45 protein-coding genes (1 of these 45 running past the window's edge) are annotated in these 57,671 nt (G+C 66.6%); 26 read left to right on the top strand and 19 right to left on the bottom strand.

Annotated elements, in window-relative coordinates; all coding sequences use genetic code 11:
* Window positions 1-669 carry the 5' portion of a ZIP family metal transporter gene (locus tag HPY83_05330; protein NPV07373.1) on the bottom strand. The gene continues 84 nt to the left of window position 1, outside the view, so the window shows 669 of its 753 coding nt (coding positions 1-669); its start codon is at window positions 667-669; the stop codon falls past the left edge of the window.
* A gap of 186 nt (window positions 670-855) precedes the next feature.
* Here HPY83_05330 and HPY83_05325 point away from each other — a divergent pair, with 186 nt between their 5' ends.
* From HPY83_05325 to HPY83_05310, 4 genes are all read left to right on the top strand, one after another.
* Window positions 856-1,719, top strand: coding sequence for a hypothetical protein (locus tag HPY83_05325; protein NPV07372.1), 864 nt, complete (start codon window positions 856-858; stop codon window positions 1,717-1,719).
* 628 nt (window positions 1,720-2,347) lie between these two features.
* Entirely contained in the window at window positions 2,348-2,821 is a 474-nt protein-coding gene (locus tag HPY83_05320; GenBank protein ID NPV07371.1) for a tryptophan-rich sensory protein, read from the top strand.
* 114 nt (window positions 2,822-2,935) lie between these two features.
* Window positions 2,936-3,544 carry an endonuclease III gene (locus tag HPY83_05315; GenBank protein NPV07370.1) on the top strand — a complete coding sequence of 203 codons (609 nt, stop codon included), beginning with the start codon at window positions 2,936-2,938 and terminating at the stop codon, window positions 3,542-3,544.
* 237 nt (window positions 3,545-3,781) lie between these two features.
* On the top strand, window positions 3,782-4,816 hold the full coding sequence (locus HPY83_05310) for a nitrogen fixation protein NifH (protein NPV07369.1): 1,035 nt from the start codon (window positions 3,782-3,784) through the stop codon (window positions 4,814-4,816).
* Window positions 4,817-4,937: 121 nt separating this feature from the next.
* Here the strand turns inward: HPY83_05310 and rpsU are convergent, their stop codons facing one another.
* From rpsU to HPY83_05295, 3 genes are all read right to left on the bottom strand, one after another.
* The gene (rpsU, locus tag HPY83_05305; GenBank protein NPV07368.1) at window positions 4,938-5,150 is read right to left on the bottom strand and encodes a 30S ribosomal protein S21; all 213 of its coding nucleotides are present in this window, start codon (window positions 5,148-5,150) and stop codon (window positions 4,938-4,940) included.
* Between the two features lie 159 nt (window positions 5,151-5,309).
* Complete coding sequence (locus HPY83_05300) at window positions 5,310-6,596, bottom strand: MFS transporter (GenBank protein ID NPV07367.1); 1,287 nt, start codon at window positions 6,594-6,596, stop codon at window positions 5,310-5,312.
* A 175-nt stretch (window positions 6,597-6,771) separates the two neighbouring features.
* Complete coding sequence (locus tag HPY83_05295) at window positions 6,772-7,986, bottom strand: glucose dehydrogenase (protein ID NPV07366.1); 1,215 nt, start codon at window positions 7,984-7,986, stop codon at window positions 6,772-6,774.
* A 181-nt stretch (window positions 7,987-8,167) separates the two neighbouring features.
* On the opposite strand from HPY83_05295, the gene HPY83_05290 reads away from it, so the two are divergent.
* The 6 genes from HPY83_05290 (at window position 8,168) to HPY83_05265 (ending at window position 11,957) form a co-directional block, all read left to right on the top strand.
* On the top strand, window positions 8,168-8,545 hold the full coding sequence (locus HPY83_05290; protein ID NPV07365.1) for a hypothetical protein: 378 nt from the start codon (window positions 8,168-8,170) through the stop codon (window positions 8,543-8,545).
* A gap of 349 nt (window positions 8,546-8,894) precedes the next feature.
* Window positions 8,895-9,680, top strand: a complete 786-nt coding sequence (locus HPY83_05285; GenBank protein NPV07364.1) for an ATPase — start codon at window positions 8,895-8,897, stop codon at window positions 9,678-9,680.
* A gap of 26 nt (window positions 9,681-9,706) precedes the next feature.
* Window positions 9,707-9,997, top strand: a complete 291-nt coding sequence (locus tag HPY83_05280; GenBank protein ID NPV07363.1) for a hypothetical protein — start codon at window positions 9,707-9,709, stop codon at window positions 9,995-9,997.
* Window positions 9,994-10,296, top strand: a complete 303-nt coding sequence (locus HPY83_05275) for a hypothetical protein (GenBank protein ID NPV07362.1) — start codon at window positions 9,994-9,996, stop codon at window positions 10,294-10,296. The genes HPY83_05280 and HPY83_05275 overlap by 4 nt, the downstream gene beginning before the upstream one ends.
* The gene (locus tag HPY83_05270) at window positions 10,286-11,086 is read left to right on the top strand and encodes a HAMP domain-containing histidine kinase (protein ID NPV07361.1); all 801 of its coding nucleotides are present in this window, start codon (window positions 10,286-10,288) and stop codon (window positions 11,084-11,086) included. The genes HPY83_05275 and HPY83_05270 overlap by 11 nt, the downstream gene beginning before the upstream one ends.
* The gene (locus HPY83_05265) at window positions 11,079-11,957 is read left to right on the top strand and encodes an MBL fold metallo-hydrolase (protein NPV07360.1); all 879 of its coding nucleotides are present in this window, start codon (window positions 11,079-11,081) and stop codon (window positions 11,955-11,957) included. The genes HPY83_05270 and HPY83_05265 overlap by 8 nt, the downstream gene beginning before the upstream one ends.
* A gap of 411 nt (window positions 11,958-12,368) precedes the next feature.
* On the opposite strand, the gene HPY83_05260 is transcribed toward HPY83_05265, so the two are convergent.
* From HPY83_05260 to HPY83_05245, 4 genes are all read right to left on the bottom strand, one after another.
* Window positions 12,369-13,157 carry an MBL fold metallo-hydrolase gene (locus tag HPY83_05260; GenBank protein NPV07359.1) on the bottom strand — a complete coding sequence of 263 codons (789 nt, stop codon included), beginning with the start codon at window positions 13,155-13,157 and terminating at the stop codon, window positions 12,369-12,371.
* A 242-nt stretch (window positions 13,158-13,399) separates the two neighbouring features.
* Window positions 13,400-14,290, bottom strand: coding sequence for a carbohydrate ABC transporter permease (locus HPY83_05255; protein NPV07358.1), 891 nt, complete (start codon window positions 14,288-14,290; stop codon window positions 13,400-13,402).
* Between the two features lie 11 nt (window positions 14,291-14,301).
* A complete protein-coding gene (locus HPY83_05250; GenBank protein NPV07357.1) occupies window positions 14,302-15,231 on the bottom strand; it encodes a sugar ABC transporter permease in 930 nt (309 codons plus the stop codon).
* Window positions 15,232-15,335: 104 nt separating this feature from the next.
* Window positions 15,336-16,742 (bottom strand): extracellular solute-binding protein, encoded by a 1,407-nt coding sequence (locus tag HPY83_05245; protein ID NPV07356.1) that lies wholly within the window; start codon window positions 16,740-16,742, stop codon window positions 15,336-15,338.
* Between the two features lie 251 nt (window positions 16,743-16,993).
* Here HPY83_05245 and HPY83_05240 point away from each other — a divergent pair, with 251 nt between their 5' ends.
* Window positions 16,994-18,256: a response regulator gene (locus HPY83_05240; protein NPV07355.1), complete on the top strand. Its 1,263-nt coding sequence runs from the start codon at window positions 16,994-16,996 to the stop codon at window positions 18,254-18,256.
* On the opposite strand, the gene HPY83_05235 is transcribed toward HPY83_05240, so the two are convergent.
* The 3 genes from HPY83_05235 to HPY83_05225 form a co-directional block, all read right to left on the bottom strand.
* The gene (locus HPY83_05235; GenBank protein NPV07354.1) at window positions 18,174-20,423 is read right to left on the bottom strand and encodes a hybrid sensor histidine kinase/response regulator; all 2,250 of its coding nucleotides are present in this window, start codon (window positions 20,421-20,423) and stop codon (window positions 18,174-18,176) included. The genes HPY83_05240 and HPY83_05235 overlap by 83 nt on opposite strands.
* Window positions 20,424-20,826: 403 nt before the next feature.
* Window positions 20,827-22,176 (bottom strand): aminotransferase class V-fold PLP-dependent enzyme, encoded by a 1,350-nt coding sequence (locus HPY83_05230; GenBank protein ID NPV07353.1) that lies wholly within the window; start codon window positions 22,174-22,176, stop codon window positions 20,827-20,829.
* A 71-nt stretch (window positions 22,177-22,247) separates the two neighbouring features.
* Window positions 22,248-25,721: a DUF2791 family P-loop domain-containing protein gene (locus tag HPY83_05225; GenBank protein ID NPV07352.1), complete on the bottom strand. Its 3,474-nt coding sequence runs from the start codon at window positions 25,719-25,721 to the stop codon at window positions 22,248-22,250.
* 268 nt (window positions 25,722-25,989) lie between these two features.
* On the opposite strand from HPY83_05225, the gene HPY83_05220 reads away from it, so the two are divergent.
* Complete coding sequence (locus HPY83_05220; protein NPV07351.1) at window positions 25,990-27,090, top strand: hypothetical protein; 1,101 nt, start codon at window positions 25,990-25,992, stop codon at window positions 27,088-27,090.
* A gap of 338 nt (window positions 27,091-27,428) precedes the next feature.
* Window positions 27,429-28,580 (top strand): hypothetical protein, encoded by a 1,152-nt coding sequence (locus HPY83_05215; GenBank protein ID NPV07350.1) that lies wholly within the window; start codon window positions 27,429-27,431, stop codon window positions 28,578-28,580.
* A 116-nt stretch (window positions 28,581-28,696) separates the two neighbouring features.
* On the opposite strand, the gene HPY83_05210 is transcribed toward HPY83_05215, so the two are convergent.
* The 3 genes from HPY83_05210 to HPY83_05200 form a co-directional block, all read right to left on the bottom strand.
* Window positions 28,697-29,830, bottom strand: coding sequence for an aminotransferase class V-fold PLP-dependent enzyme (locus tag HPY83_05210; GenBank protein NPV07349.1), 1,134 nt, complete (start codon window positions 29,828-29,830; stop codon window positions 28,697-28,699).
* Window positions 29,831-30,207: 377 nt separating this feature from the next.
* Window positions 30,208-30,639: a DUF3828 domain-containing protein gene (locus tag HPY83_05205; GenBank protein NPV07348.1), complete on the bottom strand. Its 432-nt coding sequence runs from the start codon at window positions 30,637-30,639 to the stop codon at window positions 30,208-30,210.
* A 125-nt stretch (window positions 30,640-30,764) separates the two neighbouring features.
* Window positions 30,765-33,206, bottom strand: coding sequence for a hypothetical protein (locus tag HPY83_05200; protein ID NPV07347.1), 2,442 nt, complete (start codon window positions 33,204-33,206; stop codon window positions 30,765-30,767).
* A gap of 177 nt (window positions 33,207-33,383) precedes the next feature.
* Here HPY83_05200 and HPY83_05195 point away from each other — a divergent pair, with 177 nt between their 5' ends.
* Window positions 33,384-34,028, top strand: coding sequence for a hypothetical protein (locus tag HPY83_05195; GenBank protein NPV07346.1), 645 nt, complete (start codon window positions 33,384-33,386; stop codon window positions 34,026-34,028).
* A 61-nt stretch (window positions 34,029-34,089) separates the two neighbouring features.
* Here HPY83_05195 and HPY83_05190 read toward each other — a convergent pair whose 3' ends face one another.
* A complete protein-coding gene (locus HPY83_05190) occupies window positions 34,090-34,380 on the bottom strand; it encodes a hypothetical protein (GenBank protein NPV07345.1) in 291 nt (96 codons plus the stop codon).
* A gap of 664 nt (window positions 34,381-35,044) precedes the next feature.
* Here HPY83_05190 and HPY83_05185 point away from each other — a divergent pair.
* The 5 genes from HPY83_05185 (at window position 35,045) to HPY83_05165 (ending at window position 42,789) form a co-directional block, all read left to right on the top strand.
* A complete protein-coding gene (locus tag HPY83_05185; protein ID NPV07344.1) occupies window positions 35,045-36,844 on the top strand; it encodes a c-type cytochrome in 1,800 nt (599 codons plus the stop codon).
* A gap of 81 nt (window positions 36,845-36,925) precedes the next feature.
* Entirely contained in the window at window positions 36,926-37,687 is a 762-nt protein-coding gene (locus HPY83_05180) for a gluconate 2-dehydrogenase subunit 3 family protein (GenBank protein NPV07343.1), read from the top strand.
* Between the two features lie 77 nt (window positions 37,688-37,764).
* On the top strand, window positions 37,765-39,537 hold the full coding sequence (locus HPY83_05175) for a GMC family oxidoreductase (GenBank protein ID NPV07342.1): 1,773 nt from the start codon (window positions 37,765-37,767) through the stop codon (window positions 39,535-39,537).
* 278 nt (window positions 39,538-39,815) lie between these two features.
* A complete protein-coding gene (locus HPY83_05170; protein NPV07341.1) occupies window positions 39,816-41,168 on the top strand; it encodes a hypothetical protein in 1,353 nt (450 codons plus the stop codon).
* A gap of 352 nt (window positions 41,169-41,520) precedes the next feature.
* Window positions 41,521-42,789: a Glu/Leu/Phe/Val dehydrogenase gene (locus tag HPY83_05165; protein NPV07340.1), complete on the top strand. Its 1,269-nt coding sequence runs from the start codon at window positions 41,521-41,523 to the stop codon at window positions 42,787-42,789.
* Between the two features lie 166 nt (window positions 42,790-42,955).
* Here the strand turns inward: HPY83_05165 and HPY83_05160 are convergent, their stop codons facing one another.
* The 4 genes from HPY83_05160 to HPY83_05145 all read right to left on the bottom strand — a co-directional run bounded on the left by HPY83_05160 (window position 42,956) and on the right by HPY83_05145 (window position 47,562).
* A complete protein-coding gene (locus tag HPY83_05160; protein ID NPV07339.1) occupies window positions 42,956-43,219 on the bottom strand; it encodes a hypothetical protein in 264 nt (87 codons plus the stop codon).
* Complete coding sequence (locus tag HPY83_05155; protein ID NPV07338.1) at window positions 43,191-43,619, bottom strand: hypothetical protein; 429 nt, start codon at window positions 43,617-43,619, stop codon at window positions 43,191-43,193. Before HPY83_05155 ends, HPY83_05160 begins: the two co-directional genes overlap by 29 nt.
* 82 nt (window positions 43,620-43,701) lie before the next feature.
* Complete coding sequence (locus HPY83_05150; protein NPV07337.1) at window positions 43,702-46,362, bottom strand: hypothetical protein; 2,661 nt, start codon at window positions 46,360-46,362, stop codon at window positions 43,702-43,704.
* Window positions 46,363-46,866: 504 nt separating this feature from the next.
* Window positions 46,867-47,562 (bottom strand): response regulator transcription factor, encoded by a 696-nt coding sequence (locus HPY83_05145; protein ID NPV07336.1) that lies wholly within the window; start codon window positions 47,560-47,562, stop codon window positions 46,867-46,869.
* A gap of 254 nt (window positions 47,563-47,816) precedes the next feature.
* Between HPY83_05145 and HPY83_05140 the strand changes: the two genes are divergently transcribed.
* From HPY83_05140 to HPY83_05110, 7 genes are all read left to right on the top strand, one after another.
* Window positions 47,817-50,357 carry a hypothetical protein gene (locus HPY83_05140; GenBank protein NPV07335.1) on the top strand — a complete coding sequence of 847 codons (2,541 nt, stop codon included), beginning with the start codon at window positions 47,817-47,819 and terminating at the stop codon, window positions 50,355-50,357.
* Between the two features lie 104 nt (window positions 50,358-50,461).
* Complete coding sequence (locus HPY83_05135; GenBank protein ID NPV07334.1) at window positions 50,462-51,232, top strand: amidohydrolase; 771 nt, start codon at window positions 50,462-50,464, stop codon at window positions 51,230-51,232.
* A 21-nt stretch (window positions 51,233-51,253) separates the two neighbouring features.
* A complete protein-coding gene (locus tag HPY83_05130; GenBank protein NPV07333.1) occupies window positions 51,254-52,024 on the top strand; it encodes an amidohydrolase family protein in 771 nt (256 codons plus the stop codon).
* A complete protein-coding gene (locus HPY83_05125; protein ID NPV07332.1) occupies window positions 52,021-52,797 on the top strand; it encodes an amidohydrolase family protein in 777 nt (258 codons plus the stop codon). Before HPY83_05130 ends, HPY83_05125 begins: the two co-directional genes overlap by 4 nt.
* A gap of 458 nt (window positions 52,798-53,255) precedes the next feature.
* The gene (gene lepB, locus HPY83_05120) at window positions 53,256-53,960 is read left to right on the top strand and encodes a signal peptidase I (protein ID NPV07331.1); all 705 of its coding nucleotides are present in this window, start codon (window positions 53,256-53,258) and stop codon (window positions 53,958-53,960) included.
* A 363-nt stretch (window positions 53,961-54,323) separates the two neighbouring features.
* Entirely contained in the window at window positions 54,324-55,589 is a 1,266-nt protein-coding gene (locus HPY83_05115) for a PAS domain-containing protein (protein NPV07330.1), read from the top strand.
* Window positions 55,590-56,884: 1,295 nt separating this feature from the next.
* Window positions 56,885-57,671, top strand: a 787-nt coding sequence (locus tag HPY83_05110) for a D-2-hydroxyacid dehydrogenase (GenBank protein NPV07329.1), incomplete at its 3' end; no start/stop codon positions are given.

The raw sequence follows: 57,671 nt of genomic DNA, 5'->3' as shown, positions 1-57,671 counted from the left end.
CACCTCGGGGAGCAGGTGAGAGGCGCCCACGTACAGCAGCACTCCCCCGGCCAGGGCCAGCATGAGCCCCAGATCGGCCGCGGCGATAGAGTCCACGAAAGGGAAGGAAAGAAGGGCCCCCAAGGGGGTACTCACTGCCGCGGCCAGAGTTGCCCCCAGGAAGGCACCCTTCCTGCTATACCCGGCCCGGTGCAGAATCACGAAGGCGATGACCCCCTCGGGCACCTCGTGGAGCACCATGCCTATGGCCGCCAGCGCTCCCGTGAGGACACTCACGTTGAAGGTGACCGAGTAGATAACCCCATCTATGAAGGAGTGAAAGCCGATTCCCAGCACGGTCACGACCCCGGTGCTCTCGGCGATGTGGACGGCCGACTCCAAATGGTTGTGCTCGTGGCCGCTGTGGAGGTGCATGACCCGGTTGAGTAGGTACAGCCCCAGGAAGCCGGCCAGAAGGTACAGGGGGCCGTTGCTGGTCATCTCCATGGACTCGGGGATGAGGTGCAGGAACGACACCGAGATGAGCGCGCCGGCAGCGAAGCTGGCAAAGTAGATGGAGTTCCGGCGTGCCCAGTGACCGTAGAGGCTCACCAGGACAATGCCGGTCATGGTGGCGAACCCGGCGAGAACACTGGCTATCAACACCGGCACGAAGGCGCTCTCAGGCATGTCTCTCCCACTCGGGTGGCCCGCATCAGAGCCGGGCCAACTGGCTCAGCTTACCCCAGGCGTGGCCGATCGTCCACAGGGCAACGGATGGCGCCGCCCCGCTTGTGCAGCAGCAGCACCTGGCCCACAATGCGCGGTGCCCGAGTGCAGGGGCACAGAGGCCGGGCAGACGGAGGGATGCCGGCGATGACCGACTGGATGGCAGCCATCGAGCGACGGCGGAGCGTGCGGCGCTACCGAGACGCGCCCGTGCCTGAGGATACCCTCGCCGCTCTGCGCAAGGCCGTGGCCGGGGTGGAGCCCCTCGATGCCCGTACAAACGCCCAGGTGGCTCTGGTGCCCTTCTCCTCTCTGCACAGCCGCAGCGCCGTGGGAGCCCTGGCCGTGGCCAGTCCCGCCCCCTGGTACTTCATAGGCCGGGCTGAGCCCCATCCGGGGCGGATGGAGGAAGTCGGCTTCCGCATGGAACAGGCGGTTCTGGCCGCGACAGCCCTGGGGCTGGGCACCTGCTGGATGGCGGGCTTCTTCCGCGCCCGATACCTGGCCGAGCGCATCGGGGGGTCGCCCGAGGACGTGGTGGCCCTCAGCCCGGTGGGATGGCCGGCGCCCGGCCGGCGTCAGGCGTGGACCCGGTCTCTGGTACGGAACGTCTCGGCCCGTCGGGGCACGCGCAAACCGCTGGAGGAGTTCGCCTTCTGGCAGCGCTGGGGCGAGCCAGTGGCGCCCACGCTGGTGCCACCCGAGATTTGGCGCGCCTTGGAGATGGCCCGGCTGGCCCCCTCCTGGTCCAACGTGCAGCCTTGGTACTTCCTCATGAGCGAGAACACCATCTTTGCCCTGGCTGACAGCCGCCCTCAGCGCTGGAACGATCGGCCCGGCAGGCCCTACTACCGGCTGGACGTAGGCATCGCCATGTGTCATTTCTGGCTCACTCTGCAGCAGCTGGGCTACCGGAGTCGCTGGCAGTCGCTGGTGTTAGAGGAGACGGAGGCGCACGGAGCCCTCGACGTGCCGGGCTACGCCGTGCCGATAGCGCGGCTGGTGCTGTAGGGCGAGCGCCACCGATCGGCCGCGGCCGCGTGCACCTTAGTTCTTGGGCAGGATGGTGCTGGCCAGGGCGATGAATCGTCCCCTCCCCCTGTTCGCTGCCGCGGGCGAGGGCTTCCGCCCGCGTTCGGGTGCAGCTTGGGAAGCCCCGAGCGCCTCTGCGTCACCCGTTAGGCAGGCAGGGGGCAGGCCCCGAGGGCCAGCGAAGGGTCTGCACCCGCGGCCGGGAGATGCCTCACTACGTTCGGCATGACACTGTAGGAGGGCCAGCGTCGGCGCCCACCGGTCTCCCCCGTCGGCGTCTCCCGGCATCATGAGCAGCGTCAGCGACAGGTCACGACCGATCCCCTTCTGTCATTCCGAGCGACAGCGAGGAATCTCCGTGCTGGCAAGCCGAGACGCTTCACGGCGCAGACAGAGGCTCCGTCGAGCATGACCCGAGGAGGTCACGAGCACGGAAGACAACTGGCCGCCAAGAGAACCGAAGTGCATCCTCATCGGGCGCATTGACGGTGACCCAGGCTGCCGGTAGACTGGATGAAGTTAGCCTACCTTAGGGCAGTCGGTCTGCCTGTTAGTGGCGCCGGCCCTCTTGCCCGTTTTCGGTGAGGAGGGCTGGCCAGGAGAGTCTATGGACAAGCTCCCGACCCTGTTGTTAGCGTTGCTCGTGCCCAACGCCGCTGGAGGCATCGGCGCCCTCGCCACCGCCTCCTCGGTAGACACCTGGTACCGCGGCCTACGCAAGCCCTCCTGGAACCCACCCGGCTGGGTGTTCGGTCCGGCCTGGACCATCCTTTACACCATGATGGGGGCGGCGTCCTGGCTGGTCTCCCGGAGCGACTCCCCCCACAAGGATCGGGCCCTGCGGCTCTACGGGCTGCAGCTGAGCCTCAACATCCTGTGGTCGGTCATCTTCTTCGGCCTGCGCCGAGTGGACCTAGCCCTGGTCGAGATAGCCGCCCTGTGGGGGCTGATTCTGGCCACGCTGACCAGCTTCTATCGGGTGCGGCCGCTGGCGGGGCTGCTGCTGGTGCCCTACCAGCTGTGGACTTCCTTCGCTGCCGTCCTCAACTATGAGCTCTGGCGCCTCAACCATCGGCGCTGACCGGTGCCCGAGGTAAGCCTTGCCGCTGGCGACCTGTCGGCCAGGGCCCTGGAGGTGCACCGGCGCCTCATCGAGTTCTATGGGGAGCGACGTCTGATCCCCCGCCGGGGGCCCATGCACGAGCTCGTGGCCACCATGCTCTCCCACCGCACCACTCAGAAGAACGAGGCCCAGGCATACGAGCGCATGTGGCGGCAGTACGGGTCCTGGGAGGCCATCCGGGATGCGCCCCTCGAGGACCTGGCTCAGGCCATCCGGGGGGCCAACTTCGAGTACGCCAAGGCGGGCAACATCCAGAGGGCCTTGCGCATCATCACCGAAACGGAGGGGAAGCCCAGCATAGACTTCCTACGGGACCTGAGCCCCGAGGAGGGCCGCAACTGGCTCATGAGGCTGCCAGGCGTGGGCATCAAGACGGCGTCCCTGGTGCTGCTGTTCTGCTTCGGCAAGCCTCTCCTGCCGGTGGACACCCACGTCCACCGGGTGAGCCAGCGGGTGGGACTGATCGGGCGCAAGGTGAGCGCGGCGGCGGCGCACGAGGAGCTACTGGCCCTGCTGCCCCCGGATCCGCAGACGCTGTACAACTTCCACGTCAACCTGCTACACCTAGGCCAGCAGGTGTGCCTGTCGCGCGCGCCCCGGCATGGAAAGTGCCCCCTGCGCGACGTCTGCGACTACTACCGGGAGGAGGAGACGCAGAGCACCGAGCCTGGCGCCCGGTGAGCGGGACACAACCTTCCTGGTCTGAGGACGGCGAGCGCGGTTCTCGGCTGCCAAGCCAGGCATCCTCAGGTGGACTACCGCGCAGCGAGCGGCCCCGCTACAATGATCGGGCGGGACCGGATGGTTGGCATGGCATATGGGGCCTCGCCCTCCGTGTGCGCGGCTGGGGTGCCGGCGGCTAGCGGTGCCGGAACGGCAAGGCGAGCCAGCTCACGAGGCGATCAAGGAGACGCGCTCATGTCATGGATGGATCAGTTCGGCGGCGATTCCCTCGACTGGCTGCTGGACCAGGCCGATCCTGGCGTCCGCTACCTGGCGCTGCGCGACCTGCTGGACCGGCCCCAGGGCGATGGGGAGCTGGAGATCGCGCGCGCCGAGGCCCACGTCCGCGGGCCCATCGCCGACATACTGGACGCCATGCACCCAGATGGCTATTGGGTCAAGCCGGGCCCCGGGTACCTGCCCAAGTACCGTTCCACCGTCTGGTCGCTGATATCCCTGGCGCAGTTGGGCGCCTCTGCTGACGCAGACGACCGGGTGGGCCGGGCCTGTGCCTACGCCCTCGACCACGGTCTCCAGGCCACAGGGCAGTTCAGCGTCACCGGTCCTCCCTCGGGAACGGTGGACTGCCTGCAGGGCAATCTGTGCGCCTCCCTTCTGGCCCTGGGGTGCGACCCTGCCCGGCTGGAGGCCGCCTTCGAGTGGATGGCGCGTACCGTCACCGGCGAAGGGTTGGCTCCAAAGGAAGACCGTCACGCCCTGGTACGCTACTACGCCGGCAAGTGTGGTCCCCTGTTCGCCTGTGGCGCCCACAACGGGACCTCGTGTGCCTGGGGTGGCGCCAAGGTGATGCTAGCCTTCTCCTGCTGGCCCCCCGAGCGGCGCACGCCCCTAGTCCAGCGCGCCATCGAGGCCGGGGTGGAGTTCTTCCTCTCCACCGACCCGGTGGCCTGCCAGTACCCCCGCGGCTACAGTGCCAAGCCCAGCGGCAATTGGTGGAAGCTAGGCTTCCCTCTCTTCTACATCACCGACGTGCTCCAGGTGGCGGAGGCCATGGTGGCGTTGGGGCGCGGCGCCGACTCCCGCCTGGCCCACACCCTGGAGTACATCGGCGGCAAGCGGGACGTCTCGGGCCGGTGGGCGCTGGAGTACGACTATTCAGGCAAGACCTGGGCACATTACGGGGCCAAGAAGCAGCCCAGCAAGTGGGTGACCCTGCGGGCCCTGCGGGCGCTCAAGGGGGCGTACGAACAGGGTGCTCGAGTCGCCTAGCCGGTGAGGCGCGCACAGGGCCAAGGCGAAAAGGAGCCTTTCACTACAGGCTCCTTCATGTCTCGATCCCGACCGCGACGCTGCGAGGGCCGTGCCTAGCGCGGACACGGCCAAGCCGTGCCTAGCGCTGGGAGGCCTGACGGCGCTCCTGCTGACGAGCCTTGCGACGGGCCCGGCGTATGGCCTTGGCCTTGGCGATGCGCGTCTTCTCGCCCTTGGACATGTACCAACGGCGCTTGCGCACTTCCGAGAGGATCTTCTCTTTCATCACCTGCTGCCGGAACCGCTTCAGCAATTGCTCCTGCGACTCACCGGAGCGAAGCTCAACCCGCACTAGTCCTCACCCCCCTCCCGCTTGGTGTCCCTACACCATGATCATTCTCGCTCGTCGTGACCACGAATTCATAAGTTACAGCGCCAAGTCACTGCTGTCAACATCCCGCAATACCTCTCACTGAAGGCGTGGACGGCGGCTATCCGCCTGCACTCGCATTCACCCCGGTGGCGCTACCGGCGCCGGCGCTGCCGTCCGGGCCAACTCGCCGCGGGGATGCCGGAAGTAGCCCCAGAAGAGCAGGGCCCCGGCCACCATCAGGGTCGCCCCGGTGAGGAAGAGAGTGCGATAGCCGGAGGAGGCGATTATGTAGCCGCCCCCGAAAGCCATGCTGGCCCGACCCAGGTTCACTGCCATCATCACCGACCCTTCCATGGTGGGGCGCCAGCGCGTCGGCACCAGCGACTGGCTGAACACCGTTATGGAGGGGCTGGCCAGGGCGAAGAACACAGTCACGCCCAGGTAGCCGAGGGCAGCCGCCTCCCGGCGAGGGATCAGCGCCAGGGGCAGCAGCCCGGCCGCCATGCCCAGGATGGCCACGACGTAAGTGCGGGCGTTGCCCCAGCGCCGGGCCAGGAGGGGCGTAGTCAGCGCTGCCGGAATGGCCACCAACTGGCTGACGGCGGCCAGCGTGCCGATGAGCGACGTGGGCACGGCCAGCCCATCGTCCAAATAGACGTTGAAGAACACCCGCGTGGTGCCCTGGCCGCAGGCGCGCACGAACAGCGCCACCGCCAGAGCGGCCATGAGCCCTATGGGTGCGCCCCCGCTGTTTCGGCCGCCCTTTGCCTGGGGCGGCGCCGGATCCGAGCGCGGGTTGCCCGCGCGCCAGACGGCCCCTACAGCCGGAAGCAGCAGAAGGGCCGCCAGTATCAGGGAGCTACCGTAGGGCGCCGCCGAATCGAGGCCGGCTCCGGACAGCCCGGCGAAGGCGGAAGGCAGCAATCCGCCCGCCAGCGACCCCAGAAAGGCGGCCGCAGCAGGGATTGCGGAGAGCAGGGAGAAGGCATGGTTCTGCTGTTCCTCATCGGTGACGCCCATGAGGTAGGGAGTGACATTCACCATGTACACGGCGAAGGCGCCTAGGCAGCCGATGAAGTACGTCACCAGCAGCCATGGGGCGCGCACGTCCTCGGGCACGGCCGAGGCCAGCGGAGCCAGTCCGTAGCCCAGTGCCGCCAGGGCCAACCCGCCGGCCATGGCTCGACGGGTGCCCCAGCGCCGCCCGATCTCGCCTGCCGGCAGGGCGCAAAGCGACCCGGACAGCAGACCGCCGGCGTTGACCAGCCCCACGAACTCTGGCCCGAACTCCAGCCGCAGCAAGTACAGGTTGAACAGCACGGAGTAGACGCCGAAGATGCTGAACCAGAGGACCGCCGCCGCGAGGAAGACGAGGCGGGCGTCCCGCCCGAAGCGGCGCAGGCTGTCTAGGTAATCCAAGGCCATAAGCCGAGGCTCTCCCTTGGGCCGAGCCGAACTTCGCCCGGGGCCGGCCTCGCTTGCCGAGCCTCCGCCGGACGCCGGTCGGGCCCCCGCGCCGCTCAGCCGACAGGCGGGCACGCCGGTACTGTAGGCAGCCCGGTCGTCGCTGTCAAAGCTGCGGCCCGGGGCTCGACCGGCGCTACCTCCTGCTATCCCGCACCAGCGGAACGTAGATCAGCCGGCCCGGCGCTTCCAGACGGTACAAGCCTCCTCCGGCGTGATCGGCGACGTAGACCTCCCCCGCTTCGTCCTCACCGAAGGTGGAGATAGCGTAGGTGGTGTCCAGCAGCAGGGCACTCTCCCATTGCGAGCCTACCCGGCGCAAGCCCCACAGGCGCCCGGATCCCCAGTCCGCAAAGAGGTAGAGGCTGCGCAAGGTGGCGGAGCGCTCTCCCCGGTAGACCATACCGCCGGTCACCGATCGCCCCTCGCTCCGCCCGTAGTACCACACTGGCAAGGTCAGCCCCGGCACCTCCTGGCAGTCGGGGGTGTTGTAGCAGTCAGGGCCTTCCATTATGGGCCAGCCATAGTTTTCGCCGCCGGGGCTCGGGGCCGGCTGGTAGTTGATCTCCTCCCAGGCGGACTGGCCCACATCGGCGATGTAGAGGTCGGCAGTCAGCCGGTCGAAGGAGAAGCGCCAGGGATTGCGTAGCCCTAGAGCCCAGATTTCCGACCGATATCCCTCCTCTCCCACGAACGGGTTGTCATCCGGCACTGCGTAGGCTGCACCGACGGACGACTCCACGTCCAGCCGCAGCAGCTTGCCCAGGAGAGTGGACGGATCCTGGGACCGCTGGTCGGGTGAGCCTCCGCCGTCGCCCATTCCCACGTATAGGTAGGCGTCGCGGGGAGAGAAGGCCAGCTGGCCACCGTTGTGGTTGCTGGCTGGCTGAGCCACGTGCAGGATCACCTCCTCGGAGGCCGGGTCGGCCTGGTCCGGGCTGCCGGGCAGGAGGTGAAACCGGGCCACGATAGTGTCACCGTCCGGGGTGCGGGTGTAGTTGACGTAGAAGTAGCCCTTGTCGGCGTAGCCCGGGGGGAAGGCCACGCTGAACAGGCCCCGCTCGCCGCCGGAGAGCACCCGATCGCGAATGTCTAGGAAAGGCACCGGCAACGCGACCCCGCCCTCCACTATGAGGATGCGGCCTGCCTGCTCCACTACATACAGGCGGTCGCTCCCGTCTCCGGCAGACGCGATGTGGACAGGCGAGACGAAGCCATCGGCCACCAAGGTCAGGCTCAGGCTGGGCCAGGTCGGACCCTGGGCCTGCGCGCGCCGAGCGGGCGAAGCAACTGCCAGGAGGAGAGGAACGAGCAACAACAACGACCTGACCCGATCTGCAGTGCCACCCATGACCCAACTCCTGAACCCAACGCTCGACGGCTAACCTACCGACTGGACCCATTGTGGCCGGGGGCGGAGGCACAGTCAAGCATCGCCGGGAGCTACAGCCCAGGCGATGCATGCGAAGAGGGGGGCCAATCTGCTACAATAGGCGGAGTTTCGTGCTCACTTGACAGGGAGGGAGTGGACTGTGACGAGCGCGAAGGAAGGGTTCATGGACGCCGTCTCGGAAGAGCTGCCCGCCGAGATGCTCTCGTTCGTGCACGACAAGCTCAATTCCTTCGTCAAGTGGGACATCCTGCGCTTCCTAAAGCAGAACCCCCATGCTGCCGATACACAGGCGGGTCTGGCGCTATATGTCGGTCGAAGGCCCGAAGTGGTGGCACCGCAGCTACAGGAGATGGCCGACGATGGCCTTCTGCAGGTGGGCAGCGTCGGAGACATGCCGGTCTACACGCTCACCGAAGACCCGGCGACGAGGGACCTCGTCACCCGGTTCCTGGAGAGCTGTGAAGACCGCCGATTTCGGCTGCGGGTCGTCTACCACGTGGCCAGGTGTATGCGCTGAGCCTCGCCTTCGGCCCGGTTCGAACGGGCGGCCCCCGCCGCCACTAGAGGAGCGACATTGCGACAGACTATGCCTAGGGATGCCGGATCAATCGCGTTTGGACGGCTGGTTAGGGAATGCAGACGCCTATCTTCTGCCGACGCGCACACTCTGGTCGAGCAGATACTGCCCGAACTGGAGCGGGAGCTCATGAGCGTCTCCGTGCCGCCGTTGTACCATCGTCTGCACCAGCCCTGGCGCAACCTGGTGCTCTCCCGTCAGGAACCAGACCCATCGAGCCGGGGCCGGGCGTGCCATTCAGAGGACGAGCAGCGGGATGATCAGCCTGCGGGGCCCGAGCAGAATCCCGTTGGCTGACGTCCAGCCCAATGGCGCCGGCCGTGTCCGGACCGGCGTTCCAGGGCTGGATGAGATGCTGGGGGGTGGCTTTCTGCCGCAGTCGTGTAACCTGATAGAAGGAGCCCCCGGAACGGGCAAGAGCACTCTGGGGCTGCAGTTCATCTACGCTGGCGCCATGTTCTATGACGAGCCCGGGATCGTGCTCACCTTTGAGCAGTTCCCCCAGGCCTTCTACCGGGACGCCCACTCTCTGGGATGGGACCTGGCGGACCTGGAACGCCGGCATATGCTGCGGGTGCTGATGACCAGCCCCGAGGTGGGCCTGGCTGACTTGCAGACCGTCGGCGGACGGGTCGAGAGGCTCGTCCGGGAGATTGATGCTCGGCGCATCATGGTGGACAGCATCTCTCGCTTGGAAGGACTGGCTCAGGGGCGCAGCCAGCTGCGGGGTCTGCAGTACGGGTTCATCAACGCCCTCAGGCGCGAGGGGATCACCGCTGTGCTGATCAGCGAGGGGCCGTCCCTGCTGGGCGGTGGCGACCGAGCTGTGGACGATCTGGCCTTCGTGGTGGACTCTTACGTGCTCTTGCGCTACGTGGAGATAGACAGCGCCATCCATCGTGCTCTCACCGTGGTCAAGATGCGCGGGAGCGACCACGCCAAGGACATCCGCCAGTATGAGATCACCTCTGAGGGCATCCGCATTCAGTCCCGATTCAGGGGACGCGAGGGGATTCTCAGCGGCAGCCCCCACCGCATGGCCGATTCCTTCATGCGAGCCTTCCTGAGCCGCTGAAGGTTCCCGGGAAGACGGGTGGGCGAATGCCGTTGTGGTGCGTGGCACTGAACCTGCTAGGCTGGATATGCCTGGGCCTTCTGTGCTTGGTGGTGGGCCTCATAGCCCGCTTCTACCAGTCTCGAGCAGGTCATCGGACTTTCTACATGGCCTTCGTCATCTGTGCTCTTGGCTTCCTGACGGGCGGAGTGTGGGATGCTCTCACCTGCGGTAGCTCTGCCGAGTGGCCTCCGGCGCTCGTTCTTGCCGGCACCGGCATGCTACTGGCCCTCGCGGGTGGCCACCTGTTTGGCCTGATGCTCAGCGGGCCTGCGTGAAGTCCGACCCGAGCCCTCTGGCAGCTATCGCCCTCTTGGCGGCGGCCTATGTCTCCTATATGGTGGCCAGCGTGAGCGCACGGCTGGGTGCCGTCGTCGGTATGAGACGCACCTATCGACTCGGCTATGTCGGAGCAGCCCTGATAGCTCTGGCCGGTCTCTCTCGTCTGGCGCTGGACTTCAGACAGCCGAATGCGGCTTTGCGCACCGCGCTGCACGATGTGCCGCTGGCGGCCGGGGCACTGATGGTGATCGTGATTGCATGGACCTATTGGGGGTGGCTTATCCATGAACGCTGACCCACATGCCCGCTCCGGGCTACCGATATCCCGCGAGCCAGATGCCACTGAGGAGACGTGTGCTCGTCTCCGCCAGGCGCTGGACGAGCGTATCGAGTTCATCGAGGAGATGTCCCACGAGTTGCGGGGCGGGCTCACCTTCGTCAAGGGATACGTGGACCTCTTCCTGGCCGGGACCCTGGGCCCGCTGCAGGAAAGGCAGGAGCACGCCCTGCGGGTGATGGAACGCCGGACCGATGCCATCATCCACTTGCTGGACCAGATGCTCTCTCTGGAGAGGGCTCGTGCCGGCCATCTGGAGTTGTCCTCCCATGTGGACCTGAGCGAGGTGGTGTATCACAGCGTCCAGAGCGCAGCCGTGGACGCCAAGAAGGCCGGAGTCGAGTTGCGCGTGCAGGTGCCTGACACCTGCCTCCTGGAGTGGGCCGACTCACGGCGGCTCATACAGGTGGTGGACAACCTCACCAGCAATGCCATCAAGTTCAGCGAGGCGGGCGACCGAGTGCTCATCTCTCTGCACGATCGCGGTGAATCGCTGGAACTGACCGTGGCCGACGAAGGGATAGGCATGAGCGCGGAAGACGTGGAGCGCGTCTTCCAGCGGTTCTACCGGACCAGCCAGGCCGCCGGAAAGGCTCCCGGCAGCGGCCTGGGCCTGGCCATCGCCCGAGCCATCGTGGAAGCACACCAAGGGCGCATCTGGGTGGAAAGCACGCCGGGCAAGGGGAGCACCTTCCACGTCTCTCTCCCCAAGGCGGGACCTCAGAGCAACGGGCGAGCTGGTGCCTGACATCGCCCTGCGGATAGGAACCGTCCGCGCCTGGCTGCTGGACTGCGGGGTCTTCCGCTACGACGGGGGGCTCATCTTCGGAGCTGTGCCCCGCGCCACCTGGGAGCGCTACTACCCGCCCGACGCCGATCATCTCGTGCCCGTCGGCCTTCGGCCGCTTCTGATCGAAAGCGGCGAGGGCTACGTCCTGGTCAATACCGGCCTGCCGCCTGGCGATCCCGGCCTCCCCTTCGATCCGCCTGGCTACCGACCGCTGGAGGCCGCCCTGCGGGAGCTTGGAGTGCGCGGCGAGGAGATTGTGGCGGTGGTGCTCACTCATCTGCACCCCGACCACACCGGAGGTAGCCTAACCTCCACGGACGGGGCGCTCGCCCCTGCCTTCCCCGCCGCCCGATACTTTGTGCAGCGGGAAGAGGCGGCCGCCGCCGCTTTCCCCAACGAGCGTACTCGCGCCGACTACGACCCGAGGCAACTGCAGGTCCTGGATGAGTCGGGCGCGCTGGAAGTGGTGGCGGGAACATATCGGGTGAACCAGCACGTCTGGCTGGTGCCGGCGCCCGGTCACACTGCCGGCCAACAGCTGGTCCGCATAGTGAGCGAGGGTAAGTCTGCCCTCTACCTGAGCGATCTGGCTATTGTGCCCATCCAGGCCGAGCGACTGGCCTGGATCTCGGCTCTGGACATCGCCCCGATGCAGAGCCTGGAGAGCAAGCGAGAGCTTCTGGGCCGAGCGGTGGAGGAAGAGACGCTACTTCTATTTGAGCACGAACCTGATACCTCGCGCTCAGTGGGATACCTGCGTCCCGACGGAAAGCGCTGGCGCTTCGAGCCCTCCCCCGGCGACCTGACACGTTCCCTCCCTCGCCGGTAGTGCCCGTCACTCGCGACACACTGGAGGGGAGACGGCCGTCGCCTGCCGGCTCTTGCACAACCTACCTCCTCGCTTGGGGCAGCCAACACCTCGACTAGGTACCTTGATACACGGTTAGGGAGCCGCCCAGGAAGCGGCTCGTCGCCCTCGCCCGAGCCGAGTCGATTCTCCGCTCGCTCTGCCGACGCCACCGCACTCGTTACCAGCTCGGGCTTGGGCATGTGATGCACGTAGCGGGCCCGGTTGCAGGCATCCACGAGGGACCGCAGAAGGTCGGCGAGCCGCGGGGTCCGCTCGGCCCAGGGTGAGCATGTGGGCCTGGGTGTCTGTTCAGGCCGGTGGCTTGGGCGACGGGCCAAGCAGACGGCCGAGCCTTTCCTGCTGAGCCCTAGCCGGCAGGGCCGGCCGCAGTCATACCCTCAGTTTCACGCCGTCGTCACCGATGAAGACCCGCTCGCCCAGGATCTTCCGCGCGATAGCCAACTGCCCCTCGGGGTCGCTCAGGATAGCCCGGCCGTGATGGATGAACCCCAATCGCCCCCAGCGCCTATCCGAGCCGGCCAGATACTCGCAGACAGAGCGCACCTGGTGGTGGCCAGTCTCCATGAGGATGAGGTCGGCCCCTTCGATCAAGGGATCTAGTTCCGAGATGTGTCCTACGTCGCCGGAGTAGACCACTGCCTTGCCCTCGGCCTCGATGCGGAAGGAGAAGGCACGCCAGGGCTCGCCCGGGGCCGGGTGGCCCAGGTGGGTGTTGTGCCGGGCGTGGACCCTCAGGGCGCCGTCGTCGTAGATGAGGCCGTCGGAGTAGTAGCGTGGTTCGGCTACCAGGCGGTTCTCCGGCCGGCCGAGCGATGCTCCCAGCAGGTAGCGCACGCTTTCCCAGATGGCCTCAGAGGTCAGGAAGAGGGGCACTTTCCGGTCGCCCAAGGCCCGGGCCGGGTCGCTGTTGCGCCCATCGAGCTTGTGCATGGTCCAGGTGAGGTTCGCCAGGCCGCCGGTGTGGTCAATGTGAGGGTGGGAGATGAAGATAGCCCGCACCCGGAGCAAGTCTACGCCGTTGGTGTGGGCGGTGTGGGAGCAGCCCTCGCCGGCATCGAACCAGTAGACCCAGCCGCCGGTCTCGATGGCGAAGGAGACGTGGTGGCGCCCGGGCATGGGCTCGGTGCCGCTGCAAGTGCCCAGGAGAGTGAGGTTCACAGATCGCCCCCTGTGAATCGCTCGAGCCACGGCCCGGGAAGGACTCCAGGGCCGATCACCGGCGCGGCCCTGGATACCGGGTGGCCTGTATGACTACTCTAGCATACCCCCGAGCGCGATGCGACGCGGACCTGTGCACGGGGGTGCTACCGTGGTGCCGGCAGGACTGTCGGCCCAGCCGGCCGCGATGGGGGGATGGCGGCGGGCGGCGAGAGCGTGGGGTGCGGCCCGCGTGCTGGGGGTCAGCCCTTCAGGCCCGTGAGGCTGATGCCGCCGACGATGTAGCGCTGTCCGGCGAAGAACAGCAGGACCAGGGGAAGCGTGGCGATCAGCGACGCGGCGAAGGTTCGGTCCCAGTAGAGCGATTGCTCATCCCGGAACAGTGAGAGTCCGACGGTGATGGGGTACTTCTTCCAGTCGCTGAGTACCACGAGCGGCCAGGTGAAGCTGGACCACTCTGACATGAAGATAAACATGCCCAGGGTTATGAGAGCAGGCTGAGCCATGGGCAGGATGATCTGCGCGTATATCCGTAACCGATTGCAGCCGTCAATCCGAGCCGCATCCTCCAACTCCATGGGGATATTCAGGAAGAACTGGCGCAGCATGAAGATGCCGTAGGCGCTGGCGAACCCCGGTAGGACCACTCCGGGTACGGTATTTGCCAGCCCGAAGCGCCAGATGATCAGATAGGTGGGGATGAGGAGCACCGAATAGGGCAGCATCATGGTGGCCAGCACCACGATGAAGAGAGTGTCTCGTCCAGGGAAGGTAATCCTCGAGAAAGCGTAGGCCGCCAGGGAGTTGATGGTGGTCTGAGCTACCAGTACGACGGCCGCATAGATGAAGCTATTCTTCAAGTATATCCCGATCCTGCCAGTGGACCAGACGTATGTTAGGGAGTCGAAGCTGACGGTGTCCGGAACCAGCGAGTAGGGATTCGCGGTGAATCCCCTCGGTCCCTTGAGGGAGTTCACCAGCATCCAGTAGTAGGGGAACATCATAACGACGGCAAGGGTGATCAGGATCAGGTAGAGAAGGACCTGGCCTCCAGCTCCCCGGGCCTTCTCGCGACGGGTGGGCTCAGTCCTGGATAGGCGCGAGGTGGAACTGAGGGTTGAGGCTTGGTCCATGTCTACCCCTCTCAAAAGATCCGCTCGGACCGGTTGAGCCGCAACTGAATCATGGCGAGCACGAAGATCGCTATGAACAGCAGCCACGAGATGGCCGCGGCATAGCCCATACGGAAGTACTGGAAAGCATTGCGGAAGATGATGAACTGCAGAGTCGCTGTGGCCGTTCCGGGGCCGCCGCGGGTCATGATGTAAACCTGAGTGAAGACCTGGAATGCCCCGATTGCGAGGGTGACTGTCACGAACAGGGTGACATTCCGAAGGAGGGGCACGGTGACGTAGCGAACCTCTTGCCACCAGCTGGCCCCATCCACCCGAGCCGCGTCGTAGAAATCCGGGGGGATGTCCGCCAGACCGGCGAGGTAGATGACGGTGTAGTACCCGACCGCCTGCCAGACGCTCATCACCATGACTGACGGCAGCGCCAGGTGCCGATCGAAGAGCCAATTCGGGCCTCGGATGCCGACGCTGGCCAGCATCTCATTGAGCATGCCCTTGGGGCTGTAGAGCCACATCCAGATGAGGGCTATCACCACCATGGGAGTGATGGACGGCAAGAAGTAGACGGTCCGGAAGAAGCTGCGGCCGTGACGAGCCTTATATCCGATCAAGGCCAGCAAGAACCCGAAAACCGTAATTGCCGGCACCACTCCCAGAACGTAGAGGAAGGTGTTCTTGAGTGCCCTCCAGAACAGGTCGTCCTCGAACAGTGCCTCGCGGTAGTTGCCCAAGCCCACATAGGGGCTATGCTCAGAGATCACGTCATACTGGAAGAAGCTGATATAGAGCGAGACGATAATGGATATGATCGAGAAGATGACGATGAAAGTGATGGCAGGAGCAGTGAAGATATAGCCAGCTATCCACTTACGTGGTTGTTTCCACAAGGGGGGGCGGACGCGGACTTCGGTTCGGCCGGCACTATAGGTCTCTGTAGCCATCATTCCCACGCCTGTCAGATACTGGAAGCACGATCTGCGCCCTGGCATTTTCTGTCTGGGCGCAGATCGGCTCGGTATGTCATCCCAGATGCTGAGTAGGCTACCTATCCGCCTGTGGTCTGGCGACGCTGGATAACCTCTATGACTCTGGCCTCAGCCTCGGCGAGGCCTTCCTCAACGCTCTTCTCACCGAGCATCACCTGCTCCAGTTCGGTGCCGATGGCATCGTTGGCCTCGGTGAAGAAGGGGAAGAAGGGATAGACGCCTCCAACCTCGGCCGCCTCGGTGACGATGGCGAGCTGAGGCACGCTCTCGAGCTTGGCTCTCCAGGCATCGCTTTCGTACAACGCCTTCAGCGGCGCGAGGCGATTCGAGAGCTCAAAGCGCGTGATTACGTTGGGCGGAGTCGCCACGTAGCGAGCCAACTCAAAGGAGAGGTCAGGGTATTTCGCCTTCTTTGGTATTACCATCATGTTAGACCATGTGGTAGCGCCTGGGCCGTCACCTTGTGGCCCCCTGGGGAAGGTTATGAGCCAGTACTCAAATCCTTCGGGCGCGTTCCCGCCGATGTAGGTAGGAGACCACGTGCCCCAGGCCACCATGGCTGCTTGGCTCTGCAAAAAGAGCTGAGTGTCCTGTCGCTCAGGCGAGATGGGGAAGGAAACCTTATGCGTGTTCAGAAGGTCGAGCTGAAGCTGCATGACCTGAGCACCGCGTTCGTTGTTGAAGGTGGGCTGAGTGATGTCCGGATCGTGCAGAGCCCCTCCATTGCTGTACATCCAGGTGGAGAAGCTCTCGATGTAGCGCATGCTCCCCACCAGGAACCCTGCCTGCTCCACTTCGTCGCCGTTGGTCTTGGTCAGTGCCTTGGTCGCGTCTACGAAGTCCTCCCACGTTTCGATATCCGCACCTTGCGGATCCAGCCCAGCCTCCTCGAACAGCTTGCTGTTTAGGGCTATGACCTGGGAGTCAGGACCCCAGTATGGGATGCCGTAGTAGGAGCCAGCCTTTGAACGGTAGATGTTGGTCGACTCGCCGTAGAACATGTCTGGCGCCAGTTCCGGCACGGCGTCGAGGTAGTCGTTAAGCTCGAGGAGTATGCCGCGATCCCAGAAGTCACGCGCCCAGATGATAGAGGAATCCAGTAGATCGGGCGGACTTCCGGCAGCTGAGTCGGCCAGTAGCTTCTGGATGTACTCGGCTCCGAAAGGGACGAACTCGAATTCGATCGTTGACCCATCGTGATCCTGGGGGAAGTGCTCGCTAAGCCAGTCGTACCACGCCTGGTCTAGGGGAGACGTCTGGCCGGAGACCCAGGTCCGGAACCGCAGAGTGACGGCACCCCCTTCAGCCTTCGGGGGGGCCGCAGTGGCCTCCGGTACCTCGGTGGCGGCTGCTTCCTGGGCGGGCTGCGGGCTCGCCGCAGGAGCGCAGGCGGCCAGCGCGGCGGCGCTGCCCGCGATCACGAGACCCGACAGCATCTTCCGTCGGCTGAAAGCTCTCGAATGCATCTTCGAACCTCCCTTCTCGCTCGTGGATAAGCGGCTCTACGGCGGATAGCCCGGTGGCGTTCCTGGCGCGGCGACAGCGGGCACCTCCCGCCCGTCGCCGCCGGAATCAAGGTGCCCGCGTCCGCTGGGGGCGCGTGGCTCCCGCGCGGCCCGATAGCCTATAATGCCAGTGTAGTCGCCCCTCTTCGGGGTCGCAGCGGCGCTTGTGCCACGATTATGCCGCGTATGTGCCAGCTCTGGGGATGCAGCCTTTGACGGACGGCGAAGCTCAGGAGCACTCGATCTCGACCAGCGAGGCCCCGGCCGAGTTCGTGGCCGCCGTGAGGGACGCCCTCGGCCACCTCTACGACTACGCCCATCTCGAGTGCCATCCCCTCTGCGAACTGGTCGCCTCCTCCTCGCCATCATTGCGCGACCCTTCGAGGGGTCTGCGTAACCTGCTGCTGGACGCGCTGGAGCAGATCAACCCCGGCCCTCGGGCGCCGCGCAACAGCCGCGAGTGGCGTCCCTACGGCATCCTGGTGCGCCGCTACGTCAACGGCTTCTCCATTCAGGCTATCATGGACGAGCTGCACATAAGCCTGCGGCAGTTCCACCGCGATCACCGCAAAGGGCTCCTCGCCGTGGCCACTCACCTATGGCGGCAGTCCCAGCCCAAGGGACAGAACGGCTCGGTGGCCGACCTGGGGGAGACCATGGCTGGGCTGGAGCACGAGGTCCAGAGCCTGGGCCTGGACCTCCGCAGCGTCAACCTCGGCGCTGTGGTGAGCGAGCTCATGGGCCCACTGGGAGCCCTCGCCCGAGGACACGGTGTTCGCCTGGGCTATGCTCCGCCACGCCGCCAGATGATGGCCTGGGCGGACGTGACCCTGGCCCGGCAGGCCGTACTGGGCGCGCTGACGGCGACCATTGTCAGCCGGCCGGCCAACCTCGAGCTGGGCTGGCTCCACCGCGCCCGTCGGGTCATTCTGGATCTGTGGGCCTGGCCCCTGACCACCGAACCGTTCATGATGCCGGAGCGGCGGGAACGACTGGCCGTCGTCGAAGAGCTGATGCGGGCCCAGGGGGGCGACCTGAAGCTCGGGGCGACTCAGCCGGAGCGGGTGCGCGTGCGGCTCAGCTTTCGTTCCGCCAGCAGCACGCGCGTGCTGCTGATAGACGACAACACTCGTCTCCTCGAGCTCTATCGGCGGTTCCTCGAAGCGGAAGGCTTCGCCGTGACCTGCGCCGCCGACAGCGTGGCAGCGCTGGAGGCCGCCGCCCAGGAGGTGCCCGACGTCATCGTCCTGGACGTGTTGATGCGGGACCTGGATGGCTGGCAGATGCTGGAGCAGATCCGGTCCAGGCCGGGCCTGGGGAAGGTGCCGGTGATCATCTGTTCGGTGCTGAACGAGCCCGAGATGGCCTTCGTCATGGGGGCGCAGCGCTACCTCAAGAAGCCGGTGTCGCAAGAGCAACTCTTGGCTGCTCTATCGGAGACGGTGGACGGGAGTAGTCAGGAGGGCACGCCTTGAGCATGGCGGCCACGTACTCCCCCAACTCATCGCGGTCGACGGAGCGCTGCTTGAGCAGCTCCAGGCGCAGCGGTTGCCGACCGGCCAGCGCGTCGGCGTAGCCTGAGCCGGTAGTGATGATGAACCTGGTCTGGGAGAGCTTGGCATCGGCCCTCGCCTGCTCGAGCACCTCCAGGCCGCCCATCTCCGGCATCACCAGGTCCAGAAGCACGGTGTCGAAGCTTCCGCCGCACAAACTCTGCATCACCTCGGCGCCGGAGTAGGCCACGCTCACCACCGTCTGGCCAACCTCGGCCTCCAGTATGCGGCGAACCAGGGCGGCAAAGCCAGGGTCGTCGTCGGCCACCAGCACCCGCTTGGGGGCGGGGTCGAGCGCTCTCAGCGCCGATAGCAGACTCTCCCGAGAGACGGGCTTCTCCAGATAGCCGGATACGGCGAGCTCCTGCCGCGCGCGTTCTTTGCCAGACGGCACTTCGTACCGGAGGATGGGGAGGTCCGTCCTGCCGCTGGCGCGCCATATGTGCTCGGCAGTGGGCGGCGATGGAGCACCCTCCTGCGTCACCAGCACGATGCCGTCCGGGTGCTCGCTCGCGACTTCGGTGGCCAAGTCGTCAACGGTGTTCACCACCACCGAGCGATATCCGGGCAATGACCTGGAGACTGGAGCGGCCAGGGCCTCATCGGAAGCGACGACGAGGGCCGTTCTGGTGGGCGACTGGGCCGGGAGCGGCTGACGCCAGTCCTCGGGAGCGTAGTAGGACAGGCGAGAGCGTGCCTTGCCCGAGCCGGGGATGGGTATGGTAAAGCGGAAGGTGCTGCCACTCCCAGGCTCGCTCTGCGCCTCGATGCGTCCCCCGTGCAGGTGGACCAGTTGCCGGCAGATGGCCAGCCCGAGCCCTGAGCCTCCGCCATCGGCCGAGATCGGCCCCTGGCTGAACTCCTCGAACACTCGGGCCAGGTCCTCGGGTGACATGCCCGTGCCGGTGTCGCTGACGGCGACGACCACTTCGCCGTCGCTCACCTCGGTGGCCACCTCGATGTACCCCTGGTGGGTGAAACGAGCGGCGTTGCCGATCAGGTTCAGAAGCACCTGGCTTACGCGCTGCCGGTCCACCATCAGCTCGGGCGTGAGGCTGGATAGCCTGGTGCGCAGGGCGACATTCTTGCCCCGAAGCAGCCCACTGGCGCTGGCGCAGACCTCGCGGATCAGCCGGGTGAGGTCCGTGGGTTCGAGGCGCAAGGGCATGCGGTTGGCCTCGACGCGCGACAGGTCGAGCACGTCGTCTATCATGCCCAGGATGTGGCGGCTGGTCTGGAAGACCTCGTGGATGTCGGCGCTCAGCTGGGGTGGCCAGCGGTCGAAGCCGTAGGTCTCGGGGTGCCGGTACATGAGCTCGGCGAAACCGGCTATGAGGTTGAGGGGGGTGCGGAGTTCGTGGCTGATGGTGGCGGCGAAGTGCGCTTTGGCCCTGCGGGCTTCTTCCGCCTCCTCCCGAGCGACGCCGAGCTCGTAGTTGGTGCGCTCCAGCAGGGCGTACATGCTGTCCAGCGCCTTCTTGGCGGCGACCAGCTCCCCTCGGCGCACGTCAGCGGCCCGGGCTCGCTTCCAGGACATGGCCACCTGGGCTTCCGCCATCTGGAGGGCGGCCAGAGAGCTACGGAAGGCTACGCCGCTCACGAGAGCAGAGAGCCAGAGCGCGCCCAGGGTGTAGGGGAGGGCGGCTCGCTCGACCTCGGTACCGGCGAAGGCGATCGCCGCTGCGGTACCAGCGCCGGCGGTGGCGAGAGCTGCGGGCAACCCCAGCGTGGCTCCGGCCATGAAGGCACAGAGCGAGTACAGGTACTGCACGTAGGGCAGAGCGGAGGCGACGTCGAACATCAGGGAGCCGCCGAAGGTCAAGGCAAGGAAGACGGTTGCCCGGACGGCGTACGGCCAGCGACGCATCAGGAGCGCCAGCAACCCGGCCAGGGCGATGAGCCCAGGTGCCACCAAAGGGCGAAAGATGGGCCGAGACGGGTCGGCGAAACCGGCCGTGAGCGTACCCAGGTGCCCCAGCACGAGGGCGATGGCGCCGAACGCGGTAAGGGTCTCGCCCCAGGCTTCTCGCGCCTCCAGAACCACCTTGACCTGCTGTTCCCCGCCTGCCTGCGCGTGAACTGCCGCCACCCTGGCATCCTCCCTGCGATCGAGTCAGGTGCTGTTGCCCCATTGTACCACCGCTGGCGGAGGGCCAGGGCGGTTGCGTCCACCGGGCATAGTGGCTCCCTCATGAGGAGTGAGCGCCCCCAGGCGCGGGCGGGCTGTGTGTGAGGGCCTGCTCGCGCGTGGGCGCGCGAACTCCTCGTGTTGGTGGGGTTCGAGGGCAAGAGGCGATCCCTCTGGGGGTAGCAGCGGGGGAGTGCCTGCGGCGGGCGTGGATTGCCCCTTCATGAGGAGTGAGCGCCTCCAGGCGCGGGGGGATGTGTGTGGGGGCCTGCTCGCGCGTGGGCGCGCGAACTCCTCGTGTTGGTGGGGTTCGGGGGCAGGAGGCGACCGCGCCGGAGACGCTGACGTGACCGGCGGTGCGCCTCTACCCGTACACCCGGCAGACCTTGTTGACGGCGGCGGCCACTCGGTCGCAGTCGCTCTCCGTCCACCATTGGTTGACCCGGAGGAATATGGCCCGGTCAAAGAGGTCAGCCGAGCGGGCGCACATTTCCACCGAGTACTCGGGCAGGGGACCCTCGTAGAAGGGGCAGGTGAAGGGGCAGCCCTCCTCGGTAGCTGTCTTCTGTTCCAGGATCTGCTCCCAGAAGGTGTAGATGTGCCAGTCCCGCGAGCCTTCCACGCCCCGGGCCCCGGCGGGCAGCCCCTCGGCGGCGAGGGCAGGCCCGATGCGGCTGGCAGCCTCTTTGCTCTCTGCCAGGAGGATGATGCAGTACCCCAGGTCGCCCTCCGGGTCATTGCTGGGCCGTAGGCGGGTCTGAGGGAATGTCTCCAGGCCGGCGATGATGCGGCGCATGTTGCTGTTGTAGCGCACCCGCTGGGCTTCCATCTTCCGGAGCTGCACCAGGTTCACCGCTCCCTCCAGCTCGGACATGCGGTAGTTCTGGCCGCAGAAGAGCTCGCCCGGCCGCCGCTCCCTGGCGTAGCGGTCTGGCCGCCAACAGGCCGCCGTGTCGTGCTGGCTCATGGCCCGGATGTAGAGCCACTCGTCGTCCGTGAGCACCATTCCCGCTTCCCCGGCGCCGACGACCTTGTAGCTGCTCAGGCTGAAGCAGCCCAGATCGCCGATGGTGCCCAGGTAGCGGCCCTTGTACTTGCCGCCGCAGGCCTGGGCATTGTCCTCGATCACGGTGAGGTTGTGCCGGCGGGCGATATCCATGATGGGATCCATGTCAGCAGCCAGGCCCAGCATGTGCACGGGCACGATGGCTTTGGTGCGGGGGGTGATCTTGCGTTCCACGTCCTCGGGGTCCAGGGTCATGGTATCGTTGATCTCGGCGATGACGGGGATGCCCCGGGAGGCTACCACGGCGGCGGCGGTGGCGTAGAAGGTGTAGGCAGGGACGATAACCTCGCTGCCGGGCCCGACGCCGGCGGCCACGTAGGCGCACATGAGGGCGGAGGTGCCCGAGTTCACTCCCAGGGCATACCTGACCCCAAAGACCTCGCGGGCGGTCTCCTCGAACATGGCCACCCGCGACGGGCGAGGGTTGTAGTAGCGGGTGAGTTGCGGGTTGGCCCGATCGTCCTCGGCCTCCAGGAGGGCGCGGATCTGGGCTTGGGCCTCTGGCGAGTAGCCGAAGGTGTCGGCGATGGCCAGGAACTCCTCCAGGCCCACGTTGGGGCGGCGATGGCTGCGCTCGGCCTCGAACCTCTCGATGGCCTTAGGGCCGCCGTTGATGGCCAGATCCGCTTCCGTTGCTATGGTTGGCACCGTATCCCTCCCCACGATGCGTGCCCCCGCTTTCCCACGGTGGGTGACCTATACTTGCACCGGGGACGCGGTCAGGTCAACTCCTGCAGCAGGGCCCGCGCCTGCTTGAGGTCGTATGCCTCGAAGCCTTCGGTGAACCAGTCGTACACGCCGGCGAGGAGGTCGTGGGCCTCCTTGCGCTTACCCTGATCGCGCCAGAGGCGGGCCAGGGCAGTGGCGGCCTGTAGCTCGAAGAGCTTGGCCTCCTGCCGCCGGGCCACGTCTAGGGCACTCAGGTAGCGCGCCTCCGCCAGCCACTCGTCGTGCGGGCGGCCGCGTTGGCGGTGCAGGTCGCCCATGGCCCGGTGCAGCGACGATTCCGCAAAGCGTTGGCTGGTCCGGCGTACCAGGCGCAGCCCCAGGGCGGCCGCGTTCAGCCCCGCATCCGGCCGCCCCGCTCCCAGGTAGGCCTCTGCCAGCCAGACCAGCACCTCAGGAACGTCGTACAGGAAGCCATCGCGCACCAGTGCTTCCACCGCGGCTCGGATGTGTTGGCTGCCTTCCACTGCCTGGCCTCTGTGGAGCAGCACCTCGCCCCGGTACGCCCTGCGGAAAGCGGTGGCATCCCTCCATTCGCCCCCAGTCTCCCTCTGGAACGTCGCCGATGCTGCCGTCCACTCGTCCAGGGTTCTCTCCTCCCGGTGCAACTCATAGCGATACCAAGCAGTCCTGCCCCGGGCCATGGCCAGCATGGCGGGGTGTCCTAACCGCTCGGCCATCTGGCGCAACTCCTCGCAGCGTCGGAGTCCCTGCTCTGGGTAGCCCAGCACGCCCAGGACCCTGGCCAGATGCCACCACAGACCGGGGGGCCAAGCTGGGGCGGCGAATTCCTCCGAGTGGGAGGCGGTCCAGGCTGCCGCCGTCTCCAGGTGTACCCGCGCTGGGCCGAAGTGGCCCAGCAGGCGGAGGACCCGGCCCAAGAGCCCATGCACCCAGGTCAGGGCATAGGGATCGCCGCGAGTCAGCAGGGGGCCGAAGGCCTGCGCCAGAATCTCCAGAGCCCGGTCGTAGTCGGCCCTGACCTCGTGATGGTACTCCAGCTCAGCCAGCACCTGGAGAAGCAGCTGGGCATCGCCGGCCCGTTGGCATAGCTCCAGAGCCCGCTCGTACAGCGGGGTCAGGTCTGGCGAAGCGGCGCTCCTGGTGAGCCCGGCCGCCACGCACAGGCCCGTCTGCAGCCGCATCTCCGTCTGCACGTCCCGATGCTCCTCGGGCAAGGTTGCCATCAGCGCCAGTCCCTTGCGGTAGTGGATCTCTGCCTGAGGCATCGCCGCCATCCACTGCGCCTGGTCTCCCGCGCGCAGGTAGGCTCCCGCCGCCATCAGGGCCAGCCCTGCCTCTTCGTAGTGCCAGGCCAGTTGTAGGGCCATTTCATCCGCCGCCTCCCCCCAGATCTCCTCCTGGGCTCGGCCCACCGCCTCGTGCAGGTGGGCCTGCTCCACCCGGTCCAGGCTCTGATACAGGTAGCGCTGGAACAGGTAGTGGCGGAAGCGGTAGCGGGACAGCCTCTGTCCATCCAGATGCTCCAGGCTCTGGGCCCGCACCAGCTGGTGGCGGCGGGCCAGCTCCCCGCTCAGACGGTGCACGATCTCCAGTGCCGGCACCTCCAGCACCCGGGCCACCACCTCGGCAGTGAACTCCTCCCCCTCCAGGCTGGCCACCTCCAGCATCTGCCGGCACTGGGGCGGCAGCCGCCCCACCCTCTCCCCGATCACCGCCTCCAGCCGAGTGGGCAGCCCCTCCCAGTCCAGCCCCGGCCCCTCCCTCCAGCAACCCTGGTCATCTCGCACCAGCCCACCCCGCTCCCGCAGGTCCTGAAGCAACTCCACCGTGAAGAGGGGGTGGCCTCCGGTGTGATGGTAGAGGGTGTCTCGAAACTGAGCCGGGAGCCGATTGGTCTCCCGGTCTAGCAGCGCCTCCAAGAACCTCCGTCCCTCGGCCCGGTCCAGGTCCACAGGGGCAGTGCCGTACTGGCTTCGCAGCTCGTTGGCCACCGGCTCCAGGGGGTGGCGCTCTCCCTCTCGGCCCAGGGCCACCTCTCCCGGTCGGTAGGCCCCAAGGAGCAGGATGGGGCTGTCCGCTAGCCGCCGCCCCAGGTGGAAGAGCAGCTCGATGGAGCCTCTGTCGGCCCACTGCAGGTCATCAACGGTCAGGAGCAGGGGGCGGCCTCGGGCCAGGGTCTGCACCACCTGGGTGAACTGCTCGAAGAGCTGCGGCTGGGGAGGAGTGGAGCCCTTCCTCCTAGTGGCCTCCTCCAGGGCGGCCACCCATGAGTTACCGCTGTCCGCTACGCTGCGGGCTCGGGCCAGCAGGGGCGCTGCGGGCACGAAGACATCGAGCAGGGCGGGGCCGTGAGCGACAACGGCCTGGGCCGCCTGCGGCACCATCTGCCACAGGCGCTGGGCCTGCTCTCGGGTGACGGCACCCTGGGAGTGGCGGGCCTGGACGTCGCCGGTGAGCATGCGCAGAAGGTCCAGGAAGGGCAGGTAGGGGTCTCCCGTGCCGGTGTAGGCGTTGCCACTTCCTGAGGCCACCACCAACTCAGGGTAGGTCTCCAGTGCCCGGTGGGCGAACTCATGCAGGAGCATGGTCTTGCCGCTGCCCGGCTCGCCCACCACGAAAGCCACTTGGCCCTGTCCAGAAACGGCCTTCTCGAGGTAGCGGCCCAACTGGGCCAGCTCCCGCTCCCGCCCCACGAAGGGGGGTAGCTGGTCTTCAGGCAAGTCCTCGGGCAGGACGATGGTCGGAGGGGGAATGGGAGCCATTGCCGGTCCGGGCATGGGGCGCTGCCGGATGCTGTCGTAGAGGGCGATGGTCTCAGGGGCCGGCGGTGCTCCCAGCTCCTGCTGTAGCACCCTCAGGCAGACCTGGTACTGGGCCAGGGCGGCGCTGCGCTGCCCCGAGAGGCAAAGGGCCCGCATGAGCTGGCGGTGGGCCTCCTCCCGCCAGGGCTCCAGCTCCAGTTGCCGGCGGGCGTAGCCCTCGGCCTCCCTGTAGTCTCCCTGGGCCTGGCAGTGGTCGGAGAGTCGGGCCAAGGCCCAGAGGTAGCGCCGCTCCACCTCTTCCTGCTTGAGCAGCACCCACTCCTCAAAGGCAGGGCTGTCCCGCACCGAGAGACCCTCCAGGAGCCGGCCGCGATAGGCGGCCACCGCCTCCCGGAGCCGGTCCGGGTCCGATGCGGCCAGGTCTTCCACGTCGGTGTGGCAGTGGCTTTCCGGGTTGAGCTGGATGGCCTGGCGGGTGATGAGCAGGAACGGGGGCCAGGCCTGGTGGTCGGTGATGGCCTGGCGCAAGCGAGACAGGAGCGAGCGGAGGTTGCCCAGGCCGTCGGCGGTGGATCGGTCGGGCCAGAGCATCTCGGCCAGAGCCTCCCGCCGGTGAGGGCGATCGGACTCCAGGGCCAGGTAGGCCAGCAGGGCCCGGGCCTTGTCCGAAGGAAAGCCGGTTACGGGGGCGTCGTCGAGGTAGGCTCGAAACGACCCGAGCAGGGAAAGCTCCAGGCGCATGTCCATCCTCCTCGGACGACGGCCGGCGACCGCTGCGCGGCAAGTCCTGTATACACCCTCTGGCCGATTACATCAACGCAGCGGTTACGCAGCGCTCCCGAAGCCTTCTGGCAACTCCTTACTGCCATGCTGGGGCCAGGTTCACACCCGGCGAACCTAAGGACAGCGGCGATCCGGAGAGGCCCCGGGGCCTGGCACCATCGGGCATCCCGGCAGGAGGTCGCCGCGATGAGATGAGGCCGGGCTAGCGCCGACAAGGAGGTCCCCGATGGCTAGGTTCTCCAGACTGGCAGCGCTGCTCACCGTGATCCTGCTCGTGCCCTGTTGCGCGCGCGGGGCCGACGAGCCCGGCCCTGCCTCTCTCGGGCTGGTGGCCCACGTGCAGGCAGAGGCCCACGATAGCGCCATGGTCGAGGCCGGGCCAGGGCATCGCATCGCCTTCGTGTCCGACCGTGATGGCGCCCTGGCCGTATACTCCATGGACCCCGATGGCGGCGACCAGCGCCAGCTCACGGCTGCACTGGAAGAGGCCCACGGAGTGGCAGTCTCGCCTGACGGGTCGCGGATCGCCTTCACGGCCAGGCACGGCGGCGAAGGTGGCACCGACTACGAGGTGCTGGTCATGAATGCCGATGGCACCGGTGGGCGCAACCTGACCACCAGCGGGAATGCCTGGGAGATGGCTCCCTGCTGGTCACCGGATGGCGAGAGCATCGCGTTCATGTCGGCATCGAAGGCGAACGCCGGCATTGTCGCCGTTGGCTTCGACGGAACCGACCTGCGTCAGTTGAGCGACGGCCTCCGCTGGGACATGCAGCCGTTGTGGTCGCCCGACGGGTCGCGGATCGCTTTCGCCTCGCTGTCCGGAAGGCGATCGGAGATCTGGGTGGTACAGGCGGACGGCAGCGACCTTCGGCGCCTCACCGACCTAGGGGCGCGGAGCGAGTGGCCTCGTTGGTCGCCGGACGGGAAGCAGATCGCCTTCGTCTCTGACTGGGACATGGTCACCGCCATCTACACCATGTACGCCGACGGCAGCGGCCTGAGGAAGCTGACGGAGAGCCGATCGGTGGACACAGAGCCCTGCTGGTCGCCGGACGGGACCCGAATTGCCTTCTCCTCCGATCGCGATGGGGGCTTCGCCATCTACGTCGCCGACGCGCACCTTGGACGGGAGTGGAGACTGACCGACGAGGCCCTCGGCTGGCAGATGCAGCCGAGCTGGTCCCCCGACGGGGCTGAGATCGCCTTCGCCGCCGGCCTCGATGGAGAGTGGGACGTCTACGTGGTGGGCGCTGACGGCTCCGGCCTGCGCCGGCTGACCAGCGCTCCGGGGTACGACCTCAGGCCGCTGTGGATGGGACGCTGACCTCACCGCTGATCGGGAAGGGACGACTAGGCCGATCGGGAGACAGCCGGGCGGCCCCGTGTCGTTGGTGTCTCCCTCTCCCAGGTGATCGGGCGTAGCTTCCGAATCTCCACAGCAGGAGAAGTTCGGGCGCAGGCGCAGAGGGGCCTGTCCGGCCCCCTCGCGCGTGCGCGTGTTCTTCAGATGATGAGCAGTAGAGAGGGACCGGCGACGCCCCAAATGCGCTCGCCCTGCTATTGCTGCCGCTCACGTGACGGCGAGCTCCAGTGCTGGTAGGATGGTCTTGGCGCGCCCGCACTAGACCGGGACGCCTCAGACTACGGCCTCAGGAGCGGCACATGACTCCTCGGGAACGAGTGCTGGCGGCATTCCAGTTCCAGAAGACGGACAAGGTACCCATCCACCACATCGGCTTCTCCTCCGATGTGGCCAGCGCCCTCATTGGTCGGGAGGCTTACGTGGGCGGAGGCATCCAGCAGTGGCGCGAGGCCACCGCCCTCTGGAAGGGGCCCGACGCTCACGCCGAGTTCCTGGAGCGTTCCTACCAAGACGCCGTCGCTGTAGCCATAGCTGCGGGCAACGACATCATCCGCCCCTCTTACTGGCGCTACAACCGCAAGCCTACCCGCAAGATAGACGACAACACCTTCCTTTGCGAGTACGGCCCGGAGGAGGACTGGCGGGTGCTCAAGTACGACCCGGGCAGCGAGCAGTGCGACATCGTCTACTACAAGCCCCGCCCGGAGGCCACCTTCGATACCATCGAGCGGGAGATCCAGCAGATGGAGGAGTCGCTGAGCCGCGACCAGCCCACGGAGGAGGGCTACGACTTCGAGCGACGGGCCAAACGAGAGCTGGGAGACCAATACGAGATCCGGGTGGGCGGGGTGGGGATGGGCGTGCCCCTGCGCGGCATCGAGATCTGGCTGGAGGCCCTGCTCCTCCGGCCCGACCTGATCGAGCGGTTGCTGGATGCCCAGGTGGAGACGGCACGGCGCAATGTGGCCTTCCTGAGCCCTCTGGGCTTCACTCACTTCTGGGGTGGCACCGACTTCGCCTCCAACGAGGGGCCTATGTTCAGTCCCCGTCTGCTGCAGGAGGTCTTTCTGCCCCGGTTCCGCAAGGTAACCGAGATCTGCCACCAGCACGGCGGCCTGCACTTCTTCGCCAGCGACGGGGACCTCTGGCCGGTAGCGGACATGATGTTCGGAACTGGTGCCGTGGACGGCTACTTCGAGATAGATGGCCGGGCGGGGATGGACCTGGCCCGGCTGCGAGAGCGCTATCCCAAACTGATCCTCATCGGCAACATCAGCTCCCACACCGTCCATCTGGGCACCAAGGAGCAGATCGTAGAGGAGGCCCTGCGGGCTCTGGAGGTGGCCAAGGCAAGCAGCGGCGTCATCGTGGGCACTTCGAACTACTTCGTGCCTCACACCCCCATAGACAACGTGATGACTCTGCTGGAGACCATCGAGCAGAACCGGTAGCAGCAGATCCAGTGGGTGATCGAGATGGCGCGGGAAGCGGCCGCGGCGGCCGAGGACCAGGGGATCACTCTGGTCATCCAGAACCACTCCCCCATCGGCAACAACGTTCCATTCCCTCAGCCGCCCAGCGCTTCTCGCAGGCGCCGGGCGACCACTTCCGCCTCGCCCTCCTGGAGGGTGTGAGGGTGTAGGCGCAGCTCGGGCTCGGTGAAGGTGCTCCAATGGTAGTTGTCCGGGCTCACGTACTGCACCGCGATGGGTGGGTCGCCCTGGCGTAGCCGGCGCATCACCTCCACGTGATCGGCTCCCACCGTCTCCACATCCCAGGTCACAGCGGCATGAGGGATCTGCTGACCCACGCCATAGGGGAGCTGACGCCAGGCGCGCACCGTGGGCAGGTCGCTCACGGCGGCGATGATGGTCCGCACGCGACGCTCCCACAGACCGGCGTCGCCGGCGTGATCGCGTCCGAGGTACAGCTCCACCGCTTTCACCAGCCCGACGATCTCCTCCTTGCCCACCTTCATGGGCCGGCCTATGCCCATGTTGGGGGAGTTGTTCAGCCGGCACGCCTCCACCAGGTCGGCCCGCCCCAGGATGATCCCACTGGCCTGGGGGCCGCGGATGGCCTTGCCCCCGCTGAAGGTCACCAGGTCGGCACCCTCGCGCACAAACCGGGTCAGGTTGGCGGGCGGGGGTACCTCAGCCGCGGCGTCCACGATGACGGGCACCCCGGCCTGGTGGGCGATCTCGGCTACCTCGGCCAGTTCCAGGGCCGGGCCCATGCAGAACCAGGCATGGGTGTAGAAGACGCCGGCCACGTCCGGCCGGCGCACGGCCTGGCGCAGTTGGTCGGCGTCCGCGTCAATCTGGACAAAGCCGCCTCCCGACACCCGGAGGGCCTGGTCGAAGGGATTGCGGTGGGAGGCTTGGACCACGAAGCGGTTCCTCATGCCGGCGGTATCGGGGAGCCGAGCGATCCTCTCCCGGTCGGTGCCGGCCATGCAGGCGGCCGCCATGAGGGAGATGCCGGAGGCGGCGCCATCGCAGACGTGAGCGGCCTCCACCCCGATCAGCTCGGCGATGCGCCGGCCGGCGGCCCGGTGCAGCTGGTCCATGTCCACGAAGGAGCGCGCCGCCGCGGCCATGGCCTCCAGCACCTCGGGTGGCATGAGGGAGCCGCCAAGGTTGGTCAGGGTGCCGGCAGCATTGATGACGGGAGTCACACCCAATTCAGCGTAGACGTCCACTCACCCTCCTTAAGGCACTCACCGCCGAGATCGCGGAGGCCGCAGAGGACTGATAGCTACGGCAGACAGGCAAGAGCCCGCTCTGGCCCTAACCATCCTCCCTCTGCTGCGTCCGTGGTCGCTCTCCCAGTATGGTAGTCGGCGGTCTCTGCGTTCTCGGCGGTGAATCTCGTCAAAGGATGGCGCATTCTGATGGTGCAGGGCCAGAGGGTCAAACGACCACGCTTCGGTCACGCCGGGGTCCTGAGCCTCCCGGATGCCTAGCATCCGGTGCCCCGTTCTCCTCCACGGCCGCTGTCTGCGAGCTCCCGGTGGCCGCAAAGAAGCGGGAGCGGCTCCCGTCGGAGCCGCTCCGAATCCCGCGTGCGGATGAGACCCTACCTGGCGGGGCGTACGTCGCTGATCCGCCACTCGCCTCCCACCTGGGTCAACTCCACCAGGAAGCTGTGCCCGGCGAAGCTGGTCTCCACCCTGACCAGGGCTGTGTCCCCTGAAACCGTCTCCTCTACCGCCTTCACCTCGTTGGGTATGTCCTGGGCCAGCAGGATGGGATCGTAGCCGCCCCGGTCGAAGGAAGCCCTGATCTGCTCCACCTTCTGTACGAAGCCCTCGGTCAGGTAATCGCTGTCCTTGTAGGCGGTGTTGATCTGGTCCATGGGGAGACCGATGTACCAGCTGTAGAAAGCCTCCACCGTCTCTGAGGGCGTGGTGTTCGCGGGAGCGGCCCCGGTGAGCTGCGGATAGCCTATCCAGGCCGCCAGGCCCAGCACCGCCACTAGCCCGATCGCGATCAGCGTCCACTTCTTCATCTCGGCACCTCCGTTCGAGTTCTACGCCAGGAAGGATACCGCGACGAAGCCCGGCACACGCCGGGCATGAGGGGAGTTCTGCGACTGCCGGCCCGGGGAGTCTTTGCCCTGGCCGATCGGCCAGGCTACCAGTGCACCTCCCAGGGGGTGACGTCGCCCTCGGTGATGACGTCGAAGGTGAGGCTCCCGTGCACCGTTCGGCGCCAGGGGACGGCTCGCCCGCTCACGGTGATGGCGGGCTCTCCCGGGAGCGCTCCCGCCAGGGTGATGGAGCCGTGCTGGCCGGCCGGGCGCATCACTCGGCCCGATAAGGTCCGCGCTCCTTCGTCCCAGGTGATCCCACTCAGCTCGGTGCCACCACTCTGGTGGAAGGTGGTGCCCACGGGCCAGGGGTACTCGCGTGCCTCCCGGATCACCAGTAGCTTGACTGCAGGGCCGAAGAAGGCTACCTCCAGTAGGCCAGGGTCGCCGGGAAGGAGCAAGGCGGCTGCGTCTCCGGGGTGAGCGTAAGCGGCTGGCAACCGCAACCGGGGTAGGTGGCCCAGGAACTGCGCTCCCCAGAACTCGTAGACCCAATAGCGCCCGTTGGGGTCCAGCCCCAGCCGCTGCATCGGCACCCGAAACCAGGTAATCAGGTCCGATCGCCCGCTCCGGTCGCGCTCGGGAGGGTCGTACTCGAAAAGGGCCATCAGGTGCCAGCGGTCACCCTCGTGCTCCAGGGGCAGGTGCCACACCCGGGGGCCTACCTTCGGCGGGGCTGCCTCTGCACCCCCTCTGCGGCCGCTGGAGAGGCCCTCGTAGTCCACCGAGAGCACCTCTACCGGGTGGAACAGGTCCACCGGCCGGGCCGATCGCCCCAAGGGAGGCAGGGTGGCGGTGAGCACCTGCCAGCGCTCCTCGGGCAGGGTGGTCAAGTCGTCGCCGATGTCCACCTGGCCGCCGGCGAGGAAGGTGGCCGTGGCCCGGAGTCGTGCCTCCTCCAGCGTGCCCGGCGGCCCCACCACCAGGCAGGAGGGCTGGATGATGCCCCAGCGCCCGTTCTTCACCGTGTGGATGGCGGTAGTGGTGTAGACCTCACGCAGGTGACGCCAGCCCACGAAGCCGCTGTTGCCGGTGTCCATGCAGGTGTAGAGCAGGTTGTAGTAGCCCAATCCGGCGGGCTCGTGAGGGTTGCCGCTCAGGACAAGTGCCTCCGGGTCGGCCTCTCGCATGGTGCCGGTGATGATCTGGGAGCCCAGGCGGGCTGCCTCGATGCCGCCGCCGGCCACCATCCGGGGATTATGGCGGCCGCGGGCCTGAGGGCTGGAAGCGCCGCCCAGGAAGTCGTTCTTCAGATAGCGGACGCCCCGTTCCGCCAGCGACTCCACCATGTGCTTGAGGTGGTCCTGGGCGGCGGGGTGGGTCAGATCCAGGGCGTAGGTGTTTCCATGCGGGGTCCAGAACCAGGTGCCCAGTGCCTTGGGCCGGCCCTGCCCGTCAGAGAGGAGCCACTCCGGGTGGCGGTGGTAGACAGGATCGAACTCACTAACGGTGTAGGGAGCCAGCCAGCACCCCAACTTCAGGCGGCGCTCTGCCAGGCGCTGGGAGAGCCAGGCGAAGCGGTGAGGGAACTGGTCGTTCTCCCGGATGGACGCGGGCAGGTAATCTTGCTGCCACCCCAGGTCCACGAGCAGTGCGGTCAGCCCCAGGGGGAGCAGCCGCTGGGCGGCAACGTCGGCCGTAGCTAGGACCCTCTCCTCGCTCACCCCCAGGCGATAGGGGTACCAGGAGCACCAGGTCACCGGTGGCCGGTCCAGGGCAGTGATGTTGTTGCGCTGCGCCACCTCAGTGACGAAGTGTTCCAGGAGCACCCAGGCATCGGGACCGGTAGTGAGGACGAAGCTCTCCAGCTCCAGGTCCTCCTTAGGGAGCACCAGCAGGTCACCCCCGTCGAAGCCGAGGGTCCAGCGAAGCCGGCCGTGGTCCAGAGCGTAGGTCACCTGACCCAGCCAGCGGCGGAAGCTGTCGAACCCGGCCAGCAGGGCCCGTCCTTCTCCTGGCCCGCAGATCACGCTGAACATCTGGGAGACGATGGCGCGCTCCACCGCGGGGCGCTCCGACTGCCCCGGCTGGAACCCGGCTTCTCCCTCTGCCTCCGTCTGGGTGCCCAGGGCCTCGGCGATGGTGGTGACGTAGGCGCGGTAACCCCCCTCGATCAGGATGCGGGTCGCCCAGTCTTGGTTTCCCAGGTGGGCCTCGGGAGTGGCCAGGAGGGCTACATGGTTGAGAATGCGCTCCGCGGCGCGGAGGTTGCAGAGGCGGCTCTCCACCCGTAGGCCAGCCTGCCCCGGCAGGAGGCGCTGCTCGAGCGCCAGGCCGGCCTGGGCGAAGCTCCAGCGCAGCAGGGGCTCCGGCCCGGGGCTGGCAGACAGGTCAGTAGGTTGCAGCGGGGCCCTGTCTACTACGAGTGCCGGCGCCAGACCCTCGAGGGCCATTTCCGGCCAGGAGGGCGAAGTAAGGCGGAGGGACCGTCTGCCGGCCTCCACCTCCACGCTGAAGAGGCCTGACACCAGGGGACACTCGCTCATGCCGATGATCCTCCCGGGCGTAGAGAGCGCCATAGGGCGATGTTACGCCGGGACGCCGCTGATGGCCAGCGCCGTGCCTGTCCTCGTGGCCACCGGCGCCTTGAAGGAGCGCTTGCTCTGGCGTAATCTTGTGCTGCCAGGCCGTTGTCTGCGGGATGGGCATCTGAGGAGGATAGGGTGAGAAGGGTGAATGCCGCGGTCGTCGTCGGGGTCTTCCTCGTGCTTCTGGGCTTGCTGCTGCTCCTCGACAACCTGGGCCTGCTTCCGGGGGGATGGGCGCTGGCTTTGGCGGTCGTCTTCGCTGTGGGAGGCCTGGCCTTCGTGTGGGGCTACGTCACCGAGCGGGAGTGGTGGTGGGCTGCCATCCCCGGCATGGCTCTTCTAGGGATAGCCGCGCTCATTGCTTACACCTCCCTCGTCCCCGAGGCCGCGGGCGGGGTGGGGGCAGGGCTGTTCTTCGGCAGCCTAGGGCTGGGATTCTTCCTGATCTACGCCCGAGCGCGGGAGAACTGGTGGGCGGTCATTCCCGGCGGCGTGATGCTGACGCTGGGGGTGGTCACCGGCCTGGAGTCGGCCGTGTCCGGCCTAGAGATGGGAGGTGTCTTCTTCCTGGGCCTGGCCCTGACGTTCGTTGCGGTGTACTTGGCTCCCAATCCAGAGGGGCGCATGACTTGGGCCCTGATCCCGGCCGCTATCCTGGCGGTGATGGGGCTGCTCATCTTGGCGGCTGCCATACGACTGCTGGGCTACCTCTGGCCCCTGGCCCTTATCCTCGGAGGTGCCTACTTGCTCCTGCGGACGTTCAGAGGCGCGACCCGATAGCGGAGGGTGCCGAGGTCCCCGCAGAGCACGTGCGGGAATGCTGCATCGGGAATAGAAGCGGTCAGACTTCGAGCAGCACTTCGTAAGTCTCGATTTGAGGGGGGGCCTCCGAACCGGCACGCTCGGCGGCGCGCGCCAGAATGTCCTCCGCCGTCGGGGCGGAAGCGTTCATGTCCGACTCGCTGTTCCAGAGGGTCAGGGTAACGATCTGGCCCCCTTCCTTCGCCACCAGCAGATAGGCCCCCTCGAAACCGGGAAGCTGCTGCACCTGATCGGTGCTCTCTTGGAATATGGGGACGGCCCTGTCGATCCTGTCGGGGCTCCCCTGGATTCGGCTCAAACGAGCCAGCATAGCATCGCCTCCCACGCGGCACGGCCGAGGAACTACCGCGCAAGCCGCCCCGGTCGGCCCGTCTCAGTCACGCTCGGAGAAGGAGTATAGGGCGGGCGGTGTCGGCGTCAAACCTGGGCGCCGGAGCAGGCGGGTTGGCTGCTCTTGGCTCGGGCCGGAGAACGTCCGACCGGTTGGGCCGGTGCAGCAGCTCAGGATCGGGGGGACACATGCCGACCAGCGCCGCCGCTCAGGGCCTTCGCTGGGCTCGGACTACGCGAGCCAGCCCCCACTGCACGGCAGGAACACCTTCCTTGGAGGAGTGCGCGCGCCCACGCGCGCCGTCCCTCCAAGTGCCTACCGCCGGCAGCTTCTGTTCCTGGACCGCAAGGCGCAATTGGCTGGGGCCGGTTGACAGCACCGACGTCAGTATGGACAATATCGCTGCTCGGGGCTTGAGCAACCCCGGGCGTCGGGTCGTTAGCTCGTCTGGCCGGTTGGCGCTTTCGTTGGCGTTGAGTCAGCCAGTGCGACCCCGGCCCGCAATCCCCTGCGGCCGGGCAACATGTCCCTCTGGCGGCGATCGCTCGGGCAGTCTCGCGCCACGAGTGTGCGCCCACCCCCCGCAGAGCAGGAGGGTGATTCTCGCAGGTGTAGTGCGGTCGTTAGTCAAAGGAGGTTAGTGTTGAAGACAAGACGCATGTTGCCGCTGTTCCTTGTTGTGCTCATCCTCGCCGTGGTCGGCTCGCTGGCCCTGATCGTCTCTCTCCCGGGCCCAGCAAGAACCTTCGCCCAGGGAGGGGCCACGCCGTCTCTCGAGATGATCGAGGAGGGGCGGCAGGTGGCGCAGGAGTTCGGGTGCCTAACTTGCCACACCACCACTGGAGCCCGATTGATCGGTCCTACCTTGTTGGGGCTCTACGGTAGCTCGGTGCCCCTGGCCGATGGCCGCACCGTGGTCGCCGACGAGACCTACATCCGAGGCCAGCTCGTTTCGGGACACTCCGCCACCGTGCTCGACTACCCGTCCGATGTCATGCCAGACTACGGTGCCCTCATGTCGGACGAGCAAGTCTCCGCCGTGGTCGCCTGGATCGTGAGCCTAAGTGGAGAGGCGCAGCCGACCCAGGTCACCACCCCAGCGTCGGCCGCACCTCCGTTCATGCTCGCCGAGGAGGATGAGCAGATCGCGCGACAGCTGTGGGAGTTCCTCCAGGAGGCCAACTACCAGGAGAACTGGTCCACCATCCCGGGCAAGGGCCTTCTGTATCGGGGCCAGGATCCACACGGGGCCCTGCTCTCCACCTACCTCAACCCGGAGGCCGCCCAGGCCCTGCAGGAGCGCCCGCGCCTCATGCCTCACGGCGCCATCATCGTCAAAGAGAATTACACCGAGGATGAGACGCTGGCCGCGATTACGGTCATGGTGAAGTCGGATGGGTACTACCCCGACCACAACGACTGGTTCTGGGCCTCATACGGGCCCGAGGGCGAGCTAGACGTCGCCGGCCCTGTCCCCGGATGCATCTCCTGCCACGGCGCCGTCTGGTCCAACGACTATGTCTTCAGCTTCCCCCTAGCTCCGCTGGACCCATCTCGGCCCCGGCCCCGGACGGTGGAGGAGGCGGGCGTGCCTGCTGTGCCGCCGGCCACTCCGGCCTTTACCCCCGCGCCCGAGACTCCGACTCCAGTGCCTATGGTGGAGGTGACGCCGGCCATCGCGGTCGAGGATCAGCCTATCGTGGCCAACAGCGTGGTGATCGCTGAGGTGATGAGCCGGGGGCCGGGCTGGCTGGTCATCCATGCCGACAGCAACGGCAACCCTGGCCCCGTGATCGGGTTCGCCCCGGTCCACCCCGGACGCAACCCGGACGTGGTGGTCGAGATTGACGCCGAGCAGGCCACCACGACGCTGCACGCCATGCTACACGAGGACACCGGCGCGATCGGGGTCTACGAGTTTCCCGAGGGCGACCCGCCGGTCCGGGTGGAGGGTCGGGTGGCGGTGGTTCCCTTCGAGGTAGCGGGACCGGCCGTGGCGGCCACGGCGACGCCCGCAGCTACGCCGACTGTGGCCGCTCCGGCGACCGCCACCGCTACGGCTGTGCCGCCTCCCACGGTGGCTCCTACTCCCACGACGGCCGCTTCGCCTACTGCACCTCCGGCCACCCCCGAGGCTACGCCCGAACTGGTGGCCACAGGTAGGCAGATCGCCCAGCGCGCCGGGTGCTTCGGGTGCCACTCCACCGACGGCTCCCGGCTGCTCGGTCCTACCTTCCAGGGGCTGTACGGCAGCACCGTGCCTCTGGCGGATGGAAGCACCGTAGTGGCCGACGAGGAGTACCTGCACCGATCCATCGTAGATCCTAATGCTCAGATTGTGCGGGGATTCTCCTCCGGCCTAATGCCCGGCAACTACGGGCAGCAACTGGATGAGAACGAGATAGAGGCTTTGATCGAGTTCATCAAGAGCCTGGGGATCTGATACGTGACGAGCGACGCGTGACACGTAGTGCGCCATCGGTCACGTGTCACTAGCCACGCGCTACCAGAGAGGAGTTAGCTCATGTCCAGTTACGTTAGCCGCAGGAACCTTATCAAGAGCGTCGGCCTGGCCGGTGTGGCCCGGACGTTGCCGCTGGGCTTCGGAGCCTTCGCGCTAGCGCCCGAGATGCCCCGGTTGCCCTGGCCGGCCCCTCAGCAGGAGGGCGCCGAGGGAGCGGGCTTGACCTATGCCTTCCTGAACTCGGAGGAACAGGCCTTCATCGAGGCGGCCGTGGCCCGGCTCATCCCCGCGGATGAACTGGGGCCCGGCGCCCTAGAGGCAGGCGTGCCCCAGTTCATCGACCGCCAGCTCATCGGTGTGTTTGGCAGCGGGGGAGACTGGTACTTGCAGGGGCCATGGGTGGAAGGTGAGCCCGAGCAGGGCTACCAGATGCGACTGGTTCCCCAGGAGATCTACCGGGCCGGGATCCGCGACATCAACCTCTACTGCCAGGAAACGTACGGTGGCCCCTTCGCCGAGCTCGCCGAGGAGCAGCAGATCGAGGTGCTCCAGGGGCTCCAGTCGGGCGAAATAGCCCTCCAGGACGTCCCGGCTGCCCTCTTCTTCAGCACCCTCTACCAGAACACCATGGAGGGCTTCTTCGCCGACCCCATCTACGGTGGCAACCGGAACAAGGTCGGCTGGCGGCTGGTCGGTTACCCCGGTGCTGCCTCGGTGGACTACGGTGCTCTCGTAGAGGAGTACTACAACCGGCCGTACGAGGTTGAGCCCGTCAGCATCGCCGACATCCAGACGGGCGAGGCCTCGCACTCGCACGAGTAACGTCGGCGCACCACCGGCGAGGGCAGACGAAAGGCGAGAGTAACCCTGTTAGTCTAGTAGCTGTTAGGGAGTCAGGCATGGCAATCAAGAAGGACCCCGTAGATGCAGTGGTAGTCGGAATGGGCTGGGCCGGAGGGATTATGGCCAAGGAACTGGCCCAGGCGGGCCTAACCGTAGTCGGCCTGGAGCGCGGACCTTACCGCAACACCGCCCCTCACTTCCAGCCTCCGGAGATACACGACGAGCTCAGGTATGCGCGCCGGCACGGGCTCATGCAGAACCTGCGCCGGGAGACGAACACCTTCCGCAATAACCCCCGCCAGCGGGCCCTGCCCATGCGGCAGTGGGCCTACGGTCAGGGGGCATATCCACTGGGCGAGGGGCTGGGCGGCTCAGGCGTACACTGGAACGGCCAGTCCTGGCGCTTCCTGCCCTGGGACTTCGAGACCCGGAGCCGGACGGTGGAGCGATACGGGGAGGAGGCCATCCCCCCCGACGCCACCATCCAGGACTGGGGCATCACCTACGACGACTTGGAGCCGTACTACGACAAGTTCGAGTATGCCGCCGGCATATCGGGCCAGGCGGGAAACCTGCAAGGGCAGACCCAGGAGGGGGGCAACCCCTTCGAGGGTCCGCGGCAGCGGGACTATCCCCTGCCTCCTCTCAAGACGGCCTACTCCGGACTCCTGTTCTGGGAGGGGGCGGAGCGGCTGGGATATCACCCGTTCCCCAGCCCGGCCGGCAATCAGAGCCAGGCCTACACCAACCCTGATGGGGTGGCCATGGGGCGGTGCCTGTACTGCGGTTTCTGTAGCAAGTACGGCTGTGAGGTGGCGGCCAAGTCCTCTCCACTGACTACGGTCCTGCCGGTCGTTCTGGGGCTGGACAACTTCCAGTTGCGCACCCACGCTAACGTGATACGGGTCAACCTCGACGACACCCGTACGAGGGCCGTGAGCGTCACCTACGTGGATGCCCAGGGCCGCGAGATCGAGCAACCGGCCGACATCATCGTTCTGGCTGCCTATGCTCTGAACAACGTGCGGCTGTTGCTCCTCTCGGGTATCGGCCAGACCTACGACCCGATGAGCGGCGAGGGGCTGATAGGCAAGAACTACAGCTACCAGTTCATCTCCGCCGTCAGCGCCTTCTTCGAGGATCGGGTCTTCAACCCGTTCATGTCCGCCGGGGCCATGGCTACGGTGGTCGACGACTTCAACGGTGACAACTTCGACCACACCGGCCTGGGCTTCATCGGCGGAGGCTTCATCGCCCAGTTCACTGGCGAGGCTGCCCCCATCAACACCCATCCCGTTCCCTTGGGGACTCCTCCCTGGGGCTCAGAGTGGAAGCGGGCCGCGGCGGAGAACTACCGTAGGGCCTTCACCATCATCACCCACGGGGCGGTCCTCTCCTATCGGAACAACTACCTGGACCTTGACCCGACCTACCGAGACGCTTACGGACAGCCCCTCCTGCGCATGACTTTCAACTGGACGGACAACGAGCTGAGGATGGCCGACTTTCTGACCAACAAGGCGGCGCTGATCGCGCGGGAGGCGGGGGCAAGCGACATCAACATCTTCCGCCTGGCGCGCACCTTCAGCATCGTCCCTGGCCAGGCCACCCACAACAACGGTGGCGCCATCATGGGCGCCGACCCGGCCACCAGCGTGGTCAACCCCTACCTGCAGATGTGGGACGTGCCCAACCTCTTCGTGGTGGGCGCCAGTGCCTTCCCCCAGAACACCGGCTACAACCCCACGGAGACGGTAGGCGCGCTGGCCTACTGGACGGCGGACGCCATCCGCAATCGCTACCTCAAGAACCCAGGCCCTTTGGCCTGACGCATTGGCCCTACCGACTGCAAGGGAGCCGCCCGCGACCGCGGGCGGCTCGGCCTGTGTCCACCAGCACCGTTGGTAGGGGCAGGCCACCGTGCCTGCCCTGGGAGACGACGAATGTCGCCCCTGTAGGGATGTGGTTGTGGCTACCCTTCGCGGTTTCGGCCGGTCGTGCGTGACGGGACACATTGAGGCCGAGTGCGCTCCGCTGCTACAATCCACGGATTCCGCGATGGTGTGTTAGCGTGCCGGCGCTACCCGCACGCGTAGGAGAGACATCCGTGTCCCACATGGCCCGCATGCTGCTAGTCCAGGGCATCGCCGCCGCCAAGGCCGGCGACAGGCGCGATGCCCGCCGTTACCTGGAGCGCTTGCTGATCTTCGACCCCGATCCCTCCCAGAAGGTCGAGGCCTGGCTCTGGTTGAGCGAGATCAGCGATGACCCGGAGGAGAAGCGCCGATACCTGGAATACGTCATTGGAGCGGAGCCCTGGGAGCCGAGGGCTCGCCGGGCCCTGGCCATCCTCAACGGAGAACTGGACCCGGAGGACGTAGTGGAACCGGACCGGGCCCAGGCCCAGGTGCCAGCTCAGCCTCAAGACGTACGCAGCCGGCGCTTCGTCTGTCCCCAATGCGGCGGCCGTATGTCCTTCCTCTCCGAGCGCGAGGGGCTGTCCTGCGCGTACTGCGGCCATCGGGCCGGGCTGGCGGAGGCGCTGGACTCGGCTGCGGTGGAGGAGCAGGAGTTCGTGGTGGCGCTGGCTACCGCGAAGGGTCACTCGCGCCCTGTAGCCACCCGGGCCCTCAGCTGCTCCGGTTGCGGGGCGTCCTTCCTTGTGGCTCCGTCGCTCCTGTCGCTGGTGTGCCCCTATTGCGGTTCCTCCCACGTGCTGGAGACGGAGCAAGCGCTGATCCAGCCTCAGGCCATCGTGCCCATGCGCTTGACCCAAGAAGAGGCGCGGGCGGCGATGGTGGCTTGGCTGGAGCGGCACCGCTTAGCCGGGCGCGCCTCCCTGCCCCAACCGACGGGGCTATACCTACCTGCCTGGACCTTCGACGTAGGCGGCGAGGTCAAGTGGAGGGGGCAGCCGGCCCAGAGCCGGAGGGGCCGCATGAGACTCCACTGGGATGGCGACGACCTGAGCCTGCGCGGGGGCCTGGCCGCCGATGGCACCCCGCCGAAGATGGGTGGCATACCTGTCTTCTTCGATGACATCGTGGTGCCTGCCAGCCACACCCTGCCGGCTGCGGTGATGGACGAAGTGCGACACTTCGATCTGAGCCAGTTGCAGCCGTTCGATGCCGCCTTCCTGGCTGGGTGGCCGGCGGAGATCTACCAGGTGCCGGCTGCCGATGCTTCCATAGCCGCCCGCCAGATCGCCTGGGCCCGGGCGCGGAAGGAGGCGCGAGACAGCCTGAAGGATGACTATTGGCCGGGGAGCCTGCACCTCAGTTCGCACTCGGTCAGCATCCTGTCGTACAAGCTGATCTTGTTGCCCTTGTGGGTGGCCCGCTACCGGGTGGGGGAAGAGCAGTACCATCTGGTGGCCAATGGCCAGACGGGCGCGGTGCGGGGCCAGGAGCCGCCCGCTTCCGGATGGCTGAGCCGGCTCCGGGACCGGTTGCTGGGCTAAGGGCTGTGATGCGGTCGCTACGAAGCGCCCGGGCGTTGCCCATCCCGGGCACGGCGCAGGGCTGATGCGCCGGCGGCCGCGCCGCTGGGCCGGGGCCTTGTGGTGGTCCGGTTGTCCGGGTTCGGCGAGGTGGGCGCCCGCACCGCGTCGAAGCGGGGCCGGGTCGCCGCTCTGTATACAGCATACCTAGGCGCTGTTATAATCACAGCCGCAGGGGAGAGAGAAGCAGGCGCTAGCTCGGGTGCAGGCCTGCATCGGCCTTCTGGGGAAGGGCCGTCGTGCCGCCCCTTGCACTCACTTCTGGCTTCCCTGCGCGGAGCGCGGCCAGCCAATCTTCATATGGAGGCGCCAGATGTCGGCCCATGGGAACGATCGCGACCATCTCAGCCCCTACGAGATAGCCATCTTGCAGTTCGACGAAGCCTGTAAGCACCTGGACCTGCAGGAAGGCGTGGTCGAGATGATGCGCTACTGCAAGCGCGAGCTCACGGTGAACTTCCCAGTGATGATGGACAGCGGCAAGGTGCGCATCTACACCGGGTATCGGGTTCATCACTCGACCGTGCGTGGGCCGACCAAGGGAGGCATCCGCTACCACCCCAGCGTCAGCCTGGATGAGGTGCGGGCCCTGGCCATGTGGATGACCTGGAAGTGCGCGGTGACCAACATCCCCTACGGCGGGGCCAAGGGCGGGGTAGTAGTGGACCCCCGAGAACTCTCGATGCGGGAGCTGGAGCGGCTGACCCGCCGGTACGCTACCGAGATCAGCGTGCTCATGGGCCCGGATTCGGACATCCCTGCGCCTGACGTGAACACCAACCCTCAGATCATGGCCTGGATGATGGACACCTACTCCATGCACCAGGGCTACACCATCCCGGCGGTGGTCACCGGCAAGCCCGAGTTGGTCGGCGGATCGGCAGGGCGACCCAGTGCCACTGGCCGCAGCGTCCATTACTGCATCCTGCGCTCTCTGGCGCGCAAGGGCAAGCGACCGCAGGGAACCCGAGTGGTGGTACAGGGCTTCGGGAACGTGGGCTCCTGGGCCGCCCGACTGCTGAGCGAGGATGGATGCACGGTAGTGGGCATCTCCGACAGCCGGGGGGCCATCTACAATGACAGCGGCCTGGACCCGCGGTCGGTCCTGGAACACAAGTCCCGGACGGGAAGCGTGGCCGACTACCCCGAGGCAGAGAACGTGGACGAAGAGCAGTTCATGGGCCTGCCCTGCGACGTGCTCGTGCCGGCAGCTCTGGAGATGGCCATCAAGAGCGAGCAGGCGCGGCAGATCCAGGCCACCCTGATCGTCGAGGGGGCCAACGGCCCCACCACTCCCGGCGCCGATGACATCCTCAATGACCGGGGCGTGACCATAGTGCCCGACATCCTGGCCAACAGCGGGGGCGTGGTAGTGTCGTACTTCGAGTGGGTGCAGGACATTCAGCGGCTGTTCTGGACCGAGGGCGAGATCGAGCGCCGGCTGGAGGGCCTGTTGGACCGGGCGTTCGACGAGGTGGTGGCCGTGGCGGAGGAGAAGAAGGTGCCCATGCGCACGGCTGCCATGATGTGCGCCATTCGCCGGGTGCACGATGCCACCCTGGTGCGGGGGATCTACCCCTAGGAGGTTACAGGTTAGAGGGAACAGGGGGTAGGGGCTGGCGGCGGGCACGCCGGAGAGGCGGCATTGATATGATAAGGGCAAGGGGGAGGGTGGAGAGCCACCCTCCCCTCGCTCAAGTCAGGCTCGTGGCGGCCGAAGCCGTCTCGGGCCGGTCGTGGTGTCTGCCCTACGGCGTGGTGCTGCCGCAGTACATGCCGTTGTTGTAGTTGTCGAGGTAGGTCGCCAGGCTGTTGGCCTTGGCCACATCCGCCTTGCTGGCCGAGATAGCCTTGGTGCCGTCGAAGTTGTACTTGTCCAAGAGGGTCTCGGCCTCAAGCGCCGCCGCCAGAACTTCCGGCGTCACGCACGCACCGGCGCCTAGGTTGAGCTCGGCGGCCAGCCGGTAGCCAGCGTCGGCCGGCTCAATGCCCGGCGGCGTGCGCCCCTGCAAGAGGGCCAGGGCCTCCTCGGAGGTGGTCGCCCGGTTGGTTGCCCGGGTCGGCCAGCAAGTCGTCCACTAGGACCCATCCCGCCTCTCTACCGCCGTTGGCGCGAGCCACGTCGGCGCGGTTGTCGGGAGCGCACATGTTCCGTTGAGCCCAGTAGGCGGCCGGGCGCGGACCGCCCCCGCCGTCGGAGGCGCGAGCCGCATCGGGGATAGCCAGGGTGGCCGGAGCCGAAGCGCTGGGAGTCGATTGCGGCAGCACGGGCGCCAGCGCTAGCGACCGACGGGGAGATGCGGTGGGTGCTGGCCCTCGCGAGAGCCCGCCTGAGGCCTGGAGGCCCAGGGCGAGGAGCAGGGCGAGGACGACCAGCGCAGGAGCGGCGCGACCGATGGGACCAGTCGCCATCCCCTCGTCTCCTCGGAAAGCCGAGGGGCCCGGTCACCCGGGCCCCTGGTGGTGGGTTGCTCTACGCTACAGCTGCTGTGCCCTAGTGGGACGGCTCGCCGGTGCAGAGCTTGGAGTTGTTGTAAGCATCGATGATCCCATAGAGGTAGAGGGCTGTGTTACGCTTGGTGAGCAGGTCCTTCTTCACCTGTGGCCCAAGGTAGCTGCCCGTACCGTTGAACTTGATACTAGAGAGCAGCGCATCCGCCGCGGTGAGTACTTCCTCGAAGGTGCGCGTTTCGCCGGGGAACATGGTTGTCAGGTCCATGGGCACGCAGGCGCCCGCGTCCTGGTTCAAGCGCGCGGCCAGCAGAGCCTTCGCCAGGGTGTAGGCAGCGTCGCTCGCCATGTTCTTGCCGGAGGTGTCGCGGCTATCGAGGATGTACACGCCTACCTGGCAGGTTTCGACCGTCCACGATCCCAGCGTCTGTGGCAGCAGGTCGTTTAGCAGGAAGACGCCAGCGCCGTCAATGGGACCGAGGTAGTCATTGAGCTTGTCGGCGGTGGCTGCCTGGTTGCCGCCGGTGCAGCGGTTCCAGTTCTTCCAGTAGCCCGGAGTGCGCGGGGCGCCACCGGGGTAACGGTTGTTGACATCGTAGGTCACCGTGGTGCCGCTGGACTGAGCGGTGAAATCGAAGCACTGGATCTCACCGGTGGGGTTGGTCTCACCTGGCGGTCCGGCGTAGGTCAGCACGTTGCCGCCGTTGACGCTGATCTCGAAGGTGTAGCCGGCGGGCACCGGATACTCGCAGATGGTGTAGACGTCGCCGGGCACCAGGGCGGTGGCGAATGCCAGAGCGGAGCCCTGGTTCAGAGTGCTCACCGTAGAGAGCAGCGTCGTGCCGGAGTAGAGGGCGAACCGGATGTCCTTGGTCGGGTCGGCCGGGGCGCCGTTCGTGGTCTTGTAGATGTCCACGAAGCTGGCGTCGCAGGTGTAGGTGGTCTCTGCGTCGTCCTTGTCCTGCTCCTCGCCGTCCGAGTAGACGTAGGCCCAGTTGGTGATGGTCTCTGCTATCTGGGTGTAGACGCCGTCCACGAAGTAGTCGGCCCTGTCGGTGGAGCAGGTGTGGCTGTAGTCCTTGGTAGACTCCCATGGACCTGCACCCGCGGTCAGATCATCGTTCAGCCCGATCTCCGTGTCCGTCACCGTTGCCGTCCCGTTCACCACATTCTTGGTGAAGGAGACCGGGTAGGTGGCGACGAAGTCGATGCGGTTGAACGTGCCGGTGGCCTTGTTGAGCGTGGCAGTGCGGCCGCTCGGAGCGGCGGTGTAGGCGCAGGTAGCGCTAGCGCCAGGTGCGACCGTTACGCTCGTGGCCCCACCACCGCAGTCCACCGTGGCGAGGGTGCCGTCGTTGAGCTTGTCGACCAGGGACACGGTGATGTTACCAGGCGAACCCGCCGGGTTGGCAACGTAGATCGTGCCACTGACGGCGAAGTCCTCCTCGACGAAGGTCTCGCTCACCGTCACCGTCCAGGTCCACGGCAGCTCGTCCCCGGGGAAGCCACCCTGGCTCTCCGGGTCAACCGTCTTCTCGACGTCCCAGATGTGCCTCTCGTCGTAACTGGCAGCCGCGTCCTTGGTGATCACCGGGGCGTAGCAGGTCAGCGTCACGCTCTCGCTATCGCTGTCGCCGGTGGTCTCGTTGATGGAGGCGGTGTTGGGATAGTCTTGAGACCATATCCCGTCTCCGGCGTAGTCATCGGGATCGTCGGAGCAGTCCTGGGTCAGCCTGTATTCAGCAGTGCCGCTGGCCGAGAAGGAGCCCAGATCACCAGCTAGGGTGTCGGTGACGCTGATCTCCTCCGGCTCCGATCCCTCACTCAGGATAGGCTCACCGAAGGCGTAGTCCGCCGTGGCTGTCGTGCCGCCAACATCGGCCGTGTTGCTGGTGATGGTTGCCGTGTTGGTGCCGTTTGACGGTCCCGCAAGCGAGACGCTGTACGTACATTCGGTGCTCGCCCCGGCTGCCAAGGTGTAGGTCGGACAGCTAACGGTGGCGGCCGTCCCCCCTGCTGAATCGGCAACGCTGAAGCTAACCGGGGAGGGGGCGGGGTTGGTCACGTAGATCTTGCCCTCTACTACGTAGGGGCCGAAGGTCTCATTCTTGGTGAGCGTGACGGTGTAGTCGAAGTTGGCACTGCCACCGATGAAGGCGCTCGCCGAAGCCGGCGTCACGTCTTTGGTCAAGGTCCAGTCGATGGTCTTGTACCAGGTGGCGTTGGCTGTCTTAGAGGCAATCAGCTCGTAGTCGTAGCAGAAGGAGATATGGCTGATAGCGTTGTTCCCCGGCGGCATGAGGCCGCTATCGCCGAACGACTCGGTGTTGGGGTCACCAGCGGAGTCATAGATGTAGAGGTTGTGGCCATCCCTGCCATTCTTCACGAAGACGGCGTCAATACCGAAAGTCGAACTCCAGTCGAAGCCGAGCTCCGTCCCATTTAGCACCGTCACTGATCCCAGCGGCGTCGAGAGAGTGTCCGGGATCGTGGGGTCTACAGAGATGGGGTTCGGGTCGAACTTGAGCTCAAACCAGATAGAACCCGGCGAATACTGATCGGCGAGCTGCTGACAGGTGAAGTTGCCTGTGTCCTCGATGTGAATCGGGGTGACCGAAGCCCCGAATACAGGTATCGCCAACAGCAAGGACGCGACTAGCACCAGTACCATTGGTACTGCGAGGAACTTCATTCTACGGTTCACCATTGTCTCCCTTCCAACTCCACTTCTTTTGCTACTGCTACAGGCATGCGTTTGGTCCCGAAGTGACGGGCGATGGTGACTGAGGCCAGGGTGCTCTCATGCGAGGCACGCTTGGCCCGCCAGCGCAGCCCGCTTAGTGCGTCTACGCTCTCTCCCTTCTGCGGTACGCGCCGACATCTCGACGCGTGACAGGGCGCACGGCCCCCTCTGCTATGAGCGAAGGACAAGGGGTGCTCGTCGCGGCTCCTACCGCCTGTCAACCCTGCCTGTCCGTGGATCGGTCTTGGACAGGCGGCAACAGGCAACGCCGCCTGGCCAAGCGTTAGCATGAGGGGTCACGGCATTCGTGACTGCCACTGATTCTAGTGAAGGGTGGAACGAGCGTCAATCGCTCTGTGCTGCACCGCTCCTTACAACATCCTTAACGGAAGCTTACAACTAGTGCGAATGGGTCCGCTGACGACCCGTTGCCAGTTAGGAGCCCCGTGCTCTGGGTGCAGGCGCCTAGCGGCGTGCGTCTGGCTTGTCCTGAGGCTGGAAGACGTAGCCGACGCCGCCGACGGAGATGATATAGCGAGGCTTAGCCGGGTCGGGCTCGATCTTGGCCCGCAAGCGGTGTACGTAGACATGCAGCGAGGCACGGGCGCTGGCGTAGCCGGGGCCCCAGCCACAGCGCAGCAGCTCCGCGTGCGATTGCACCCGACCGGCGGCCCGCATCAGACACTCGAGCAGGAGGAACTCCCGCGGCGTGAGGGAGACGGGAACGCCGTAGCGGGTCACCCGCCGACCGCGCAGATCCACACTGATGACGCCATCATCGTAGGTTTCCTGACGGTACATCCGGCTTCGGCGCAGCAGGGCCATGGCTCGGGCCAGGAGCTCGTCGACAGAGAAGGGCTTGGTGAGGTAGTCATCTGCCCCCGCCTGCAGAGCCTGCACCCGGTCCCGAACGTGGGTGAGCCCTGAGACGACCAGAATGGGGGCGTCGCACAGGGAGCGAATGTCGCCGCAGACGTCAATGCCGTGCCGCCCCGGGAGCACCAAATCCAGGATGATCAGGTCGGGCACCGACTCCGATATGCGACGCAACGCAGTCTCGCCGTCGCTGACTTGCTCGACCTGGTACTGCTCGTCAAGGGCGGACGCGAGCAGCTCCGCCATCTCCGGGTCGTCCTCCACCACCAGCAACTTCGCTGGCATCCGCCCCTCCGCCCTCACGGCAACAGCTAGCATGCGGAGGCTGCTGACTGCTACCCGACATGGCACTATCGTACCGGTTTGGGCCCGGCAGCACAAGGCCCTGGACGGGGTCCAGGGCGTCCTGCGGTTCGTCATCTTGCTTGCCGAACGTTTACCCCACCTCGCCCTCAGTGTATCCTGGGGGCCAGGACGGACGCGCTCCATCGGAGCCACATCGGTTCCGGCTATCGCGACATGGGAAAGGGGCCTGCTGCATGGAACACCAGGTGCTGGAGCTGGATCGAGACTGGGCCATGCGTCACTGCGAGGCCGGCCGAGGGGAGGCCGCCCGGTGGCATGAGTCTGGAGTGGAAGGCCCTGAGGCGTACCGGGCCGAGGTGCCGGGCGACGCTCACCTCGACCTGGCCCGGGCAGGGGTCATCCCCGAGCCCCTCTTGGGCCAGAACGTCGCCGACTTGGGCTGGATGGAGGAAAGGGACTGGTGGTACTCCACCTCCTTCACCCCCGAGGCGGACTTCCTGGGGGACCGGATGGAACTGGTCTTCCATGGCCTGGACACCTTCGCCGACGTCTGGCTCAACGGTACCCACCTGGGGCAGACCCGCAACGCCTTCGTTCCCCACTCTTTCGACGTCACCCACCTGGTGCGCGAGGGCGAGAACCTCCTGGTGGTGCGGCTGGACACCGGCCTACGGTGGGCCCGGGAGCAGGAGCGGGAGCGCTACCGCTGGCCCGGGGATGCCACCATGCCCGAGCGCATCTGGCTACGCCGGGCCCAGTTCACCGGCGGGTGGGACTGGGGGCCGCGCTTGCTCACGGTGGGAATCTGGCGGCCGGTGGAGCTTCACTCCTATCGGGGCCTGATCCTGCGCGACGTCTACCTGACGGCGCGGCTGCTGGAAGAGGGGCGGGCGGTGGTCCAGGCGCAGTACGAGATTGAGTCCCTCGCCGATGGCGACCTGCAGTCGATCGTCGAGCTAACGCTGGACGGGGAGAATGGGGCGGGCAAGCGGCTGGAGGTCACCCTCGCCCCGGGACCCAACCTCATCCGTGACCTGCTGGTGCTGGACTGGCCCCGCCTGTGGTGGCCCAACGGCATGGGCGAGCAGTACCTGTACGACGTCCGTTGCGACGTGTGCGTGGGTGGACAGACGCTGGATTCCACCGAGTTCAGCTTCGGCGTGCGGGAGGTTTCCCTGGTGCAGGAGGACCTAGGCGAGGATGAGGGGCAGAGCTTCACCTTTCTGGTGAATGGCGAGCCCGTCTTCTGCAAGGGGGCGAACTGGGTGCCGGCGGATTCGATCCCGGCCCGGGTCACGCCCGAGAAGTACTGGGCCCTGCTGGAGGACGCGGTAGAGGCCAACTTCAACATGCTGCGGGTCTGGGGTGGTGGCATCTACGAGGATGATGCCTGGTGGGATGCCTGCGACAACCTGGGCCTTCTAGTGTGGCAGGACTTCATGTTCGCCTGCTCCGCCATCCCAGATGACAACCCTGGTTTCGCCGCGCAGCTGGAGGAAGAGGCGGGCAAGGTGATCCGACGGCTGCGCAACCGGGCCTCCCTGGCGCTGTGGTGCGGCAACAACGAGAACCAGTGGCTGAGCCAGCGGTCGGCGCCTCATACCACGGGGTTCGGCCGTCCTACCTATCACGAGATGTTGCCCCGCCTCTGCGCCCAGCTGGACCCCACCCGTTTCTACTGGCCCTCGAGTCCGTGGGGCGGGCTGGACGCCAACTCGGAGCGCCTGGGCGACCGTCACGCCTGGGACATCGCCCTTAATGCTGACCTGGAAGTCCGGACGCGGTACAAGGCCTACACCGCCGACCGGGGTAAGTTCATCAGCGAGTATGGCTTCCTGGCCCCGCCGGTGGAAGCTTCTCTGCGCGAGTTTCTGCCCGCGGACGAGGTACGCCTGGGATCACCGTCCTGGCAGCTTCACGAGAACACCTTCGACCGGGGCGTGGTGCGCCACGTCATCCGGCGCTACTTCGGCCGGGATGCGGATGAGCTTCCCCTGGAGAGCTTCCTCCTCCTGGCGCAGGCCTACCAGGCGGAAGCCTATCGCTACACCCTGGGGCATTTCCGGCGGCGAGCGCCCTACTGCTCGGGCTCCCTGTTCTGGATGTACTCCGACTGCTGGGGCGCCACCTCCGGCTGGACCATCGTGGACTACTATCTCAACCGCAAGCCGGCGTACTACGCCGTGCGCCGAGCCTTCGCCCCGGTGGCGATCTCCCTCATAGAGGGAGATAACGGGCTGTCGCTATGGATGGTGAACGACCGGATGGAGTCGGTGCCGGGCGTCCTCGAATACGGGCGGGGCGACCTCAGCAATAGCGACCTGGAGGTGCTGCACAGCGGCAGGCTGACGGTGGAACCGGGGTCGTCCGAGCGGCTGGCGCACCTGGTCATACCGGAGCTGTCGGAGCAGGAGCGTCGGCGGCGGTTCTACTGGGCCCGGTTCACCCCGACGGAGGGCGAGCCCATCCAGGACGTGGCCTTTCTCACCGAGGAGTGGTTCCGCCTGGAATGGGGGAAGGGCGAACTCGCGTGGCAGGTGGAGGCTCTGGATGGGGACGACTTGGAGCCGGGTGAGGAGCGCTTCCGGCTGCTGCTCTCGGCTGAGCATCTGGTGTGGGGGCTCTGGCTAGTGCACGGCGCGGAGGTGTCGGTGAGCGACAACTACCTGACGCTATTGCCCGGCGCACCTTGCGAGATCATGGTTACGGGGCCCCGGGAGTCGGTGGAGGGGATGAGGTCGCTGTCGGTGAGCGGGCTGCTGGGCGGGGAGTAGCCGGCAGCGCCTAAGCTCGATGTGTGGCCAGAGCCGTTGCCCTGACTCGCACCTGAGGGTAATCTGGGGCGTCACAGACCACCACCATTCCGTGAGGAGCGCCCATGCGCATCGACGCTCACGCCCACGTCTGGATCGAGGACGGCCGCCGGAGGGCCACCGACCTGGACCGCCTGCTCGACGCCTGCGACCGGCTCGGGATAGACGAGGCCTGGGTCTCTTGCCCCGTCACCACGGGCATGGGTACGCCCGACGAAGTGCGCCGCCGCAACGACGCCGTGCTTGACGCCGTACGCCAGCACCCAGCCCGTCTACGTGGCTATTGCTTCGTCGTTGCCGGCTACTTCCGCGAGGCCCTGGCCGAGATTGACCGCTGCCTGGACCAGGGCATGATCGGGATCAAGCTCTACCACCAGTACCTCATCAACGATCCGGCAGTGTTCCCGGTGGTGGAGAAGGCCATCGAGGAGCGCATTCCCATCCTCTGCCACGCCGGTCACCCGATGGATGAGAGAGGACGCCGACAGCAGCCCAAGATCTCTGATGGCGTCCACTTCGCCGATCTGGCGGCACGCTATCCCGAGGCCCTTCTAATCATGGCCCACATCGGGGGCGGTGGCGACTACGAGTGGAGCCTGCAAGCCATCGTGGAGCACCCGAACATCTACGCCGACACCAGCGGCAGCGTCATTGACGAGGGCATGGTGGAGTACGCCGCCCGGCTTCTGGGGGTCGAGCGGCTCATCTTCGGCTGCGATGAGACCGAGGAGGGCGGGGTGGGCAAGGTTCTGGCCGCCGACCTGACCGAGGAAGCACGACAAGCCATCTTCTCCGGCAATGCCCGGCGCCTGCTGGGCAGGCGCCGATCACGGTAGGTCTCACTGCAGGAGCGGTCCATGCGAATAGATGTGCACTCTCACGTGCGAGTGAAAGACGGCCGCCTGGACGTGGATCACTGTCGCCGCCTGATTGAGGCCGCCGACCGCCTGGGCATCGAGCAGATGTGGTGTTCCCGGCCCATCGGCCAAGGCATGCCCGAGCCGGAGGCGATCCGGGAGGGCAACGACGCGGTGCTGGAGGCCATGCACCTCTACCCCGACCGCATCCAGGGGCAGTGCTTCGTCGTACCCGGCTGGTACCGGGAGTCGCTCCAGGAGATAGACCGCTGCCTGGACCAGGGCATGATCGGTATCAAGCTGTATAACCAGTACTTCATCAACGACCCCGCCGTCTTCCCGGTGATCGAGAAGGCCATCGAGGAGGGCATACCGGTGCTCGATCACGCCGGGCACCTCATGGACACCGCCACCCGCCGCCAGCAGCCCAAGATCTCCGATGGCGTCCACTTCGCTGACCTGGCCCGGCGCTACCCGGAGGCCATCCTCATAATGGGGCACATCGGCGGGGGCGGGGACTACGAGTGGAGCCTGCAGGCTCTGGCCGACGCTCCTACCGTCTATGCCGATACCAGCGGGAGCGTCATTGACGAAGGGATGATCGAGTACGCCGTGCGCCTGCTGGGCGCGCACCGGCTGTTGTTCGCCTGCGATGGGTCCGAGGAAGCGGGGGTGGGCAAGGTGCTGGGCGCGGAGATCACCGAGGAGCAACGGGAGGCCATCTTCTCCGGCAACGCGCTGGCCATACTGTCCCAGAGGAGAGCAAGATGATCATTGACGCCAATGCCTGGCTGGGGCACTGGCCGTTCCGCCAGCTACGCCACAACGACGTGCCCGGTCTGCTGCGCTTCATGGACGCCAACGGGATAGAGGCGGCGGTGGTGGCGAGCATCCACGGCATCTTCTACAAGAACTGCCACCGGGCCAACGAGGAGCTAGCGGAGCAGGTGGCTGGCCATCGAGACCGCCTCATCCCCTTCGCCACCCTCAACCCCAACTACCCCGGTTGGCAGCGCAACCTGCGCCTCTGCCACGAGGAGCTGGGCATGCGGGGGCTACGGCTGTACCCCGCCTATCACCAGTACGACCTGACCGATAGCGCCAGCCTGGAACTGATCGGGGCGGCCACCGAGCTGGGCTTTCCCATCGCCCTCCCCATGCGAGTGGTGGACGTGCGGCAGCGGCACTGGATGGACACGGAGCGCAACCTCACCGTGCCGGAGATCGAGGCGGTAGTCCAGGCTTGCCCCAGGACGAGCTTCGTCATCCTCAACGGGCTGGGGCTGGAGTCCTCGCTGGCTTTCGAGCCGGACCGGAACGGCAGCCGGCAGGTTATGGCCGACCTGTCGCGCATGACGGCGGTGCTGGCCAACAACCTGGGTGCCATGATCGCCAACTTCGGCCCCGGCAGTGTCGTCTTCGGCACGGGGATGCCCTTCAAGTACCCGCGGCCGGCCCTGCTCAAGCTAGAGATCCTGGAGGCTGACCAGGCCACCAAGGAGGCCATCAGCCACGGCAACATGGAGCGCCTGCTCAGCCTCTAGCGCCGATGGCCGGGCCGGCTCCGGCTCGAACACTGCCAGCGTCACCCGGGGCCGGAAGCGCGGCCGAGAGCTCACGACGCCATGGCACGCCCCAGGTGTCATCCCGGGTGCCGCATGCGCCAGCCCGGCTCGTCTCGAGGCGATGACAGCCGCCCGGTAGGAACGGACCACCGCGTCCGCCCTGGGCAGCACTCGCATGCCGGGGACAGGTGGTTGATGTGGCTATCGGTGGGTCCCCGCGCATCGCCCCCAGGCACCCTCTGTCATCCTGCGGCGCCGCTCCGCCGGCCTCAGGCGCCACCCAGTCACCGTCAGGCCCCGCCCTGTCACCCTGACCGCCGCGAAGCGCCCGGCCGACGTGTCCTGCCGGTGGGTGCCTCCGGCCGCCACCCGTTGGATGTGTTGAGCCGGAGTGGGTGCCCTATACTGGAAGCATGACTGTAGGGCGGAAGTAGGTTATGCGCGAGCCGAGTGGAGAGCAGTTGCGCACCAGGCGGGGGAGTGAGTGGCCCCGGCGGGAGCTGGCGCCTGAGTCCTTGCGCGTGGGCCACCCCCCAACGCCGGGAGAGCCCGGTCCTGCCGAGGCAGGCGAGGAGCGTCGAGGCAGCCTGCTGCAGGAGGTGCTCGAGACCATCCTCCTGGGGGTAGTGCTATTCGTGGCCATGCGGTCGGTGTTGCAGAGCACCAGGGTCATCAGCCGCAGCATGGTTCCCACCCTCCAGGAGGGCCAGTACCTGCTGGTCAACAAGCTGGCCTACCGGATCGGCGACGTCTCCCGGGGGGACATCGCCGTGTTTCGCTCCCCCCAGGATCCGGAGCTGATCCTTATCAAGAGGGTGATAGGCCTGCCGGGGGAGGAGATTCTCATCTCCGAAGGTGGGGTCTTCGTGAACGGTGAGCAGCTGGTCGAGCCTTACCTGGCTCCGGGATCGAGCGCCTCGGTCTGGGGGCCGGTGGTCTTGGGGCCGGACCAGTATCTCATGCTGGGCGACAATCGCAACAACAGCAACGACTCCCGCTTCTTCGGACCCGTCTCTCGCTCTGCCATTATCGGTAAGGCCTGGTTCTCCATCTGGCCCCCGGGCGGGGTGAACGATGGGATTCCCCAGGTGGTATCCCCGACGGCGGCTCCATCTGCCGGCGAAGGTGGGGGTTACGGCTGAGCGAGCTCCGTCGTGAGCCGGACAGGGACTGCCGGAGCGGCTCCCGCCCCCAGTGCGACGCGTGTCGCCTCCTGCCGAGGTGGACAACGGTCGGAAGGTGGCGTAGATTTGCGCCCATGCGGACCAGGTCTGCGGGCTAGGTGGCGTTACGCCTGTGATGGTCACCGCGAGGCCCTGGTCTCCCTCTTGCGTTGTCCTAGTTCCAGCTGCCGACGGTAGATAGCGGCCGGTCGAGCAGGGCGGCTCTCGCCGGAACCCAAGCTGTTGCCAGCTCATGGTTATCACCGTGCCGATCCGGTCATCGATGGGCCAGCACGCTCTGCGAGGTTCCGAACCCCGCAGCTCGCCCTAAGTGGAGCCTAGGTGGACATGATCTGGACTCCTTACGCCCTTCTGCACTTGACTGCGGCTGTGGTGAGTGCGCTGACGGCAAGCCTCGTGTGGCGGCGCCGGCAGGCCCCTGCGGCCCGGGCCATGTTGTATCTCGCCGTCGCTAGCTGCTACTGGTCAGCCACCAATGCACTGGAACTCCTGAGTCCTACTCTCGACGGGAAGACGTTTTGGGTTGGGCTGGAGTACCCGGGCATCGTGAGCGTGTCGGTGCTCTGGTTCCTGTTCGCCATGCGCTACACGGGCCGAGACCTCTGGCTCACCAGGCGCAAGCTCGGCCTGCTGGTGGTGATCCCCGCGGTCACTGTGGTGCTCGTTGCCACCAACAGCCGGCACGGCCTGATGCGCTACGACATCTCGTTGGACACCTCCGGGCCGTTCGCGGTGATCAGCAAGAGCTACGGCCCCTGGTTCTACGTGGCTGCCCTGTACTCGCATACTCTGGCGCTGGTGGGGACCGCCGTGCTGGCCGAGTCGCTCGTGCGCTCTCACTACATATACCGAATGCAGGGCGTCTCGCTCGTGGTGGCGGTACTCCTCCCGCTCGCCGCCAACCTGGCCTACATATTCGGCCATAGCCCCGTGCCTGGTATGGACCTGACCGCATCAGCCTTCGCCATCTCGGGTCTCATAGTGGTTCTCAGTATCCTGCGCTTCCAGACGCTGGACCTGGTGCCGGCGGCTCGAAGCCAGGTGGTGGACGGCATCGGTGACGGGGTGCTGGTACTGGACGAGCAGGGTCGCATAGTGGACCTCAACCCAGCCGGGGCCAGGCTTCTGCGCCTTCCGGCGGCGTCGGTGGTGGGCCGCAGCGGCGCCGACGTGACCGCCCAACAGCCCGCCCTGAGCGAGCGGCTCCGCTGCCTGGCCGAGTCTCGCTCGGAGGTCACCATCAACGCCGCCGATGGCGAAGCGCACTTCGACGTGATGATATCTGCCCTCAGAAGGCACTCGCGCATCTCGGGGTGGGTGGTGGTGCTCAGGGACGTGACCGCGCGTAGGCGCGCCGAGGCCGAGCGGGAAGTGTTAATTGGGGAGCTCCAGGAGGCCCTGAAGCGCATCCGCACCCTGCGAGGGCTCATCCCCATCTGTGCCTCCTGCAAGAAGGTGCGAGACGATCAGGGGTACTGGCAGCAGGTGGAGGAGTACGTTCGTGCTCACTCGGAGGCCAGCTTCACCCACGCCATCTGCCCCGACTGCATGAGACGCCTGTACCCGGAGATGAACGAGAACGAGTAGTGCCCCGCGCGGCCGGCGAGGCGACGGGCACGACTTCAGCCCAAGGCGTTCGGCAGACGCCCCGCCCATGGTGGCCCGGAGCACACCCAGCCGGAGGCGTGGCGTGCCGGCACCCGGCGCAGGGTCTCCACCCGCGACTTGGAGATGCCTCACTTCGTTCGGCATGACACTGCGGGTCTGGCATTGCCGGTGGGGGGCAAGCGATGGCGAAGCCGGAGATGCCTCACTTCGTTCGGCATGACACTGCAGGGGAGGCCGGTGTGACCGCTTTCTCCTGCCACTGTGAGCCCTCCCCCAGTCACCCTGGGCCCCAGGTAAGGGTCTCCACCCGCGACTTGGAGATGCCTCACTACGTTCGGCATGGCACCGCAGGCCTGGTATTGCCGGTGGGGGGCAAGTCATGGCGAAGCTGGAGATGCCTCACTACGTTCGGCATGGCACCGCAGGCCTGGTATTGCCGGTGGGGGGCAAGTCATGGCGAGGCTGGAGATGCCTCACTTCGTTCGGCATGACACTGCAGGCCTGGCATTGCCGGTGGGGGGCAAGTCATGGCGAAGCCGGAGATGCCTCACTTCGTTCGGCATGACACTGCGGGTCTGGTGTTGCCGGTGGGGGACAAGCGATGGCGAAGCTGGAGATGCCTCACTTCGTTCGGCATGACACTGCGGGTCTGGTGTTGCCGGTGGGGGACAAGCGATGGCGAAGCTGGAGATGCCTCACTTCGTTCGGCATGACACTGCGGCGGAGGCCCTCATGACAGGGGCCTCCTGTCGCCCCTCCGGTGTCTGTCTGCGTCATGAGCAGCGTTGGCGGCGAGTCACGACTTGGCCCCTTCTGTCATTCCGAGCGCCAGCCCTGGGGCGGCGGGCCGATTAGCTTGCTCCAGTCGTGTCACGACTTGGCTCCTTCTGTCATTCCGAGCGCCAGCGAGGAATCTCCCAGTCTGCAAGCCGAGACGCTTCACTCCGCTAGCACACCCGTCGCTCAACGTGACCCATGAGGCACGCACACTTCCTGCCATCCCCCCGGGGCTCGGGGCACCCCCGAGGCGCGTCCGACTGGATGGGGGTTGCCCTGGGGTGTATAATGTACCTCAGTTATCGGGTATGGAGGCTACGGCCGGCTCGGTAGCGCCCGCACGGGTCGCCTGTGCCGGCGTTGTGGTGCCTCCGGGTTGGCGGCATCGAGGCCGCGGACGGGCGACAGTGACCTGGCCGCGCGCCCTTCGCTTCCCCGTCTGAGCCCCAGGTGCGATATCCCATAGGGTCTGATCCAGGCCACTGTAAGAGGTGACGATGGGTACCATTCTGCTCGCGTTAGACCCCGATTCCGTCTCTGAGGAACAGCTGGAAGCCGTCAAGGCTCTCGCTCCCGACAAGCGTCTCATCTTGACCCGCGATCGGCGGGAGATCGAGGCGGTTCTGGATGAGGTGGAGATCGCTGCCGGCGGGCTGCCGCGAGAGCTGGTGGCGCTGGCGCCCAACCTGCGCTGGATGCAGCAGTGGGGCGCCGGGGCCGACTGGCTCATGCGCACGCCCGAGGCCAGGCAAAAGGACTTCATCCTGACCAACGCCTCCGGCGTGCACGCCATCCCCATCAGCGAGCACATCCTGGCCTTCATGTTCGCCTTTGCTCGGGGGCTGCATCATTCCATCCGAGCCCAGCAGAGGCACGACTGGAGCCGCTCCAAAGGCGCGGCCGCCTTTGAACTGGCCGGGAGCACCGTGATCCTCATCGGCGTGGGAGCAATCGGCGAACGCACGGCCGAGATGGCTGCGGCGCTGGGGATGAGGGTCCTGGGCGTCAGGCGCGATCCCACCGTCCCGGCCAAGGGGGTGGAGGCCATGTACGGGCCGGGAGAACTGCTGACCCTTCTGCCCCAGGGCGATTTTGTGGTGCTGACCTTGCCTCTCACGCACGAGACGAGGGGCATGATCGGCGAACGCGAGCTGAGGACCATGAAGAACTCGGCCATCATCATCAACACCGGCCGAGGGGGCACTATCCAGCAGGAGGCTCTTATCCGGGCGCTGCGGGAAGGCTGGATCGGTGGAGCAGGCTTGGACGTGACCGACCCCGAGC

The sequence above is a fragment of the Anaerolineae bacterium genome, assembly GCA_013178015.1.
Taxonomy (GTDB): domain Bacteria; phylum Chloroflexota; class Anaerolineae; order DRVO01; family DRVO01; genus Ch71.
The sequence above is the reverse complement of the archived record's forward strand: the minus strand, read 5'-3'. Positions and strand labels throughout refer to the sequence as shown.

What these genes read in the sequence shown, in the direction of transcription:
- HPY83_05325 (NPV07372.1), top strand. Translation starts at nt 856, where the DNA reads ATGACCGACTGGATGGCAGCCATCGAGCGACGGCGGAGCGTGCGGCGC.
- HPY83_05320 (NPV07371.1), top strand. Translation starts at nt 2,348, where the DNA reads ATGGACAAGCTCCCGACCCTGTTGTTAGCGTTGCTCGTGCCCAACGCC.
- HPY83_05315 (NPV07370.1), top strand. Translation starts at nt 2,936, where the DNA reads ATGCACGAGCTCGTGGCCACCATGCTCTCCCACCGCACCACTCAGAAG.
- HPY83_05310 (NPV07369.1), top strand. Translation starts at nt 3,782, where the DNA reads ATGTCATGGATGGATCAGTTCGGCGGCGATTCCCTCGACTGGCTGCTG.
- HPY83_05300 (NPV07367.1), bottom strand. Translation starts at nt 6,596, where the DNA reads ATGGCCTTGGATTACCTAGACAGCCTGCGCCGCTTCGGGCGGGACGCC.
- HPY83_05295 (NPV07366.1), bottom strand. Translation starts at nt 7,986, where the DNA reads ATGGGTGGCACTGCAGATCGGGTCAGGTCGTTGTTGTTGCTCGTTCCT.
- HPY83_05280 (NPV07363.1), top strand. Translation starts at nt 9,707, where the DNA reads ATGCCGTTGTGGTGCGTGGCACTGAACCTGCTAGGCTGGATATGCCTG.
- HPY83_05270 (NPV07361.1), top strand. Translation starts at nt 10,286, where the DNA reads ATGAACGCTGACCCACATGCCCGCTCCGGGCTACCGATATCCCGCGAG.
- HPY83_05255 (NPV07358.1), bottom strand. Translation starts at nt 14,290, where the DNA reads ATGGACCAAGCCTCAACCCTCAGTTCCACCTCGCGCCTATCCAGGACT.
- HPY83_05250 (NPV07357.1), bottom strand. Translation starts at nt 15,231, where the DNA reads ATGGCTACAGAGACCTATAGTGCCGGCCGAACCGAAGTCCGCGTCCGC.
- HPY83_05245 (NPV07356.1), bottom strand. Translation starts at nt 16,742, where the DNA reads ATGCATTCGAGAGCTTTCAGCCGACGGAAGATGCTGTCGGGTCTCGTG.
- HPY83_05225 (NPV07352.1), bottom strand. Translation starts at nt 25,721, where the DNA reads ATGCGCCTGGAGCTTTCCCTGCTCGGGTCGTTTCGAGCCTACCTCGAC.
- HPY83_05220 (NPV07351.1), top strand. Translation starts at nt 25,990, where the DNA reads ATGGCTAGGTTCTCCAGACTGGCAGCGCTGCTCACCGTGATCCTGCTC.
- HPY83_05215 (NPV07350.1), top strand. Translation starts at nt 27,429, where the DNA reads ATGACTCCTCGGGAACGAGTGCTGGCGGCATTCCAGTTCCAGAAGACG.
- HPY83_05205 (NPV07348.1), bottom strand. Translation starts at nt 30,639, where the DNA reads ATGAAGAAGTGGACGCTGATCGCGATCGGGCTAGTGGCGGTGCTGGGC.
- HPY83_05200 (NPV07347.1), bottom strand. Translation starts at nt 33,206, where the DNA reads ATGAGCGAGTGTCCCCTGGTGTCAGGCCTCTTCAGCGTGGAGGTGGAG.
- HPY83_05190 (NPV07345.1), bottom strand. Translation starts at nt 34,380, where the DNA reads ATGCTGGCTCGTTTGAGCCGAATCCAGGGGAGCCCCGACAGGATCGAC.
- HPY83_05180 (NPV07343.1), top strand. Translation starts at nt 36,926, where the DNA reads ATGTCCAGTTACGTTAGCCGCAGGAACCTTATCAAGAGCGTCGGCCTG.
- HPY83_05175 (NPV07342.1), top strand. Translation starts at nt 37,765, where the DNA reads ATGGCAATCAAGAAGGACCCCGTAGATGCAGTGGTAGTCGGAATGGGC.
- HPY83_05165 (NPV07340.1), top strand. Translation starts at nt 41,521, where the DNA reads ATGTCGGCCCATGGGAACGATCGCGACCATCTCAGCCCCTACGAGATA.
- HPY83_05155 (NPV07338.1), bottom strand. Translation starts at nt 43,619, where the DNA reads ATGGCGACTGGTCCCATCGGTCGCGCCGCTCCTGCGCTGGTCGTCCTC.
- HPY83_05145 (NPV07336.1), bottom strand. Translation starts at nt 47,562, where the DNA reads ATGCCAGCGAAGTTGCTGGTGGTGGAGGACGACCCGGAGATGGCGGAG.
- HPY83_05140 (NPV07335.1), top strand. Translation starts at nt 47,817, where the DNA reads ATGGAACACCAGGTGCTGGAGCTGGATCGAGACTGGGCCATGCGTCAC.
- HPY83_05135 (NPV07334.1), top strand. Translation starts at nt 50,462, where the DNA reads ATGCGCATCGACGCTCACGCCCACGTCTGGATCGAGGACGGCCGCCGG.
- HPY83_05130 (NPV07333.1), top strand. Translation starts at nt 51,254, where the DNA reads ATGCGAATAGATGTGCACTCTCACGTGCGAGTGAAAGACGGCCGCCTG.
- HPY83_05125 (NPV07332.1), top strand. Translation starts at nt 52,021, where the DNA reads ATGATCATTGACGCCAATGCCTGGCTGGGGCACTGGCCGTTCCGCCAG.
- lepB (NPV07331.1), top strand. Translation starts at nt 53,256, where the DNA reads ATGCGCGAGCCGAGTGGAGAGCAGTTGCGCACCAGGCGGGGGAGTGAG.